At 68.0% G+C, this 55,098-nt stretch carries 52 protein-coding genes, 2 tRNA genes and 1 riboswitch (1 of these 55 cut by a window edge); of the genes, 31 read left to right on the top strand and 23 right to left on the bottom strand.

The window, feature by feature from the left end; all coding sequences use genetic code 11:
- Both MNI96_RS17985 and MNI96_RS17980 read left to right on the top strand, forming a co-directional pair.
- Nucleotides 1–625, top strand: the 3' portion of a protein-coding gene (locus tag MNI96_RS17985) for a GntR family transcriptional regulator (protein WP_249695382.1). Its footprint begins 92 nt before the window's first position; only the last 625 of its 717 coding nucleotides appear in the window; its start codon lies off the left edge, out of view; it ends in the stop codon at nt 623–625.
- An 89-nt stretch (nt 626–714) separates the two neighbouring features.
- A complete protein-coding gene (locus MNI96_RS17980; protein ID WP_249695380.1) occupies nt 715–2,169 on the top strand; it encodes an NAD-dependent succinate-semialdehyde dehydrogenase in 1,455 nt (484 codons plus the stop codon).
- Between the two features lie 55 nt (nt 2,170–2,224).
- Here the strand turns inward: MNI96_RS17980 and MNI96_RS17975 are convergent, their stop codons facing one another.
- The gene (locus MNI96_RS17975) at nt 2,225–3,163 is read right to left on the bottom strand and encodes a LysR family transcriptional regulator (protein ID WP_249695377.1); all 939 of its coding nucleotides are present in this window, start codon (nt 3,161–3,163) and stop codon (nt 2,225–2,227) included.
- Nucleotides 3,164–3,275: 112 nt separating this feature from the next.
- On the opposite strand from MNI96_RS17975, the gene uraD reads away from it, so the two are divergent.
- The 6 genes from uraD (at nt 3,276) to MNI96_RS17945 (ending at nt 11,406) form a co-directional block, all read left to right on the top strand.
- Nucleotides 3,276–4,832: a 2-oxo-4-hydroxy-4-carboxy-5-ureidoimidazoline decarboxylase gene (gene uraD, locus MNI96_RS17970; RefSeq protein WP_249695375.1), complete on the top strand. Its 1,557-nt coding sequence runs from the start codon at nt 3,276–3,278 to the stop codon at nt 4,830–4,832.
- A gap of 4 nt (nt 4,833–4,836) precedes the next feature.
- Complete coding sequence (locus MNI96_RS17965; protein ID WP_249695373.1) at nt 4,837–5,322, top strand: TRAP transporter small permease; 486 nt, start codon at nt 4,837–4,839, stop codon at nt 5,320–5,322.
- Entirely contained in the window at nt 5,319–6,599 is a 1,281-nt protein-coding gene (locus MNI96_RS17960; protein WP_249695371.1) for a TRAP transporter large permease, read from the top strand. Before MNI96_RS17965 ends, MNI96_RS17960 begins: the two co-directional genes overlap by 4 nt.
- Nucleotides 6,599–7,354, top strand: coding sequence for an aspartate/glutamate racemase family protein (locus tag MNI96_RS17955; protein WP_249695369.1), 756 nt, complete (start codon nt 6,599–6,601; stop codon nt 7,352–7,354). Before MNI96_RS17960 ends, MNI96_RS17955 begins: the two co-directional genes overlap by 1 nt.
- 109 nt (nt 7,355–7,463) lie before the next feature.
- The gene (locus MNI96_RS17950) at nt 7,464–9,401 is read left to right on the top strand and encodes a sigma-54-dependent Fis family transcriptional regulator (RefSeq protein ID WP_249695366.1); all 1,938 of its coding nucleotides are present in this window, start codon (nt 7,464–7,466) and stop codon (nt 9,399–9,401) included.
- Between the two features lie 205 nt (nt 9,402–9,606).
- On the top strand, nt 9,607–11,406 hold the full coding sequence (locus tag MNI96_RS17945) for an NAD(P)/FAD-dependent oxidoreductase (RefSeq protein ID WP_249695364.1): 1,800 nt from the start codon (nt 9,607–9,609) through the stop codon (nt 11,404–11,406).
- Between the two features lie 104 nt (nt 11,407–11,510).
- Here MNI96_RS17945 and MNI96_RS17940 read toward each other — a convergent pair whose 3' ends face one another.
- On the bottom strand, nt 11,511–12,101 hold the full coding sequence (locus tag MNI96_RS17940; RefSeq protein WP_249695362.1) for an Lrp/AsnC family transcriptional regulator: 591 nt from the start codon (nt 12,099–12,101) through the stop codon (nt 11,511–11,513).
- A gap of 153 nt (nt 12,102–12,254) precedes the next feature.
- On the opposite strand from MNI96_RS17940, the gene MNI96_RS17935 reads away from it, so the two are divergent.
- The 5 genes from MNI96_RS17935 (at nt 12,255) to MNI96_RS17915 (ending at nt 15,504) form a co-directional block, all read left to right on the top strand.
- A complete protein-coding gene (locus MNI96_RS17935) occupies nt 12,255–12,464 on the top strand; it encodes a hypothetical protein (protein ID WP_249695360.1) in 210 nt (69 codons plus the stop codon).
- Between the two features lie 142 nt (nt 12,465–12,606).
- Nucleotides 12,607–12,680 (top strand) — tRNA-Cys (locus tag MNI96_RS17930).
- 199 nt (nt 12,681–12,879) lie between these two features.
- Nucleotides 12,880–13,896 carry a threonine-phosphate decarboxylase CobD gene (cobD, locus tag MNI96_RS17925; protein ID WP_249695358.1) on the top strand — a complete coding sequence of 339 codons (1,017 nt, stop codon included), beginning with the start codon at nt 12,880–12,882 and terminating at the stop codon, nt 13,894–13,896.
- A gap of 4 nt (nt 13,897–13,900) precedes the next feature.
- The gene (gene cbiB, locus MNI96_RS17920) at nt 13,901–14,881 is read left to right on the top strand and encodes an adenosylcobinamide-phosphate synthase CbiB (RefSeq protein WP_249695356.1); all 981 of its coding nucleotides are present in this window, start codon (nt 13,901–13,903) and stop codon (nt 14,879–14,881) included.
- A gap of 8 nt (nt 14,882–14,889) precedes the next feature.
- On the top strand, nt 14,890–15,504 hold the full coding sequence (locus tag MNI96_RS17915; RefSeq protein ID WP_249695354.1) for a DUF938 domain-containing protein: 615 nt from the start codon (nt 14,890–14,892) through the stop codon (nt 15,502–15,504).
- A gap of 2 nt (nt 15,505–15,506) precedes the next feature.
- Here MNI96_RS17915 and MNI96_RS17910 read toward each other — a convergent pair whose 3' ends face one another.
- Genes MNI96_RS17910 through cobU form a run of 6 tightly spaced genes read right to left on the bottom strand, consistent with a single transcriptional unit; the run spans nt 15,507 to nt 23,589 of the window.
- Complete coding sequence (locus MNI96_RS17910; RefSeq protein WP_249695353.1) at nt 15,507–16,976, bottom strand: cobyric acid synthase; 1,470 nt, start codon at nt 16,974–16,976, stop codon at nt 15,507–15,509.
- A gap of 2 nt (nt 16,977–16,978) precedes the next feature.
- A complete protein-coding gene (locus MNI96_RS17905; RefSeq protein WP_249695352.1) occupies nt 16,979–17,458 on the bottom strand; it encodes a GNAT family N-acetyltransferase in 480 nt (159 codons plus the stop codon).
- A 21-nt stretch (nt 17,459–17,479) separates the two neighbouring features.
- Nucleotides 17,480–18,091, bottom strand: coding sequence for a cob(I)yrinic acid a,c-diamide adenosyltransferase (gene cobO, locus MNI96_RS17900; protein WP_158196361.1), 612 nt, complete (start codon nt 18,089–18,091; stop codon nt 17,480–17,482).
- Between the two features lie 17 nt (nt 18,092–18,108).
- Nucleotides 18,109–21,870, bottom strand: a complete 3,762-nt coding sequence (gene cobN / locus MNI96_RS17895; protein WP_249695351.1) for a cobaltochelatase subunit CobN — start codon at nt 21,868–21,870, stop codon at nt 18,109–18,111.
- A gap of 37 nt (nt 21,871–21,907) precedes the next feature.
- Entirely contained in the window at nt 21,908–23,017 is a 1,110-nt protein-coding gene (gene cobW / locus MNI96_RS17890) for a cobalamin biosynthesis protein CobW (RefSeq protein ID WP_249695350.1), read from the bottom strand.
- The gene (cobU, locus tag MNI96_RS17885) at nt 23,014–23,589 is read right to left on the bottom strand and encodes a bifunctional adenosylcobinamide kinase/adenosylcobinamide-phosphate guanylyltransferase (RefSeq protein ID WP_249695349.1); all 576 of its coding nucleotides are present in this window, start codon (nt 23,587–23,589) and stop codon (nt 23,014–23,016) included. Before cobU ends, cobW begins: the two co-directional genes overlap by 4 nt.
- A gap of 124 nt (nt 23,590–23,713) precedes the next feature.
- A riboswitch (cobalamin riboswitch) is annotated at nt 23,714–23,939 on the bottom strand.
- Nucleotides 23,940–24,154: 215 nt separating this feature from the next.
- On the opposite strand from cobU, the gene MNI96_RS17880 reads away from it, so the two are divergent.
- Nucleotides 24,155–24,229: transfer RNA gene (locus MNI96_RS17880), tRNA-Asn, on the top strand.
- Between the two features lie 79 nt (nt 24,230–24,308).
- On the opposite strand, the gene MNI96_RS17875 is transcribed toward MNI96_RS17880, so the two are convergent.
- From MNI96_RS17875 to MNI96_RS17865, 3 genes are all read right to left on the bottom strand, one after another.
- Nucleotides 24,309–24,782 (bottom strand): TspO/MBR family protein, encoded by a 474-nt coding sequence (locus MNI96_RS17875; RefSeq protein ID WP_249695348.1) that lies wholly within the window; start codon nt 24,780–24,782, stop codon nt 24,309–24,311.
- A gap of 90 nt (nt 24,783–24,872) precedes the next feature.
- Nucleotides 24,873–25,094 (bottom strand): DUF4287 domain-containing protein, encoded by a 222-nt coding sequence (locus MNI96_RS17870; RefSeq protein ID WP_249695347.1) that lies wholly within the window; start codon nt 25,092–25,094, stop codon nt 24,873–24,875.
- Nucleotides 25,095–25,108: 14 nt separating this feature from the next.
- Complete coding sequence (locus MNI96_RS17865) at nt 25,109–25,501, bottom strand: cupin domain-containing protein (RefSeq protein WP_249695345.1); 393 nt, start codon at nt 25,499–25,501, stop codon at nt 25,109–25,111.
- A 139-nt stretch (nt 25,502–25,640) separates the two neighbouring features.
- Between MNI96_RS17865 and MNI96_RS17860 the strand changes: the two genes are divergently transcribed.
- Nucleotides 25,641–26,144 carry a MarR family winged helix-turn-helix transcriptional regulator gene (locus MNI96_RS17860; RefSeq protein ID WP_249695343.1) on the top strand — a complete coding sequence of 168 codons (504 nt, stop codon included), beginning with the start codon at nt 25,641–25,643 and terminating at the stop codon, nt 26,142–26,144.
- Nucleotides 26,145–26,171: 27 nt separating this feature from the next.
- Here MNI96_RS17860 and MNI96_RS17855 read toward each other — a convergent pair whose 3' ends face one another.
- Nucleotides 26,172–27,068, bottom strand: a complete 897-nt coding sequence (locus MNI96_RS17855) for a VOC family protein (protein ID WP_249695341.1) — start codon at nt 27,066–27,068, stop codon at nt 26,172–26,174.
- 272 nt (nt 27,069–27,340) lie between these two features.
- On the opposite strand from MNI96_RS17855, the gene MNI96_RS17850 reads away from it, so the two are divergent.
- A complete protein-coding gene (locus tag MNI96_RS17850; RefSeq protein ID WP_249695339.1) occupies nt 27,341–28,432 on the top strand; it encodes an META domain-containing protein in 1,092 nt (363 codons plus the stop codon).
- 11 nt (nt 28,433–28,443) lie between these two features.
- On the opposite strand, the gene MNI96_RS17845 is transcribed toward MNI96_RS17850, so the two are convergent.
- Nucleotides 28,444–29,643, bottom strand: coding sequence for a molybdate transporter family protein (locus MNI96_RS17845; RefSeq protein ID WP_249695337.1), 1,200 nt, complete (start codon nt 29,641–29,643; stop codon nt 28,444–28,446).
- Between the two features lie 176 nt (nt 29,644–29,819).
- Between MNI96_RS17845 and MNI96_RS17840 the strand changes: the two genes are divergently transcribed.
- The 9 genes from MNI96_RS17840 (at nt 29,820) to MNI96_RS17800 (ending at nt 39,943) form a co-directional block, all read left to right on the top strand.
- Nucleotides 29,820–30,527, top strand: coding sequence for an ABC transporter permease (locus tag MNI96_RS17840; RefSeq protein ID WP_249695335.1), 708 nt, complete (start codon nt 29,820–29,822; stop codon nt 30,525–30,527).
- A complete protein-coding gene (locus tag MNI96_RS17835) occupies nt 30,520–31,314 on the top strand; it encodes an ATP-binding cassette domain-containing protein (RefSeq protein ID WP_249695333.1) in 795 nt (264 codons plus the stop codon). Before MNI96_RS17840 ends, MNI96_RS17835 begins: the two co-directional genes overlap by 8 nt.
- Nucleotides 31,315–31,336: 22 nt before the next feature.
- Entirely contained in the window at nt 31,337–32,170 is an 834-nt protein-coding gene (locus tag MNI96_RS17830) for an ABC transporter substrate-binding protein (RefSeq protein WP_249695331.1), read from the top strand.
- A gap of 617 nt (nt 32,171–32,787) precedes the next feature.
- Complete coding sequence (locus tag MNI96_RS17825; protein WP_249695329.1) at nt 32,788–33,426, top strand: hypothetical protein; 639 nt, start codon at nt 32,788–32,790, stop codon at nt 33,424–33,426.
- Between the two features lie 279 nt (nt 33,427–33,705).
- Entirely contained in the window at nt 33,706–35,175 is a 1,470-nt protein-coding gene (locus tag MNI96_RS17820; RefSeq protein WP_249695327.1) for a cryptochrome/photolyase family protein, read from the top strand.
- 16 nt (nt 35,176–35,191) lie between these two features.
- A complete protein-coding gene (locus MNI96_RS17815; RefSeq protein ID WP_249695325.1) occupies nt 35,192–36,496 on the top strand; it encodes an NAD(P)/FAD-dependent oxidoreductase in 1,305 nt (434 codons plus the stop codon).
- A complete protein-coding gene (locus MNI96_RS17810) occupies nt 36,493–37,329 on the top strand; it encodes a DUF1365 domain-containing protein (protein ID WP_249695323.1) in 837 nt (278 codons plus the stop codon). The genes MNI96_RS17815 and MNI96_RS17810 overlap by 4 nt, the downstream gene beginning before the upstream one ends.
- A 34-nt stretch (nt 37,330–37,363) precedes the next feature.
- Nucleotides 37,364–38,593 carry an SAM-dependent methyltransferase gene (locus MNI96_RS17805; RefSeq protein WP_249695321.1) on the top strand — a complete coding sequence of 410 codons (1,230 nt, stop codon included), beginning with the start codon at nt 37,364–37,366 and terminating at the stop codon, nt 38,591–38,593.
- Between the two features lie 3 nt (nt 38,594–38,596).
- Nucleotides 38,597–39,943: an MFS transporter gene (locus tag MNI96_RS17800; protein ID WP_249695319.1), complete on the top strand. Its 1,347-nt coding sequence runs from the start codon at nt 38,597–38,599 to the stop codon at nt 39,941–39,943.
- Between the two features lie 9 nt (nt 39,944–39,952).
- Here the strand turns inward: MNI96_RS17800 and MNI96_RS17795 are convergent, their stop codons facing one another.
- Both MNI96_RS17795 and MNI96_RS17790 read right to left on the bottom strand, forming a co-directional pair.
- A complete protein-coding gene (locus tag MNI96_RS17795) occupies nt 39,953–40,771 on the bottom strand; it encodes an SDR family NAD(P)-dependent oxidoreductase (RefSeq protein ID WP_249695317.1) in 819 nt (272 codons plus the stop codon).
- A 145-nt stretch (nt 40,772–40,916) separates the two neighbouring features.
- Entirely contained in the window at nt 40,917–41,561 is a 645-nt protein-coding gene (locus MNI96_RS17790) for a ChrR family anti-sigma-E factor (protein WP_249695315.1), read from the bottom strand.
- Between the two features lie 365 nt (nt 41,562–41,926).
- On the opposite strand from MNI96_RS17790, the gene MNI96_RS17785 reads away from it, so the two are divergent.
- Nucleotides 41,927–42,967, top strand: coding sequence for a cysteine synthase A (locus MNI96_RS17785; protein ID WP_249695313.1), 1,041 nt, complete (start codon nt 41,927–41,929; stop codon nt 42,965–42,967).
- 133 nt (nt 42,968–43,100) lie between these two features.
- On the opposite strand, the gene MNI96_RS17780 is transcribed toward MNI96_RS17785, so the two are convergent.
- Nucleotides 43,101–43,619 carry a hypothetical protein gene (locus tag MNI96_RS17780; protein WP_249695311.1) on the bottom strand — a complete coding sequence of 173 codons (519 nt, stop codon included), beginning with the start codon at nt 43,617–43,619 and terminating at the stop codon, nt 43,101–43,103.
- Between the two features lie 186 nt (nt 43,620–43,805).
- On the opposite strand from MNI96_RS17780, the gene cls reads away from it, so the two are divergent.
- From cls to MNI96_RS17755, 5 genes are all read left to right on the top strand, one after another.
- Complete coding sequence (cls, locus tag MNI96_RS17775) at nt 43,806–45,257, top strand: cardiolipin synthase (protein ID WP_249695309.1); 1,452 nt, start codon at nt 43,806–43,808, stop codon at nt 45,255–45,257.
- Between the two features lie 101 nt (nt 45,258–45,358).
- On the top strand, nt 45,359–46,072 hold the full coding sequence (locus MNI96_RS17770; RefSeq protein WP_249695306.1) for an alanyl-tRNA editing protein: 714 nt from the start codon (nt 45,359–45,361) through the stop codon (nt 46,070–46,072).
- 47 nt (nt 46,073–46,119) lie between these two features.
- On the top strand, nt 46,120–46,962 hold the full coding sequence (gene sseA, locus MNI96_RS17765; RefSeq protein WP_249695304.1) for a 3-mercaptopyruvate sulfurtransferase: 843 nt from the start codon (nt 46,120–46,122) through the stop codon (nt 46,960–46,962).
- Between the two features lie 151 nt (nt 46,963–47,113).
- A complete protein-coding gene (locus MNI96_RS17760; protein WP_249695302.1) occupies nt 47,114–48,784 on the top strand; it encodes a formate--tetrahydrofolate ligase in 1,671 nt (556 codons plus the stop codon).
- 49 nt (nt 48,785–48,833) lie between these two features.
- Nucleotides 48,834–49,127 carry a GIY-YIG nuclease family protein gene (locus MNI96_RS17755; protein ID WP_228188582.1) on the top strand — a complete coding sequence of 98 codons (294 nt, stop codon included), beginning with the start codon at nt 48,834–48,836 and terminating at the stop codon, nt 49,125–49,127.
- Nucleotides 49,128–49,378: 251 nt separating this feature from the next.
- Here the strand turns inward: MNI96_RS17755 and MNI96_RS17750 are convergent, their stop codons facing one another.
- The 7 genes from MNI96_RS17750 to wrbA all read right to left on the bottom strand — a co-directional run bounded on the left by MNI96_RS17750 (nt 49,379) and on the right by wrbA (nt 55,051).
- Entirely contained in the window at nt 49,379–49,924 is a 546-nt protein-coding gene (locus tag MNI96_RS17750; protein ID WP_249695300.1) for a GNAT family N-acetyltransferase, read from the bottom strand.
- A gap of 12 nt (nt 49,925–49,936) precedes the next feature.
- On the bottom strand, nt 49,937–51,388 hold the full coding sequence (locus tag MNI96_RS17745; RefSeq protein ID WP_249695297.1) for an MFS transporter: 1,452 nt from the start codon (nt 51,386–51,388) through the stop codon (nt 49,937–49,939).
- Nucleotides 51,385–52,254, bottom strand: a complete 870-nt coding sequence (gene sigJ, locus MNI96_RS17740) for an RNA polymerase sigma factor SigJ (protein ID WP_249695295.1) — start codon at nt 52,252–52,254, stop codon at nt 51,385–51,387. Before sigJ ends, MNI96_RS17745 begins: the two co-directional genes overlap by 4 nt.
- 22 nt (nt 52,255–52,276) lie before the next feature.
- The gene (locus MNI96_RS17735; RefSeq protein WP_249695293.1) at nt 52,277–52,705 is read right to left on the bottom strand and encodes a carboxymuconolactone decarboxylase family protein; all 429 of its coding nucleotides are present in this window, start codon (nt 52,703–52,705) and stop codon (nt 52,277–52,279) included.
- Nucleotides 52,706–52,806: 101 nt separating this feature from the next.
- Nucleotides 52,807–53,208, bottom strand: a complete 402-nt coding sequence (locus MNI96_RS17730) for a VOC family protein (RefSeq protein WP_249695290.1) — start codon at nt 53,206–53,208, stop codon at nt 52,807–52,809.
- The gene (locus MNI96_RS17725) at nt 53,205–54,428 is read right to left on the bottom strand and encodes an MFS transporter (RefSeq protein ID WP_249695288.1); all 1,224 of its coding nucleotides are present in this window, start codon (nt 54,426–54,428) and stop codon (nt 53,205–53,207) included. The genes MNI96_RS17730 and MNI96_RS17725 overlap by 4 nt, the downstream gene beginning before the upstream one ends.
- Nucleotides 54,425–55,051 carry an NAD(P)H:quinone oxidoreductase gene (gene wrbA / locus MNI96_RS17720; RefSeq protein WP_249695286.1) on the bottom strand — a complete coding sequence of 209 codons (627 nt, stop codon included), beginning with the start codon at nt 55,049–55,051 and terminating at the stop codon, nt 54,425–54,427. The genes MNI96_RS17725 and wrbA overlap by 4 nt, the downstream gene beginning before the upstream one ends.
- Nucleotides 55,052–55,098 lie beyond the last annotated feature (47 nt).

Below are 55,098 nucleotides of genomic sequence, written 5' to 3'. Positions count from 1 at the left end.
CAGGCTGCCGAGCGAACAGGTGCTGGCGGGCGAGTTCGGCGTCGCCCAGGGCACGCTGCGCAAGGCGGTCGAGACGCTGGCCGCAGAAGGCCTGATCGAGCGGCGCCAGGGCAAGGGCAGCTTCGCCCGCCAGCCGCAGGCGGCGCGGCCGTTGTTCCAGTTCTTCTTTTTCGCCCGGCCGGGCGGCGAACGGCTGACGCCGGAGCTGCGCCGGACCCATGTCGAGGACGGCACGGCGGATGCGACGGAGGCCGCGCGGCTACAACTTTCCGAGGGCGCGCCGGTGGTGCGGATCTTTCGCGAGCGCAGTCTCGACGGCCGGGTGGTCCTGATCGAACGGATCGTGCTGCCGGGCGCGCGGTTTGCCGGCATCGGGAACCTGCGGCTGCCGCAGGCACTTTACGCCATGTACCAGAGCGAATTTCGCGTGATGGTCACCGTGGTGCACGAGGAGTTGCGCTCGGTCGCCGCCGATGCGGAGCAGGCCGGCTTCCTAGGGGTTGCAAAGGGCTTTCCGTTGCTGGCCGTCGACCGCCTCGCCTATGATCTGGAGGGAACCCCGGTCGAATGGCGGGTGAGCGCCTGCAACACGCAGGACCTCGTCTATTCCGTGACGCTGCGCTGAACCTCGGGCCGCATGCGGCCCCGACAGGACGACGACCGGCCCAGAAGTCCTTTCGGCCGGCCCGCGACAACAACAACGGGAGTGCAAGAATGATCAGCGACCACAGGCTCTTCAAGCAGTCCTGCCATATCGGCGGACTGTGGACCCATGCCGACACCGGATCGGTGATCGAGGTCGACAACCCGGCGACCGGCGAGATCGTCGGCACCGTGCCGCGCTGCGGCCGGGCGGAGACCGCGCGCGCCATCGAGGCGGCCTATCTCGCCTTCCAGGACTGGAAGGCGACGACGGCGGAAGAGCGCGGCACCCTGATGCACAAGCTGTGCGACGCGATCCTGGCCAACCACGACGCGCTCGCGGAAATCCTCACCACCGAGATGGGCAAGCCGCTGGCCGAGGCGAAGGGCGAGATCGCGCTCGGCGTCAAGTACATCCGCTTCTTCGCCGAGCAGGCCAAGCGCATCGACGGGGACATCATCCCCTCGCCCTGGCGCGGCAAGCGGATCCTGGTGACCAAGGAGCCGGTCGGCGTCACCGGCGCGATCACGCCCTGGAACTTCCCCCACTCGATGATTTCGCGCAAGCTCGGCGCGGCCCTTGCCGCCGGCTGCACCATGGTGATCAAGCCGGCGAGCCAGACGCCCTTCTCCGCGCTCGCCTTTGCAGCGCTCGCCGAGGAAGTCGGCTTCCCGCGCGGGGTGGTCAACGTCATCACCGGCTCGGCCGCCGAGATCGCGGCGGAGATGTGCGAGAACCCGCATCTGCGCAAGATCACCTTCACCGGCTCCACGGAAGTGGGCAAGAAGCTCGCCTCCAACGCCTCCGCCCACATGAAGAAGATCTCGATGGAACTCGGCGGCAACGCGCCCTTCATCGTCTTCGACGACGCCGACCTCGACGCGGCGGTGGAAGGGGCGATGGTCTCGAAGTTCCGCAATTCCGGCCAGACCTGCGTCTGCGCCAACCGGATCTACGTGCAGTCCGGCGTCTATGACGCCTTCGCGGAAAAGCTCGGCGCCGCCATCGACGCGCTCAAGGTCGGCAACGGCCTCGAAGACGGCGTGACGCAAGGCCCCCTGATCGACGGCAAGGCGGTGGAGAAGGTCGAAGAGCACATCCAGGACGCGCTTGCCAAGGGCGGCAAGGTGCTCGCGGGCGGCAAGCGCCACGCCAATGGCGGCAGCTTCTTCGAGCCGACGCTGGTCGTGGGTGCAACGCCGGAGATGAAGGTCGCGCGCGAAGAGACGTTCGGACCGCTCGCCCCCCTCTTCCGCTTCGACACGGAAGACGAGGCGGTGGCGATGGCCAACGATACCGAATACGGCCTTGCCTGCTACTTCTACACCCAGGACTTGGGGCGCGCCTTCCGCGTCATGGAGGCGCTGGAATACGGACTGGTCGGCGTCAACGAGGGGCTGATCACCACCGAGGTCGCGCCCTTCGGCGGCGTCAAGGAGTCCGGCCTTGGAAACGAGGGCTCGAAATACGGCGTCGAGGACTATCTCAACATCAAATACGCCTGCGTCGGCGGGCTGGGACTCTGATCCCTCTTCACCAGGAATGAGCGAAGAGCCGCCCGATGGGCGGCCTTTTTGCGTTTCAGGGCAACCGGTTGCGCGCCCGCACCTCGGCGAGCATGACGGCGACATCGGCGGCCAGGAGGTCGGCAACGCGGGTGGCGATGCGCGGCAGCGCGCGGCGGGAGCTGATGGCCAGCGCGATGCTTTGGGGTACCACATTCTGCCCCGTCACGGGAATGGCGACGAGGCGCCCGTCCAGCAGCTCCTGCGCCGTGTCCAGCTCCGAGGTCAGCGCGGCGTGGCTGCCGGAGACGACGAGCTGCTTCAGAAGTTGCAGCGAGTTGGTGACCACCGGCGGGCGGTTTTCCGAGAACATCCAGCCGTGCCGCGCCTCCAGCATGCGGCGGATCGCCAGCGACGGGCTCTGCACGACGGTTGCTTGGTCGCGCACCTTGGCAAGGCTCACCTGGCTCAGCTCCGCCAGCGGATGGCCCGGCGCGACGACGCAGTGCAGCGGCAGCTCCGCGCTCCACACCACATGCAGGTCGCGATGCGGGCGCAGGTTGAAGACGAGCGCGACATCGGCATCGCCCCGGTCGAGCACGGTCGTCGCATCGTCTGGCGTTGCGATCTCCACATCGATCCGCACCCGCGGATACACCTCCGCCACATGGTGCAGGAAGCGCGGCAGCACGCCGTTGACCAGACTGTCCATCGTCACGAGGCGGATATGGCCGAGGCTTATGCCCTGCATCTGCTTCACGTCGGACCACAGGCGGTTCTCGTCCGCCCGCCAGCGCCGCGCCAGCACCACGAACATCTCCCCCACCGGGGACAAGGTCATGCCGGTGGTCATGCGGTCGAACAGTTGCACCCCGAGCCGGTCCTCCAGCAGCTTGATCTGCCGGTCGATCGCCGAGGCGGCAATGCCGATGGCGCGCGAGGCCGCCTGGATCGAGCCGTGCTCGGCAACGGCCTCGACATAGTGCAGACCGCGGGGGACAAGGTGGAGCGACATTTCGAGGCATCCTAATTTCTAGAACGCAGGATTGTCGATAATGTCATGGATTGCAATGATGAGGGCCGGCTAGCGTTCAGGGCACAAGGACACCGGACGGCAAAGGCCCGCCATGACTTCCGCCCTCGACACGCTCAACTCGGCTTCCCGCGAAACGGCGCTTGCGCTGCTCGAGCCCCTGGTCGAGCGTTCGCCCTGGGTGGTGGAGCTGACCGTCGACAGCCGCCCCTTCGCCGACGATGCGGCGCTTGCCGCCGCGCTGGCGGAGACCATCCTTGCTGCCGGCCCGGAGCGCCAGCGGGTGCTGTTTGCCGCTCACCCCGAGCTCGCCGGCGAGGAAGCGGCCGAAGGGCGCATGACCGACGCCTCGACCGGCGAACAGGCCCGGCTCGGCCTGCTGTCGCTTTCGGCAGGCGATGCCGCCCGGCTGCGCGCACTCAACGCCGCCTATCGGGCACGGTTCTCCCATCCTTTCATTATCGCTCTGCACCGCGTTCCCGACCTTGAGACCCTTCTTGCCACCTTCGAGCGCCGCCTTGCCGCGGCGGCGCCCGAGGAGCATGCCGCCACGCTGGAGGAGATCGCCTCGGTGATCCGCTCCCGTGCCGCCCGCGCCTTCGGGCCGGGCGCGAAACCGCCCCGGACCTCCCTCGCCGCAACCCTGGAGCACCCAGCCATGAAAGCCATTCTCCCGCTTGTCGCCTCCGCCGCCCTCGTCCTGTCGGCCACCATGGCCGACGCCAAGGACACGATCCGCATCGCCGGCAACTTCGCCACCGAGCACTCCTCCTCGCTTGCCATCGCGAGGTTCGAGGAAGAGATCGAGCGCTTGTCGGGTGGCGAGATCGACGTCAACGTCTTCCCGGCACAGCAGCTCGGCGGCGCGGCCGAAAACGTACAGGCCGTGAAGATCGGCGCCATCGAGATGATGTGGGTGGGCACCGCTTACCTGACCCGCACCGTGCCGGAGCTGGAAGTCATCGGCCTGCCGTTCCAGTTCCCGAGCCGCGAGGCGGCTTTCACGATCGCCGATGGGCCGGTCGGCACCGCGCTCGACGACATGCTGGCCAAGGAGGGCATGACCTCCCTCGGCTACATGGAGCTCGGCTTCCGCCACCTGACCAACAATGTCCGCCCGGTGGTCGCCCTCAGTGACATCGAGGGGCTGAAGATCCGCCTGCAGCCGAACGAGACGCACCTTGCCACCTTCCGCGCGCTCGGCGCCAACCCGGTGGCAATGGACGTCAAGGAGCTCTATTCCGCCCTGGAACAGGGCGTGATCGACGGCCAGGAGAACCCGTTCGCGATCATCAACGTCGCCGGCTACGCCGAGGTGCAGAAGCACGTCTCCAACACCGGGCATTTCTTCGACTTCATCTCCGTGGTCGGCAACAAGAAGTGGTTCGACGGGCTTGCCCCGGAAAAACAGGCGATGGTCCGCGAGGCCATGGCGACGGCCGTCGCCTATCAGCGGGAGCTGGCTGCCGAGCAGGATGCAGCGGGTCTGGCGCAGCTCACCGCCAAGGGCATGACCTTCACCGAGGTTTCGCCGGAGCTGGCGGCCGCCTTGCGCGAGAAGACCGCCGGCGTCGCCGCCGAGACCAAGGCTCGCCTCGCTCCGGAGCTGGTGACGCTGCTGGATGCCGAGACCGCCAAGCTCGGCATGTGATCCGATGGCGCTCGACCGCCTCCTGACCTTCGTCCTCGCGCGCGCCGATACCGGCGCGCGCGTCCTCGTCATCCTGGGTGCGGCCACCATGGTCGCCGTGGTCTCGGCTCAGGTGGTGATGCGCTATGTCTTCAACGGCTCGCTCGACTGGGCCGACGAGGTCAGCCGCATCGCCTTCGTGTGGACGATCTTCCTCGCAATCCCGCTCGGCATCCGCGATGGAACCCATGTGGGGATCACGCTGCTGGTCGAGCGCCTGCCCGTAGGCGTTCGCCGCCTCGTCGCACGAGCGACCAGCGCCCTCGGCGCGGCGCTGATGGGCGTCGTGTTCTGGACCACCATCGGCGTCGCATTGGCCACATGGTCCGAGCGGCTCGGCGCGCTCGACATCACCTCGAGCGTGTTCTTCTTCCCCGTCATCCTCGGCGCGCTGCACTCGGCCCTGCATCTCGTCCATCTCGCGCTGGTCCCGATGGAGCCCCGGGCATGAGCCTCTTCGTCATCGCAGCCTTTCTCGTGCTCGCCCTTTTCGGCATGCCGCTCGCCTTCTCGCTCGGCGTTGCGGCGCTGGCCGGCCTGTGGCTGTCGGGCATCGACGTCGCGGTGCTGGCCCCGCGCCTGATGAACGCGGTCAACTCATTCCCGCTGATGTCGATCCCGCTGTTCATGATCGCCGGCGAACTGATGCTAAAGGGCGGGATCATGGACAGGCTGGTCGACTTCGCCAACGCCTTCATCGGCCGGGTGCGCGGCGGCCTCGCCCAAGTGACCATCGTCGCCGGGGCCGGTCTCGCCTCCGTTTCGGGTGCCGCCGTCGCCGACGCCTCGGCCCTCTCCTCCACGCTCGTGCCTTCGCTCAGGAAGCAATACGGTCTCGGCTTCTCCACCGGCATCGTGGCGGCGGCCGCCAATCTCGGCCCGATCATCCCGCCCTCCGGCGCGATGATCGTCTACGCATTCATGGCCGGGTCCAGCGTTTCGGTCGGCGGCATGTTCATGTCCGGCGTCATTCCCGGGCTGATCCTGTTCGCCCTTTTCATGGTCCTGTGCTGGCTGATCGCCTGGAAGCGGAACTACCCGCTGGCCGGCACGCCGGTGACGCTCTCCAACATCCTGCGCGAGCTCAGGCGCAGCCTCGTCGTCTTTCTGATGCCGGTTCTGGTCATCGGCGGCATCGTCGGCGGCGCCTTCACCCCGACGGAAGGGGCCGCGGTCGGCGTCTGCTATGCGCTGGTCCTCGGCTTCTTCGTGACGCGCAAGCTGAAGCTGTCCGACCTGCCGGACGTGTTGCTGACCGCCGCGAAGACCTCGGCCCTGGTGGGCGCGATGATCGCCTTCGCCTCGACGGTGACCTTCCTCTTCACCATCGACCTGCTGCCGATGAAGCTCGCCGGTCTGATGCAAGGCGTCACCGACAGCCCGTTCCTGTTCCTCTGCCTCATCGCGGCGATGCTGCTCGTCGTCGGCATGTTCCTGGAATCCAACGCCGCCTACATCATGCTGGTGCCGTTGTTCCATCCCATCGCCCTGCAATACGGGATCGACCCGCTGCATTTCGGCTTTCTCTTCGTCTTCAACCTGGTGATCGGCATGCTGACGCCGCCGGTCGGTGTCGTCCTGTTCGTCGTCTGCGGCATCACGGGCGTCAGGATGGGCGAGTTGGTGCGCGAGAGCTGGCCCTTCATCGCGGCGATGTATGCCGTGCTGCTGGCCTGCATGATCTTTCCCGGCATCGTCACCTGGCTGCCCGAAAGGCTGGGCTACTGATGCGCCTGCTGCTGCTCAACCCCAACACCACCGAGGCGCTGACCCAGCGGCTTGCGCGCAGCGCGACAACGGTCCTGCCGGCAGATGTCGAGCTGCTGCCCCTGACGGCGCGCCAAGGGTTTCCCTACATCTCCTCGCGCGCAGAGGCGCAGATCGCCGGCGCCGCCGTGCTCGACCTGCTGGCGGAGCACGAGGGACGCTTCGATGCCGCGGTCATCGCCGCGTTCGGCGATCCGGGACTTTCTGCCGCGCGCGAGCTCTTCGACCTGCCGGTGTCAGGCCTTTCCGAAGCGGCGATGCTGGCCGCCCTGGCGCTGGGGGAGCGCTTCGCCTTCGTCACCTTTTCGCCCCGCCTCACGCCCTGGTACGAGGAGCAGGTGACGCGCGCAGGGCTCGGCACGCGCTTTGCCGGCACCTTCACGCCGGATGCCGCCTTCGGCTCCATCGCGGCGGTGGCGGAGGAGATGCGCGCACCGCTGGTTAAGACCTGCCGCCGCGCCGCCGCGCATGCGGATATCCTGATACTCGGCGGTGCGCCGATCGCCGGGCTCGCCGAGGACATCGCCGACGAGGTGCCGGCGGTGCTTCTGGACCCGGTAAAAGCCGCCGTTTTGCAGGCGGTTTCGCTCCACCGCCTGCACCCGTCCGGCGCCGACAAGGGCAGTTATGCCCGCCCGCCGGCGAAGGACAGCACGGGCCTCTCCCCGGCTCTCACCCGCCGGATCGCCGGCAAGGACACGCCCGACGCGCCCTGAGCGGAGCGGATATCCGCGCGCCTCCCTCCTCCTCCTTTGGCACTACTCCCCGATCCCGCCTTGTGGGGCGCGCCCGGCCATGCGAGCATCGCGGCGGGAGGAAATAGCCATGGTGTCGGCCCTGTCGCACATCAGGGAGATCGAGCGCGTCGCCATGGGCGGGGCGAGCGGACGAGATATGCCCGTCGTCCAGTCGTGGCTGCGCTGCGTCAACGACTATCGGCTCGACCCGGCGCAGGCGCAGGAAGCCTATATCGTTCCGGAGACGACGCTGCGCGAGCACCGCGAGCAGGCGGAGGAACTTATCCGCATCGGCCGCAGCGGTCTGGAGACGCTGTTCGATCAGGTCGCCGAACAGAAATACGTGCTGCTGCTTTCGGATGCGCGCGGCGTCACGGTCGAGTTTATGGGCGACCCGACCTTCGACAACCAGCTGCGCAAGGCCGGGCTCTATCTCGGCTCCGAATGGTCGGAAAACCGCGCCGGCACCTGCGCGGTGGGCGCCTGCATCGTCTCCGGCAAGCCGGTGGTCATTCATCAGGACGACCATTTCGACAGCAGCCATATCGGCCTGACCTGCACCGCCGCGCCGATCTACGACACGCTCGGCGACCTCACCGCCGTGCTGGATATCTCGCAGCTGCGCTCGCCCACCGCCAAGGCCAGCCAGCAGCTGGCGCTGCATCTGGTCGCCGCCACCGCGCGGCGGATCGAGCTTGCCAACCTGATCTCGCGCACCCGCAACGACTGGGTGCTGCGGCTGTCGCGCCTGCCGGACTTTCTCGACGTCGACCCGGACGCGGCGCTCTCGCTCGACGGAACGGGCCGCGTCACCGGCATCACCCATGGCGGCTTCAACGCGCTGGCGCGGGCGATGAACCTGACCGCCTTCACCGCGCGCGATCTGATCGGCGAGCGGATCGACCGGTTCTTCGAGATCGATATCGACGACCTGCCCCGCTACATGCGCGGCGGCGCAGACCGGGAACGGGTGCTGCGGGCGCGAGACGGCTCGGCCTTCTTCGCCAGTTCCATCGCGCCGGTGGTGCAGCCGCGCGGGCCGGCGACCGCGCGCCCGCGCCTGCCGGGCGCGCTCTCCACCTTGAGTTTCGGCGACCCACGCATGGAGGCACTGCTGGCGCGGGTGTCCCGGCTGGCCGGGCTCGACATCCCGATCCTGATCCACGGCGAGACCGGGACGGGCAAGGAATATCTTGCCCGCGCCATCCACGAGAGCCGCGAGCGCCCCGGTCCCTTCGTGGCCGTGAACTGCGCGGCGATCCCGGAGCATCTGATCGAGTCCGAGCTGTTCGGCTATGCGCCGGGCGCCTTCACGGGCGCGGCCCCGCGCGGCAAGACCGGCCTGATCGAGGCGGCGGCCGGCGGCACGCTGTTTCTCGACGAGATCGGCGACATGCCGCTCTCGCTGCAAAGCCGCCTCCTGCGCGTCCTGTCGGAGGGCGAGGTGCAGCCCGTCGGCGCGTTGAAGACGCGGCCCGTTCGGCTGAAGCTCATTTCCGCCTCGCACCGGGATCTCGGCCGACTGGTGGCGGAGGGCCGGTTCCGCGAAGACCTCTACTACCGGCTCAACGCCGCCACCTTCACCCTGCCGCCCCTGCGCGAGCGGCTGGACTTCGATACCCTCGCCGAACGCATGCTGGGCCGCATCGCCGCCGAGACCGGCCGAAGCCCTCGCCTGTCGCCCGGCGCGCGCATGGCGCTGCGCGCCCATTCCTGGCCCGGCAACCTGCGGGAACTGCACAACGCCCTGAAAGTCGCCGCCGCGCTGTCGGACGGGGATAGGATCGATGCCGAGTCCCTGCCCGAGCAGATCGTCCGGCCGGGCGCCGGACAGGCCTTCCGCCCGGCTCCCTCGCCGCTGCCGCCGGCAGAGACCCGCAGCGATGACGGGCCTGCGCGCCCGGACGACCTCTTGCGCGAGCTCGCTGCCTGCGGCGGCAATGTCTCGGCATTGGCGCGCCGGCTCGGCGTCAACCGCTCCACCGTGCATCGCTGGCTGAAGCGCGGCGGAACCCGCGCAGGGTGATCTGCGCCGGCCTGTTGCACCGGCTGCGACAGGTGTTGCAGGCCTGTTGCGCGACGCTGCAACAGGGGTGCGCAACAGGCGCGCCCAAGTCCTTGAACGAAAAGCGTTCTTTTGCCCGCACCGCTTGGCACGCGGTTTGCCATCTCAACGCTACCGGGCGAGCGCAGATCCGTCCCCGGGCATCTGAGCAACGGGAGGAGACCATATGCTCGACAAGACACCGACGGCCCGCGTGCAGGCCTTTCTCGACCGGTTCGGCGGGGCCCTGGAGGCGGGCCGGATCGACGAGGCCGTCAACATGTTCGCCGAGGAGTGCTACTGGCGCGACCTCGTCACCTTCACTTGGAACATCAAGACCGTGGAGGGACGCGGCGAGGTCCGCGACATGCTGGAGGCGCAGCTTGCCCTGACAAAGCCGACTTCCTGGCAGGTGGCCGAGGGCGAGGAGGCCAGCGAGGCCGACGGCGTGACCCAGGCCTGGATCACCTTCGAGACGGCGGTGGCGCGCGGCTACGGCCTGATCCGCCTCAAGGACGGGCTGATCTGGACGCTGCTGACCACCATGGTCGAGCTGAAGGGCCACGAGGAAAAGGCCGGCTTCAGCCGGCCGCTCGGCGCCAGGCACGGAGTCAATCCCGGCGGCAAGACCTGGAAGGAGGAGCGCGAGGAAGAGGCCGCGACGCTCGGCTACACGAAGCAGCCCTATGTGGTGATCATCGGCGGCGGCCAGGGCGGCATCGCGCTCGGCGCAAGGCTGCGGCAGCTCGGCGTGCCGACGATCATCGTCGAGCGCAACGACCGGCCGGGCGATTCCTGGCGCAAGCGCTACAAGTCGCTCTGCCTGCACGATCCGGTCTGGTACGACCACCTGCCCTATATCGATTTCCCGAAGAACTGGCCGGTCTTCGCGCCAAAGGACAAGATCGGCGACTGGCTGGAAATGTACACCAAGGTGATGGAGCTGAACTACTGGACCCGCTCCACCGCCCGCTCGGCGAAATGGGACGAGGCCAACAAGGAATGGGTCGTCACGGTCGACCGGGACGGCGAGGAGGTGGTGCTGCGGCCGAAGCAGCTCGTCTTCGCGACCGGCATGTCGGGCAAGGCCAACATCCCGCAGTTCAAGGGCGCGGACCGCTTTGCCGGCGAGCAGCACCACTCATCGAAACATCCCGGCCCCGACGGGTACAAGGGCAAGAAGGTCGTCGTCATCGGCTCGAACAACTCGGCCCATGACATCTGCGCCGCGCTCTACGAGGCCGGCGTCGACGTGACCATGGTCCAGCGCTCGACCACCCATATCGTCCGCTCCGATCCACTTATGGAACACGGCCTCGGCGCGCTTTATTCCGAGCAGGCGGTGGCGAACGGCATGACCACGGCGAAGGCGGACCTGATCTTCGCCTCGCTCCCCTACCGGATCCTGCACACGTTCCAGAAGCCGATCTACGACAAGATCCGCGAGATCGACGCCGACTTCTATGCGGCGCTGGAAAAGGCCGGCTTCCGGCTCGACTTCGGCGCCGACGGCTCGGGGCTTTTCATGAAGTACCTGCGGCGCGGCTCGGGTTACTACATCGATATCGGCGCCTCGCAGCTGATCATCGACGGCAAGATCAAGCTGGCGGCCGGCCAGGTGGAGGAGATTACCGAGAATTCCGTCAAGCTCGACACCGGCGTGGAGATCCCGGCCGACGTGATCGTCTACGCCACCGGCTACGGCTCGATGAACGGCTGGGTCGCCGACCTGATCGACCAGCAGACCGCCGACAAGGTCGGCAAGGTCTGGGGGCTCGGCTCCGACACGCCGAAGGATCCCGGCCCCTGGGAGGGCGAGCAGCGCAACATGTGGAAGCCGACGCAGCAGGAAGCGCTGTGGTTCCACGGCGGCAACCTGCACCAGTCGCGCCACTACTCGCAGTTCCTGTCGCTGCAGTTGAAGGCGCGGATGGAAGGCATCCCGACGCCGGTCTACGGGCTGCAACAGGTGCATCACAAGGGCTGAGCCAGGGCCAGCCGACACAGCACCGGGCGGAGCGATCCGCCCGGTTTGTCTGCCGAAATCAGCTCAGCGGATCGGCTGGCCGACGTCGATGCGGTTTCACGAGACTACCGGACCTTCCCCTCGTCGCTCTCGACCTGTCCTGCCCCGCTCATGCCGGCCATTTCCAACAAGCGGAAGTCGAGGCGGTCGGGTCCCTCGCCGGGCTCGTAGTCCCGGTTCCTAGACGACTTCAATGTCCATTGCCGCAGGACCATGGCGGTCCAGACAAGCTCCACCTCCGGATGGCGAGCCAGTTGTTCCCGCAACTCCTCGATACGCTCCAGCCCCTCGCACTGGACGAGCAGCGTCATGTCGGTGCTACCGGCGATGGACCAGGCACCTATCAGTTCGGGCCAGCCGCGAACTGCATCATGCACACTCTTACAGAATGGGCGACGCAGCTTCATGTGGAAGAACGAAGCGTCGCCGCGCAGCTTCCTCTCTTCGCTTCCGGCCAGCTTTATCGTGAAACGCTCGATGACGCCGAGGTCCATCAACCGGTCGATGCGGTTCTTGACCGTCGTCCGCGAGACGCCGAGGCGCGCCGCAAGCTCGGTATGGGATCGGCGGGCGTCTTCCGTCAGGAGGCCGACCAACTTGCGATCCAACACCGAAAGCTCCGCTTCGGGCCTGTCCTTGCAGGATGTTCCCGCCACACTTTCCTCCCGGCACCGCCGTCAGCGACCACTGCGAGTTTGCAATTCGCACAAAGATTGTCAAATCGACTTCTGCAATCTTTCGTTTTGGACGGCTAAACATGCTGGCCAGTTCCGGACGGCCGCGCGCCGCCAAAAAAACCGGGAGAAACCATGATAAGCAGAACCAATCGGCAGATCACGCTGTCGACCGAAATCAATCGCTGCCTGTTTGACCAAAACCTGGAGCAAGCGCTGATACTGATCGGCCAGGAGATGCGGCGAAAGGGGCAGGCCGTCTCACCGGCAACGCTGGACATCATTCCCATCCGAGGTGAGGACGCCGCCGAATGTGCGTCCCGCAATCGCAGTCTGGCGGAGTGAGCACCCCTCACCCTCCCCTGTGGACAAAACAGCGCCGGCGCGGCGCTGTCGCGGGCTGCCCGACGATTTTCGACAGGCAGTCCGGGGAAACGTCGAACACCGCTTGACCTGCGTTCGCATGTGATTGATAAGTCTGCCCGCTGGCCTCGTGGCGGAGTGGTGACGCAGCGGATTGCAAATCCGTGCACCCCGGTTCGATTCCGGGCGAGGCCTCCAGCACCCTCCCTTCCTTCCCCGATATAGCTGCCGCCCGCCTCTGCGAATGGCGATGGCGCGTGCTTGTCCCGCGCATCAAGACCGCTCCGCCAGCGCAATCTCTTCTCGCGGCTGCATTTTCGTTTTTCCTGTCGCGTTCCCCGTGGTCTATCTGTCATGCAGACGGCAACAACAGGACCATTCACCGGAGGATCAGGGCATGAAGCATGGCGGCGATCTGGGCGGCGCGATGGCCCGGTATGGCGGGCTTGCCGAGGACTGGCTGGACCTGTCGACCGGCATCAATCCGTATGCCTATCCCGTGCCTGCCTTGCCCGCCCGCTGCTGGCAGGACCTGCCCTCGCAGGGTGCGCTCGACCGGCTGCTTGCCGCCGCGCGCAGGGCCTATGAGGTGCCCGCTCACCTGAAACTCGCCGCCGCGCCCGGCACGCAGGCGCTGATCGCCTTGCTGCCGCATGTGCTGCCCCAGGGCGACGTCGCCATTGCCGGGCCGACCTATGGCAGCCACGGGGATAGCTGGCGCCGCGCCGGACGGCGGGTCTGCGAGATAACCTCGCCGCATGCCGAGCTGGCGCCCGAGGTCAAGGTGCTGGTGATCGTCAACCCGAACAACCCCGACGGCCGGCTGGTCGACCCCTCGAGCCTGCGCCACATGGCCGGGCAGTTGGCGGAACGCGGCGGCATGCTGGTCGTCGACGAGGCGTTCGCCGACTGCGTGCCGGGCGCCAGCGCGCTGCCGCATCTGGCCGGGCTCCCGGCACTGGTGCTGCGCTCCTTCGGCAAGTTCTACGGCCTTGCCGGGCTGCGCCTCGGTTTTGCCGCGGGACCCGAGACCATTGTCGCCGCGCTTTGCGAGCGGCTGGAGAGCTGGGCCGTCTCCGGCCCCGCAATCGAGACCGGCACGCAGGCGCTCGGCAATTATGCCTGGCGCCGGGCAATGATGGCACGGCTCGCGGACGAAGCCGCCGACCTGACGATGTCGTTGCAGATGCACGGACTTTCCGTCTTCGGCGGAACGCCGCTCTTCGTGCTGGCGGGCACGCGCAACGCGGCCGGCCTGCACGAGGCACTCGCCCGCCAGCGGATCTGGACCCGCATCTTCGACTACGCCCCGACCTGGCTGCGGATCGGCCTGCCCGGCGGGCGCGAAGGGCTGGCCCGGCTGGAGGCCGCACTGCAGGGCGCCATGGCCGACAGCGGCGCAACCGGGCGCTGAAGCCATGCTGCTCTTTGCCGACACCGCCTTCCTGCTGCTGCTGGCATTGGTGCTCGATGCGCTCATCGGCGATCCGCGCTGGCTTTGGGGCGCGGTGCCGCATCCGGTGGTGCTGTTCGGCAAGGTGATCGAGATCGCCGACCAGGATTTCAACGACCCCGCCGCCTCGCCGCGCACGCGCAAGATCTACGGCGCGGTGTTCCTCGCCAGCCTTGTCGCCTGCTCGCTGCTGATCGGCGCGCTGCTCGAGGCGATCCTGCGCGCGCTGCCCTTCGGCGAGATCGGCGTTGCGGTGATCGCGGCGATCTTCATTGCCCAGAAGAGCCTCTACGAACATGTGGCGGCGGTGCGCGACGGCCTGCTGGAGGACGGGCTTGCCGGCGGGCGGCGGGCGGTGGCGATGATCGTCGGCCGCGATCCGCAGCAGCTCGACGAGGCCGGCGTTTCCCGCGCGGCAATCGAATCCTGCGCTGAGAACGCCGCCGACGGAGTGACCGCGCCGGCCTTCTGGTTCCTGCTCCTCGGCCTGCCGGGGCTGATCGCCTACAAGGCGGTGAACACGGCGGATTCGATGATCGGCCACCGGACCGAGCGTCACGAGGCCTTCGGCTGGGCCTCCGCGCGCTTCGACGATCTGGTGAACTGGCCGGCCGCGCGCCTGTGCGGGCTCGCCATGGCGCTCACCGCTCCGCTGAACGGTGGCAGCCTCAAGGAAAGCCTAGCCGTGATGCGGCGGGACGCGCCGAAGCACCGCTCGCCCAATGCCGGCTGGCCGGAAGCGGCGATGGCTGCCGTGCTGGGCCTGGCGCTGGCCGGCCCGCGCGCTTATCCCGGCTATACGGTCGACGATCCGTTCATGAACGAAGGCGGCCGGCGCGAGGCCAGTGCCGGCGACATTTCGAGGGCGCTGAAGGTGTTCCGCCAGGCGATGGTGCTGCAGGCCGTCGCGGTGGCGGCCGTCGCGCTCGTCCCGCTGTTCCTGTGAGGTCCGCAATGCTTCCCTTCGCCCCCTCCGCCGAACGCAACAAGGACGCGATCCTCGCAGCGCTCCGCCCCCATCTCGCGCACTGCCGGCGCGTTCTGGAGATCGGCAGCGGCACCGGCCAGCATGCGGTGCACATGACCGCGGCCCTGCCGCAGCTCGTCTGGCAATGCAGCGAGTTGCCCGGCGCCGTCGAGGGGGTTGCGGCGAGGCTCGAGGCAGAAGGGACGACACGGACACCGCCGCCGCTCGCCCTCGACGTTGCCGCCCCGCCCTGGCCGCTGCCGGCGGCGGACGCGCCCGATGCCTTCGACGCGGTCTTCACAGCCAACACGCTGCACATCATGTCCTTCGCGCATGTCGGGCAGTTCTTTGCCCGCGTCGGCGAGGTGCTGGCGCCGGGTGGCCTGTGCTGCGTCTACGGGCCGATGAAATATGGCGGCGCCTTCACCACCAGGAGCAATGCCGAATTCGACGCGCAATTGCGGGCGCGCGACCCGCTGAGCGGCATTCGGGATTTCGAGGCGCTTGACGAACTGGCGCAAGCGCAGGGGCTGACCCTGCTGGAAGACCTTGCGATGCCGGCGAACAACCAGCTGCTGATATGGCGGCGCATCGGCGGGTAGGTTCACCGCGCGCGGGCGATCTCCAGCAGCGCCTCGATATCGAGCGAGGCTTCCAGATGCGCGGCCAGCGCGTCGAGCGTGCGGTCGATCTCGCCCTCGTAAGCGCGGGTGGAGCCGCTGCCCAGTTCCGCCAGCAGGCCAGCACGGAACGTGTCGGAGGCAAACAGCCCGTGCACATAGGTGCCGGCGATGCGCCCGTTCGCCGAGACCGCGCCGTCCGGCTCGCCGACCTCGCCCAGCAGCGCGAAGGGCCGCGCGGTGTCGGCTCCTTGCGTGCGGCCGATATGGATCTCGTAGCCGGAGAGCGCCGAGCCGCTCGCCGCATGGCGACCGGTCACCTCGACGAGGCGCTTGTCCGCCGTCAGCACGGTGTCGACGTCGAGGAGGCCAAGCCCGTCGACGGTGCCGGGCGTTCCCTCGATGCCGTCGGGGTCGGAGATGGTGCGCCCGAGCATCTGGTAGCCGCCGCACACGCCCATGACGCGGCCGCCGCGCCGCACATGGGCGGCAAGATCGATGTCCCAGCCCTGCGCGCGGAAGAAGGAGAGATCCCCGACCGTCGACTTGGACCCCGGCAGCAGCACCAGATCCGCATCCCCCGGCAGCGCCCGGCCCGGGCCGACCAGTTCCAGCGTCACGCCCGGCTCCAGCCGCAGCGGATCGAGATCGTCGAAATTGGCGATGCGGCTGATCACCGGCACGGCGATCTTCACCGAGCCGTCGCCGTCGCTTTCCTCCAGCGCCAGCGCATCTTCCGCCGGCAAGCGGTGCGCATCGGCAAACCACGGCACCACGCCGAGCGGCCGCCATCCGGTGCGCGCGGCGATCTCCCGCACGCCCTCGTCGAACAGGGACACATCCCCGCGGAAGCGGTTGACCAGGAAGGCCTTGATGCGGGTCCGCTCCGCCTCGGGCAGGATCGCATGGGTGCCGACGAGGCTCGCGATCACCCCGCCGCGGTCGATATCGCCGCACAAGGCGACGGGAATATCCACCGCCTCGGCAAAGCCCATATTGGCGATGTCGCCGGCGCGCAGGTTGATCTCCGCCGGGCTGCCCGCCCCTTCCACCAGAACAAGGTCCGCGCCCTCACTGAGCCGGTCGAAACTCTCCAGCACCTTCGGCAGGAGCTCGGCCTTGCGGCTGCCGTATTCGCGCGCGCGCATCGTGCCGGCGCGCTTGCCCTGCACGATGACCTGCGCCCCCACATCCGTCTCGGGCTTCAGGAGCACCGGGTTCATGTGCACCGACAGCGGCACGCGCGCGGCCATCGCCTGCAGCGCCTGCGCCCGGCCGATCTCGCCGCCGTCGGCGGTGACGGCCGCGTTGTTCGACATGTTCTGCGGCTTGAACGGCCGCACCTTCAGCCCCCGGTCGGCGAACAGCCGGCAGAGCCCCGCCACGACAAGGCTCTTGCCGACATTCGAGCCGGTGCCCTGGATCATCAGGGCGGGGATGCGGCGCGATGCCATCCTTACGTCGACATTCGCAAGCTGAGAGACTTGCGCATGGGCTGGGCGGACGCCTTGAGCCACGGCACGGCAGGACCGTCGTCGCTGTATCCGCGGGCGCGATAGAAGGTATGCGCCGTGCGCGTGCTGTTGAGCCTGGCCTCCGTGACGCCACGTTCGACCAGCCAGGCCTCCAGCCCGGCAAGCACCGCCTTGCTGACCCCGGTGAACCGCGCCTCTGGCGCGACATAGTTGAGCAGGATCGTGCCATCCGGCGCTGCGGCGCCGACGCCCAGTATGACATCCTCCGGCGAGACAGCGACCCGAACCGCACCGGATGCGGCCATCCAGTCGCGCACGCTCTCTGCGGTTTTGTTGGCAGTCCACGTGGCGACGGTTGCGGCATCACCCCCGTGGTCGGCTCCGCACAGCTCGACGATGCTGCGACGAAGCACGTCGGCGATTTCTTCTGCCTCGGCTGCCGTTGCCTCACGCAGTTGCATGGTCGCCTCCCCTCGCCATCATCAGAACTCGATCCCCTCCTGCGGCTTCACGCCGGAGCGGAACGGGTGCTTGACCTGCTCCATCTCGGTGACGAGGTCGGCGATCTCGATCAGCTCGTCCTTGGCGTTGCGGCCGGTGACGACGACATGCACGTCCTCCGGCTTCTCGTCGCGCAGGAAGGCGACGACTTCCTCGATCGGCAGGTAGTCGTAGCGCAGCACGATGTTCAGCTCGTCGCACAGGACGAGGCGATGCTCGCGCGAGCGGATCAGGTCCTTGGCCGCCTCCCAGGCGGCGCGGGCGGCGTCGATGTCGCGCTGGCGGTCCTGGGTCTCCCAGGTAAAGCCCTCGCCCATGCGCTTGATGGTGACGAGGTCGGAAAAGCGCTCCAGCGCCATGCGCTCGCCGGTCTCGATGCGGCCCTTGACGAACTGCACCACGGCGACCTTGTGGCCATGGCCGAGCGAGCGGAACACCATGCCGAAGCCGGCCGTCGACTTGCCCTTGCCCTTGCCGGTATGGACGATCAGGAGACCCTTCTCGATGGTCTTGGTCGCCATGATCTTGTCGCGCGCAGCCTTCTTCTTGCGCATCTTCTCGGCGTGGCGGGCGTTGAGCTCCTCTTCGCTCATTTCGGCCTTCTTGTCGCTCACGAAGTCGTCTCCCTTTCCTGCCCCTGCGGGCTCTCAATATTCAAGGCAGCGCGCACCGAATTGCGCCGCGGCCGCCACAGATCGCGCTCGACCGCCTCGCGGAAGCGCGCCTCGATTTCCTCCAGCGCCTTCGGATTGGCCGTCTCCAGAAAGGCGCGGACGTCGCCGTCGTCCAGATAGGCCTCATAGAGCTGGTCGAAGTGATGGTCGCCCACCGCATTGGTGGTGGCGGAAAAGGCGAAGAGATAGTCCACCGTCGCAGCGATCTCGAACGCGCCCTTGTAGCCGTGGCGCATGACGCCGGCGATCCACTTCGGATTGGCGGCGCGCCCCCGCACCACCCGGCCGATCTCCTCCGACAGGGTGCGGATCACCGGGCGCTCGGGGCGCGAATGGTCGTTGTGATAGATCTTCGGCGCCGTGCCCTTCAGCGTTTCCACCGTCGCGGCGAGCCCGCCTTCGAACTGGTAGTAGTCGTCGCTGTCGAGCAGGTCATGCTCGCGGTTGTCCTGGTTGTGCAGCACCGCGTCGACCTGCGACAGGCGCGCGGTCAGGCTGGCGCGCGCGCCCTCGCCCTTCGCCCCACCGCCATAGGCATAGGAGCCCCAGGCGAGGAACGCGTCGGCAAAGTCCGCGCGGGCCTCCCAGAGCCGCTCGTCGATCAAGGCCTGCAGGCCGGCGCCATAGGCACCGGGCTTCGACCCGAAGACGCGGTAGAGCGCCTGCCGGCGGGCCTGCGCCGGGGCAAGGCCGTCCGCCTCCAGCCGGGCGGCTTCCTTGCGGGCGCGCGCGGCGAGCGGGTTGGCGTCCTCCGGCTCCTCCAGCGCGGCGATGGCGGCGACCGCCGATTGGAACAGGTCGACCTGATGCGGGAAGGCATCGCGGAAGAAGCCGGAAATCCGCAGCGTGACGTCGACGCGCGGTCGGCCGAGCTCGGCCAACGACAGGATGTCGAAGCCGGTGACGCGGCCCGAGCCCGCCTCCCATTTCGGCCGGGCGCCGATCAGCGCCAGCGCCTGGGCGATGTCGTCGCCGCCGGTGCGCATGTTGGCCGTGCCCCAGCAGGTCAGCACGACGGCGGCCGGATACTCGCCCTCGTCCTGGAAATGCCGCTCGACCAGCCGCTCGGCGCTGGCCGCGCCGATGCGCCAGGAGGTCTCGGTCGGCACGGCGCGCACATCGACGGAGTAGAAGTTGCGGCCCGTCGGCAGCACGTCGGGGCGCCCGCGCGTCGGCGCGCCGGACGGGCCCGGCGGTACGAAGCGCCCGGCAAGACCGGCGAGAACGCCGGCGGTTTCCGCCTCGCCCGAGGCGGTGATGGCCGGGCGGATGCGGGTCTCGATCTCTTCCAGCACCGCGGCGGTAGCGGCAAAGCCGGCCGGCGCGCGGCCCGCCTCCACCAGCCGGGCTGCCAACAGCTCCAGCCGCTCCACCGTGTCGCCGCAGCTGCGCCAGGGGCTGCTTGCCACTTCTTCGAGCAGCACCGGGCGCGGCCCGTCGAAGGGCAGTTCGTAGGCGCAGGCGAGCGGATCGAAGCCCTCCAGCCCCAGGTCGCGGGCAAGCGCCCGGGTGATGCCCTCATTCGCCGGCCCCTCGCCGCGCGGCACCCGCACCAGCGCAACCAGAAGCGCGGTCAGCAGATCGCCCTGCGGCGCGGCACCCAGCACATGCAGCCCGTCGCGGATCTGCAGCTCCTTCAGGTCGCACAGATGCGCGTCGAGCCGCGCAAGCCGCGTCTCCTCGTCCATCTCGCTGGTCAGGCCGATGTCGCGGTCGAGGCCGTGCCGCTCCGCCGCCTCGAGAATGTCGCGGGTCAGCGCCTTCAGCCGGCGCGGGTCGACGCCCTGCGCCAGGTAATATTCGTCGAGCAGCACCTCCAGCTCGGCGGCAACGCCGTGGCTTTCGGCGCGTGCCAGCGGCGGCGTCAGGTGATCGACGATGACCGCGGAGGTGCGCCGCTTGGCCTGCGCCCCCTCGCCCGGATCGTTGACGATGAAGGGATAGACGTTGGGCAGCGGCCCGAGCACCGCTTCCGGGAAGCAGTCTTCCGACAGCGCCAGCGCCTTGCCCGGCAGCCATTCGAGATTGCCGTGCTTGCCCAGATGCACCACGGCGTGGACGCCGAATGCCTCCCTCAGCCAGATGTAGAAGGCGAAATAGTGGTGCGGCGGCACCAGGTCCGGGTCGTGATAGGTCGCCTTGGGATCGATGTTGTAGCCGCGCGCCGGCTGGATGCCGACGACCGCGTTGCCGAAGCCCGTCACGGCGAGGCGAAACGCCCCCTCCTCCACATGCGGATCGTCTTGCGGCTCCCCCCAGCGCGCCGTGACCGCCTCGCGCACCGCCTGCGGCAACCGGGCGAAGAAGGCGGCATAGTCGGCGAGCGGCAGCTGCGCGCCGCCATAGCGTACGCGGCGGGCGGCGATGTCGTTGGTCGGGCCGTCGCTGATCCGCGCCATCAGCTCGGCAGAGCCATCCGGCGCGCCGTCGATGCGGTAGCCCTCGGCGGCAAGCGCCTGCAACAGGCGGGCGCAGGAGGCCGGCGTGTCGAGGCCGACGCCATTGGCAAGGCGCCCGTCCTTGTTGGGATAGTTGGCCAGAATCAGCGCCACCTTGCGCTCCGCTGCCGGGGTCGCGGCGAGGCGGGCGATCCGCGCGGCCTGGGCCGCGACGAAGGCCACACGATCGGGCTTCGGCACGAAGCGCATGGTCGCGGACTGGGTCAGCGGATCGTGCGGCGCCTGCTCCTTGAAGGACACAGCGCGGGTGAGAATGCGCCCGTCCACCTCCGGCATCACCACATGCATGGCAAGATCGCGGATCGACAGGCCCTGGTCTGCGTCGCGCCAGCCCTCTTCCGAGGACGAGGAGAACACCACCTGCAGCACCGGCACGCTAGGTGCGTCGAGCGGCGTTTCGCTATGGGCCTCGCCGGCCTTCGAGACGGCGAAGGCGGTGGCGTTGAGCACCACGGCGGGCGGCGCCTCGGCAAAGAGCGCTGCCAGCACGGAGGCGGATTCGGCCTCCTTCAGCGAGGAGACGAAGATCGGCAGCGGGTTGATGCCCTCGCCCGCCAGAGCCGCGCACAGGGCCTCGACCGGCGCGGTCGCCGCACTCTGCATCAAGGCCTTGTAGAAGACGATGGCGGCAACGGGCGCGGCAGGATCGGCCCAGGTCGCCTTGAGCTCGGCCAGCGTCGGGCGAGCCCGGCCGGGCAGCAGCAGGCCGGCGCGCGGCAGCGGACGCGGCGGATCGGGCTCCTCCGCCCCGTCCAGCAGATGCGCGGCGTAGCGCAGGAAGTTGCCGAGATTCTCCGCCCCGCCTTCGGCCAGATAGCGCCACAGGCGCATCACCTCGTCGACCGGCAGCGTGGAGCGGGCGGCAAGGTCCGCGTCCCAGCGGTCGTCGCCCGGCATCACCGCCAGATGCAGGCCATGCCCGCGCGCCGTCTCGGTCAGCCGCTCGACGCCATAGGGCCAGTATTCCGCCCCGCCGAGCAGGCGCAGCACGACGAGGCGGGAGCCCGCCACCGTCTGATCGGCATACATGTCGACCGAATAGGGGTGCGACAGGGCCATCAGGTTGGCGAGACGCAGGCTCGGCTGCCCCGCACCGCCGCCCCCCGCTGCCACGGCGGCGAGCGAGGCGAGTTCCGTATCGGCGGCCGACAGCACCACGACATCGGCCGGCGACTGGCCGAGATCGACCGCCTCGTCGCCCTGGTCGATGCGTCCGCTCCGTCCTGCGAGAATATGCATGCCGTCTCCTGCCCTGTCGCCTTGCCTGCCGTCCGGATCAGGCCGCGAGCGCGCTGGCGAGCAGGCCCTCGACGCGGGCAAGGTCGAAGCCGGCAAGGCCGATCACCACGACCCGGCCGGGGCCGCGGGCATCGCGCGCGAACCACGCCTCGACGCGCGGGCCGACCGCCTGCACCATGGCCGGCGCCGCCTTGCCCTCGATGCCGACCGCACCCTTGATGCGCAGGACGCCGGGCACCGCCATGGCGGCGGCAACGCGCGCCTCCAGATCCTTCAGCGAGGCGAGCGGGGCGAGCTCGACCACATGGCTGACGAAGTCGTCGTGGTCGTGATGATGATGGTGATCGTGGTCATGATCGTGATCGTGATCGTCGTGATCATGGTCATGGTCGTGGTGGTGATGCTCGTGATGGCTCTCGCGCCCGTGCATGTCCTCTTCCGAGGCGCTCATCCGGCCGAGCAGCACGTCGGCGGCGAGCATGCCCTTTTCCGCCGCGACGATCTCCACCGCCGCGCGGACACGTCCGGCGACTTCGGCGCGCACGCGCTCCAGCGTCGCCGCGTCGACGAGGTCGGCCTTGTTCAGCACGACGAGGTCAGCGCAGATCAGTTGGTCCTCGAACAGTTCCTCCACCGGGCTGTCATGGTCCAGCGCCTCGTCGGCGGCGCGCTGCGCGGCCAGCGCCACCTCGTCGCCCGTGACGCGGCCTTCCGCGACGGCCGCCGCATCGACCACCGTCACCACCGCATCGACCGTCACGCGGGTCTTGACGCTCGGCCAGGAGAAGGCGCGCACCAGCGGCTGCGGCAGGGCAAGGCCCGAGGTCTCGATGACGATGTGGTCAGGCGCCTCGTCGCGGGCGATCAGCATTTCCATCGTCGGCAGGAAGTCGTCGGCGACGGTGCAGCAGATGCAGCCGTTGGTCAGTTCCACCACCTCTTCCGCCGCGCAGTCCGGATCGGCGCAGCCGTCGACCAGCGAACCGTCGAAGCCCATGTCGCCGAACTCGTTGACGATGAGGGCGATGCGCTTGCCCTTCGCCTCGCGCAGCAGGTTGGAGAGCAGCGTCGTCTTGCCGGCCCCCAGGAAGCCGGTGACGATGGTGGCCGGGATCTTGCCGGCGGTGCGGGGCGTGGAGGCGGTCATAGGCGAATCTCCGGCTGGAGGTGGGACGGCTTGAGAACGAGCGGCAGGCCGGCGGCGACGAGCACCGCGACATCGGCGAGTTCCGCAATGCGGCGATTGAGGCGACCCTGCTCGTCGCGAAAGCGGCGGGCGAGCGCATTGTCGGGAACGATGCCCGAGCCGACCTCGTTGGTGACGAGAACGACCGGACCGGGCGCTGCGCACAGCGCCCCGGCAAGCCGGGCCGTTTCCGCTTCCGGATTGGCTTCAGCGAAAATCAGGTTGCTGAGCCACAGGGTCAGGCAATCGACGAGGATGGCGCGATGCGCCGTGCTCTCGGCGGCGATGACGCCGGCCAGATCGCGCGGCTCCTCGATGGTGCGCCAGCCCCCGCCACGCTGGTCGCGGTGGCGGTCGATGCGCTGGCGCATCTCCTCGTCATAGGGCGTGCAGGTGGCGACATAGATGCGCTCGCGCGTCGAGGCACGCACCAGCCCCTCGGCATAAAGGCTCTTGCCCGAGCGTGCGCCGCCCGTCACCAGCACGGTGCGGGCCGTGATCGACGATACGCGGGCAGCGGGAGCATCACTCACGCACAAGCCCTCCGGCCACGGAATATGCCGGGAAAGCTGAAGCGGCGGGCGCCGTTCAACGGGAACATTCTAGCCTCCTGCCGTCCACCCGACGGCGCGTGACGTTTCGGGCCGGACCCTTGAAAAAGGCCCGGATGATCCGGCTCGTCTCCTGGCTCGCGGGTCAATGCCTCGCCCTGCCCTTCCCGGACCCAATGGCCCAGTGGTTCATGCAGGAAGGCTCGCCGCTCACAGTTGCGGGGGCAGCTGCGGATTCGGGAGCCCGATTTGGGTCCTCCCCCACCGCATTCCGACTTTCCCCTTTCATCGGACTTCGTCCGTCAGAAAGGACCGGAGGATGACGACTCATAGCCTGCCGAAGGGGCCCGCGTCCAGCAGCGTGGCACGGCAGCTCCGGCGGATGCCTTCCGTAACGGCGACCTTGCCTGCCCGCGCGCCAACGCCCTGAGGATCGCGAGGCATCCCGACTGTGGAAAAGTTTTGCGACAAAGGACTTGGCAAGCGGCGGCGCAGTTTGCTATACGCCTGCCACCGACGCGGTGCATCTGCCCCGCGTGACTTGTGATCCCCGGTAGCTCAGTGGTAGAGCAAGCGGCTGTTAACCGCTTGGTCGCTGGTTCGAATCCGGCCCGGGGAGCCACTCTCTCGCTCTCTCCCAGAACATCCGATCATGCCGCCACCGCACGACGCATCGCGCCGCGCGGCAATTTGCGTTTGCCTCACCCCTCCCGGTTCAGCTGCCAGATCGAGAAGTTCAGCGCGCCGGCGAAGGTGACCCAGGCGAGATAGGGCACGAGCAGCAGCGCCGCGAGGATGTGCACCGGCCAAAACAGGAGAATCGTCGCCACAATCGACAGCCACACCAGCACGATGTCGATCATGCCGAGGTCCGGGCGGTGCAGGCCGAAGAACAGCGGCGTCCAAACGCCGTTGAGCACCAGCTGGATGCCGTAGACGGCGAGCGGCAGAGCCGCGCCGTCGAAGCCCGCCTCGCGCCAGACCAGCCAGCCCGACACCCCGATCATCACATAGAGCACCGTCCAGACCGGGGCGAACAGCTTGTTGGGCGGGCGCCAGGACGGCTTCTTCAGGCGCTCGTACCACTCGCCCGGGCGGAACAGCGCCCCGGTCAGGGCCGCGAGAAAACAGGCTGCCAGAAACCCGAAAAGAGCCGGCAGGGTCGACGCATCCATCAGTTTTGCCTCGAAAGTTCGCGAACCATTGTTCTCAGGGGGAAGCCCCCTCTTGTCGAGCCAACGCATCGCGGGCTGGCCAAGTTCCCCTCATTTATCCTCGGCGAGCGTATGGGCAACCAGCGCGTTGGCGTGGCCGTGGCCGAGGCCGTGCGTCGCCTTCAACCAGGCCACCAGTTCCATGTGCTTGAGACCCGGCTGGGCGCGGATCAGGGCTTTCCATTCAGCGATGGGGCGGCCGTATTTTTTCTCGATGGAGGGGAAATAGGAGGCCGGCCCCTTTACCGGCTGCTTGTCTTCGGACGAGGACATCAGTGATTTCCTTCCTAAAGATCCTGCTGGCGGATCGTGTCGGACGGATGGATGCAGACCAGCTCCAGCTGCTCCGTGCCGACATTGAGGTAGCGGTGCGGCACATCGGCCGGCGCGACGACGATGTCGCCGGCAGAGGCGCGCAGCCGCTCGCCGCCGACCAGGAATTCCGCCTCGCCTTTCCGCACCACCCAGGTTTCGCGATAGGGATGGATATGCAGCTGCGATCCGGTCCCCGGCGCGCTGTCGGTGACGAACATCGAAACCGGCGAGCCGTAATCCTTCCCCTCGAACCGCACCGTCGGGCTTTCGCCCGGCGCCGGTGGGCGATGGCGGCGCACCGAGATCTCGGGCCGTCCGACCTCCTCGACAGAAGCCCGGACAGAAGTGCAGGCACTGGCAGTCATGGCAATTCTCCTTCACTATCTCGACGTGAAGATACTTCTGCAGATTTGCCTTTGCGTCAAGATAAATATCTTGATATCGAGAGACTGAGCCGGCGGTCGTGGCTTCGAGCGGCAGCAGTGAGCGAGAAAGAGGAATGCCATGGCGGATCACGTCGACAGGCTGAGGGCGCAGTGGGCGCGGGAACTGCCGGATCTCGACACCGAGCCGATGGCGATCCTCGGCCGGGCGCGGCGGCTGACGCTGCTGGCAGGCAGCAGCATCGAGAAGACCTTCGCAGGCTTCGGCCTCGACCGCGGCGAGTTCGACGTCATCTCCACCCTGCGCCGCTCCGGCCCACCCTATCGGCTGACGCCGACCGAGCTCTACTCGACGCTGATGATCTCCTCCGGCGGACTGACGCACCGGCTCGGGAGGCTGGAGAAGGCAGGCCTTATCGCGCGCGAGAAATCGGTGAGCGACGGACGCAGCCTCGAGGTCGTGCTGACCCCGGCCGGCATCTCGCTGGCGGAAGAGGCCTTCCGCGCGGACATGGCGAACGAGGCGCGGTATCTCGCGCACCTTGCCCCGGCAGAGCGCGAGGCGCTGGCCGGGTTGCTGCGAAGGCTGCTGGAAGAGCTGGAGGCTGGAGACGCCAAGGCCTGACCGGCCCCGACCGCCGACACTCCTGGGTCAGGCCGCGGTCAGACGCAGGCGCGTGCCCCAAGGGTCGGCGATGACGAGCCCGTCGCTCCCCTCCTCCGCCGGTTCCAGCCCGGCCTTGCGGGCGGCGTCGGCGATGGCGCCGATCCTGCCAGCATCTCGCAGGACGATCTCCAACTCGGCCAATCCGGTGCGGCCTGCCTTTCGCGGCCCCGCGCCCCGGCTGTTCCAGATGTTGCCGGCCAGTTGGTGGTGATAGCCGCCCGAGCCGTAGAAGCTCGCGCCCGGATAGCGCGCGGCGATGTCGAAGCCGAGCAACCCGGCATAGAAGGCGTCGGCCTTGTCCGTGGCCCCGACCTGCAGGTGCACATGGCCGACGATGGTGCCGGCCGGCGCCCCTTGCCACTGCGTGCCCTCAGCCGAGCCCAGCAGCGAAGGCGCATCCAGCGGGTCCGTCGACATGACGATGGCACCCGACGCATCCGTCCAGGCCGACGGGGCGCGGTCGGCATAGATCTCGATGCCGTTGCCTTCCGGGTCGGCGAGGTAGACCGCCTCGCTCACCTTGTGGTCGGAGGCGCCCTGCAGGCGCAGGCCGCGCGCGGCGGCGAAGGCGAGCCAGCGGCCGAGATCCGCCCGCGTCGGCAGCAGGAAGGCCGTGTGGAACAGCCCCGCTTCCGAGCGCGGCGCGATCTCGAGGGCCGCATCGCCGCGCAGGCGCAGCAGCGGCACCCCGCCGGCGCCGAGCAGCGCATCAAGGCCATCCGTGCCGAGGTCTTCAAGGCCCAGAACATCGCGATAGAAACCGGCGACGCGCGCGCCGTCGCGCACGGCCAGCGTGACGATGCCGACGCGCATGGGCGCTGCGGCCATGTCGAAACGGTCGGCTTGCGCGCCGGTCCGGCTATCGAGGGTGGTGGCGGACATGACTGTCTCCAGGTCTCAATGCGGGACGGAACGCCCGCAATCTGTGACCTCGAATGTGCGCCTCACGCGGCGCAATTACAATCCGCCCTTTCCTCATAGTATCGTTCACGAAACGCGAACAATAAGCGCAGGTTCGCGTAGGTGGGGATCCCGGCCCGCCGGCCGGCAAAGCTTGCATCGGCCCCGCTTTCGCCGCTAAGCCGAGAAAGGATCGCTGCGACCGGGCACCGTTCGAGGATGTGCGGCCGCTTTGCAAGCATGGCAGGACAGGCATGGAACAGACACGCAAACCCACCACGGCAGCCTTCGTTACTCTGGCCCTTGCCAGGGTCTTGGCCGGGGTCTTGGCCGGCACCGCGCTGGCCTATTCGCTGCAGCCCGCCACGGCGCAGGACGAGGCCTGGTCGGTGAAGGTGACGGGCAGTGCCGCCTATCGCGAGCGCATCGCCATCGGCAGCACTGCGGAGCTGGTGGTGGAACTGCGCGAAATGGCAGCGCTCCAGCCGGAGGTCGACCCGGCGACCGTGCGCCTCGTTGCGGAAAATCGCCAGAAGCTGGAGGGCCGGCAGGTGCCGGTCCCCTTCTACCTGAAGGCCGAGGGCGCCAAACTCGTGCCCGGCACGAACTATGCCCTGCGCCTGCAGCTCACCGACGGCGACGGACCGGGCTGGGTCTCTGTGCCGATCTCGGTCGAGATCGCAGCGGATGCAGCCGGCACGATCGAGATCGACGCCGGCGATGTGCTGCTGGCGCGCGGCCTGCCGGCCCAGGTCACCGCGAGCCTCGCCTGCGGCGACGTCGCGGGCCGGCTGCGGCAGACCGGCGAGAGCGCGGTGCTGGAGCTCGGCGATGAAACGCTGGCCCTCACGCAGACGCCGGCCGCCAGCGGCGTGCGCTACGAGGCGGACGGCGATGCCACCACCGTGCTGTGGACCAAGGGGCTGGAAGCGAGCTTCACCTTGCGCGGACAGGAGCAGCCGCCCTGTACGCTGGAAGTCGAGACGCCGGATATCGCCTCGGGCATGGATACTCTGCCCGGCGGCGAATGGGTGGTCGAGGACATCTCGAGAAGCGGCATCATCGACAATTCGCGCGTGACGCTGATCTTTGCCGCCGACGGCCAGCTCGGCGGGCGGGCCACCTGCAACAGCTACGGCACCCGCTTTGCCACCAACGGCGACCGCATCGCCATCGACCCGCGCGCGATCTCGACGATGATGGCCTGCGCCCCGGCCTTGATGAACCAGGAGCGCAAGTTCCTCGACACCCTGCCGAAGCTCACCGGCTGGCGCATCGACGAGACAGGCGCCCTGCTGTTGGAAGGCGGCGACGGTGCCTTGGTGAAGGCCCGCCGCGACGGCTGAATAGGGGCGGTTTACCTGCTGGCGCGCCGCCGCGCGGACAGGCGCGCCCGCACCGCCTCGGCGGCAAGGCCCGCGGCAAATCCCGGCAACACGCCGAGGCCGAACGTGCCGAGGGCCGTGGCGGCGATCACCGGCCGGCAGTCGGGCCGGGCATCGAACAGGCGGCGACTGAAGGCAAGGTCCCAGGCAGCGTAAAGCAGCAATGCGCCGGCGACCGGCGCGGGAATGCGGGCAAGCAGTTCGACCACCGCATCGCCCGACAGGGCGGCGGCGGCGCACAGGCCCGCCAGCAGCAGCGGAGCGAGCATCCCCCGCGCGCCGAAGCGGTGATGGCCGGAAATGCCGCCCGCGCCATGGCACATGGGCAGGGCGCCGAGCGGCGCCATCACCAGATTGACGAGGCCCGAGGTCGCGGCGAGCCGGCGCTCGCCGACATGCCGCGCCGCCTCGCCGTGCAGCGACCGCGCCACGGCCGCCGCCACCACGACGGCATTGAGCAGCGTCAGGGGCAGTTGCGGCAGCACGCCGAAGGTCACCGCATCGAGCAGGGACGGCGCTTGCACTGTCGCCCCGGCCGCTCCGCCGGCGGCAAGCAGCGCCAATCCGGGAGCGGCGAGCCCGTCGCCCAGCAGCGGGCCGAATGCGACGGCGGCGACCACCAGCAGAAGGGCCCAGGGCCCGCGCGGCAGCACGAAGCTGAGCGCCAGCACGGCGACGGCGGCCGCGCCCAGCAGCCATTGCCCGCCGATCATCCGGAAAGCCAAGGCGCCGAGCAGCAAGCCGAGGCCCGCCTGCAGGCCCGTCACCACCGACTGCGGAATGGCCCGCGCCGCCCGTACCAGATGCGGCGTGCAGGCGAAACCGACCAGCAGCACGCCGAGCAGCGCCCCGCCCCAGGCGATCTCGACTCCGGCGACCGCTCCGGTCAGGATCGCCACGCCGAACGCCTTCATCGGCTGCACGGCGATGGGCAGGCGGTAGACCAGTGCCACCATCAGGTAGGCGACCGCGAAGCCGGCAAACACCGGCGCGGGCGCGGCCAGCCCCGCGACCAGCACCAGAACCACGTAGGGCAGGAACGTGCCGAGATCGCCGCAGGCGCCGGACGCCTCGGCCAGCACATGCGCCAGCGCATCGCGCACAGGCCTTTGCTGCGGCGCACCGAGCGTCACAGTCTTCTCGATCGTGCCCTTTTGCGCGTTTTCGTGCATTATTTTCGTTTTTCTTGTGAGAGTTTCCTCACCTTGCCAACAGCATCCCGAAGATTGCGCAGGAAAGCAACGCTCTCCGCATTTTCCGTCAGGGGATTTGCCGGTCACGGTGCCGAACGGGTGGATTTTTAGACTTTTTTGTGCATTTCTTCCCCTGAGAGGGAGAAATCACAGGCATGCAGACCTTTGCGTCCGTTCTCGGCGATGCGGTTGCCCTGATCCTGTCGGGCGATGCGGACCTGATGGAAATCATCGCACTGTCCCTGCGCGTCACGATCACGGCGGTCATCGCCGCCTGCCTGATCGGCCTGCCGCTCGGCGCCGTCGTCGGCGCGTTCCGCTTTCCCGGCCGCACGCTGGCGACCGTCCTGCTCAACTCGCTGATGGGCCTGCCGCCGGTCGTGGTCGGCCTCGTCGTCTATCTGGCGCTGTCGGCCTCCGGTCCGCTCGGCCCGCTCGGCCTGCTCTACACCCCGACTGCGATGGTGATCGCACAGACCATCCTGGTCACGCCGATCGTCGCCGCCCTCACGCGCCAGGTGATCGAGGATCTCGACCGCGAATATTCCGAGCAGTTCCGCTCGCTCGGCGTCGGTCCCCTCACCCGCATCGGTGCGCTTTTGTGGGATGCGCGCTACAGCTTGCTGACCGTGGCGCTCGCCGGCTTCGGCCGCGCCGTCGCGGAGGTCGGCGCGGTGATCATCGTCGGCGGCAACATCAACCACGTCACCCGGGTGATGACGACGACCATCGCGCTGGAGACCTCCAAGGGCAACCTGGAGCTGGCGCTGGCGCTCGGCGTCGTGCTGCTGGTGATCGCCGTCCTGGTGAACGCCGCCGTCATGGGCCTGCGCGCCTCCGCCGCGAGGGCCGCCTATGCGTGAGGCGGCGGCCAGAACCGAAGTGGAAGACGCCGCGAGCATTGCCGCGGCAGCCGTCCCCGCCCTGCTGGAGGCGCAAGGCCTGCGGCTGGAGATCGGCGGCAAGCGCCTGATCGACGGCATCGACATCCGCATCGGCCAGGGGCGCAAGACCATGATCATGGGCGCCAATGGCGCCGGCAAGAGCCTGCTGCTGCGCCTTCTGCACGGGCTGATCGTGCCGACCGCCGGCCGGATGACCTGGCGCGGCGGCCCGCTCGACAAGAGCGCCCGACGGGCACAGGCGATGGTGTTCCAGCGTCCCGTGATGCTGCGCCGCTCGGTGCTCGCCAATCTCGCCTTCGCGCTGAAGGTGCGGGGCTTGCGGGGGCCTGCGCGCGAGGCACGCATCGCCGAGGCGCTGGACAAGGCGCAGCTCGGCGACCTTGCCCGCAGCCCGGCTCGGGTGCTGTCGGGCGGCGAGCAGCAGCGCCTTGCCCTTGCCCGCGCGCTCGCCTGTGATCCCGAGCTCCTGTTCCTCGACGAGCCGACGGCGAGCCTCGACCCGGCGTCGACCCAGGCCATCGAAAGCCTGATCGCCGATGCCAGCCGGCGCGGCGTCACGGTCGTGATGGTGAGCCACGATCTCGGCCAGGCCCGGCGGCTGGCGGACGACATCGTCTTCCTGCAGGCCGGCCGGGTCGCGGAGAGCGGCCCCGCCTCGCGGGTGCTCTGCTCCCCCCGATCCGAAGCCGCCGGGGCCTGGCTGGAAGGGCGCCTTTTCCTCGACGGACAGGGCGCGCAAGGCTGATCAACAACGTAGGAGTTTCAACATGCTTCGTCGTCGGTTCCTGACACTCGCCGCAGCCGGCCTTCTGGCGACGGGCCTTACCGCCCCGCTGCATGCGGAAGAAAATTTCATCGTGGTGCAGTCCACCACCTCGACGCAGAACTCGGGCCTGTTCGAGTTCATGTTGCCGAAGTTCAAGGAAAAGACCGGCATCGAGGTGCGCGTCGTGGCCGTGGGCACCGGCCAGGCGATCAAGAACGCCGCCAATGGCGACGGCGATGTGCTGTTCGTCCATGCCAAGCCGGCGGAAGAGAAGTTCGTTGCCGACGGCGACGGCGTGGAGCGCTTCGACGTCATGTACAACGACTTCGTCATCGTCGGCCCGCCGTCGGATCCGGCCGGTGTCGCCGGCTCCGCCAATGTTGTCGACGCGCTCAAGAAGATCGCCGAGGCCGAGGCCCCGTTCGCCTCGCGCGGCGACGACAGCGGCACCCACAAGGCCGAGCTCGCCCTGTGGAAGGCGGCCGATATCGACGTCGAGGCAGCGTCGGGCGGCTGGTATCGCGAGACAGGCTCGGGCATGGGCGCGACGCTCAACACCGGCACCGGCATGGGCGCCTATGTCATGACCGACCGCGCCACCTGGATCTCCTTCGGCAACAAGGGCGAATACAAGATCGCCGTCGAGGGCGACGAGAAGATGTTCAACCAGTACGGCATCATCCTCGTGAACAAGGAGAAGCACCCGAACGTGAAGGCCGACCTCGGCCAGCAGTTCGTCGACTGGGTGATCTCCGACGAGGGGCAGCAGGTCATCGCCGACTACAAGATCGACGGCCAGCAATTGTTCTTCGCCAACGCCAAGCCCGGCAGCTGAGGCGCACACCACCCGGCAACGAGCCGGCGTGGGACCCATCCCGCGCCGGCGCTGTTGCACGGCGGCAACGTGCTGACCCTGGAAACTCGAAGGCGACGCTGACGCCGCAGACCCTGTTCACGGTCTGCGGCGCCGAGGTGACGGGGGAGCGCACCGCCTCGGGCCGTGCCGTCTGCTGCCGCGCCTTGCAGGCCCGCGAGCTTGCCCCCGCGCACGAACGCCCTGTTCGGCAGCTACGCAACGCCTCCGGCCACGCGCGCCGTCCGAAACTCACGGAAACGTGAGATTAACCTCGCCACCTTTTCGCCTCGCACGCGCCCCATTCCTGCCCCGTTTGAAACTCTTGCGATTCCAGCGCGTTATCACGGCGCCCTGCCGATGTATGAAAAAATCGTTTCCAGCGGAACCGCATAGGTGTGATGCGCGTTACTGTTTTGTCAGGATGTTTGAGAGACGTTGGTGCAGGCTTGGCCTAGAATATTTGGATGGCATACACCAAATCTCAAGCTTAGCAACATTCAGGCGGTTACCGACCAAAGAACTCGGGACCGCCCAGCCTTGGGAGGCGACGAATGTTTGAAGATGCAAAGAATATCGTTGCAGGAAAGTCACGGAGTGTGACTTCCCGGCACGGCGCTACCCGCACAGGACTGGCCATTGCAGCCGCAATCGGCATTGCCGCGGTTGTTACCGGGTCCGAGCTCCGCGCGGATTCCGCCGACACGGTTCTCCAGAAGAGCGACCGCGAAACGTTTCTCATTCCCGAAGACCGTCTGGCGGTCACGCTCGGCACGCCTCAGGGCACCGACGGCGAGAGCTCCTATGCCATCTGGGTCGGCGAGGTGGAACGCAACGGTCGCAAGATCACGTGGGTCGAGCTGATCGACGAGCACGGCGAGGTGATCTACGACAGCGAAGTGGCGCAGAACGAGACGCATCTGCTGCCCGACGGTCGCGCCGTCGTCGTGCGTGCCATGGCGGACCCGCAGGATAGCGAGACGCGCGTCGCCAAGACCGACCAGTCGCGCGTTGCCCCCGATGCCCGCCTCGTGGTGACCCGCCGCGTGGTCGACGATCCGGACCTGCAGACCACGATCGAGTTCATCGAGGAGACCCCCCGCTCGGAACCATCGGCGATGATGCGGATCGCCGCGTTCGGTAACGCTGTGTGGACCGCCATCGTCGTCAGCCTTGGCGCCGCGGCCGACAGCGTCGTCGTCGCCTGGAACTGGATCACGGAACCGTTTCGCGCCTGATCTGCCGCGCGTGTTCGGTAGCGTTTGATGTGCACCTGACCCTTGGCTTGTAGTTCCGGCAACACGCTTCCCCGCGCCGGCCGGATACAGACCCGTTCGACCGACCTCCCTTGACAAAAACGGCCGCGCCAATCGCGCGGCCGTTTTTTCGTTTCCGCCCGTGGCCCGCCTTGCGCACCTGCTCGCCTTTCGCGGCGACTGCGTAAAAAGTGCTGATCCATCAGACATCAAACGGCGTATCGAAAGGCACAGACCCGCTGAAGACGGAATTTCCTCCATATGCCATCCAAGGACAGCCCTGCCCCGATTGTCGTCTGGTTCCGCGATGACCTGCGCCTCGACGACAATCCTGCGCTTGCCGCAGCGGTGGAAGAGGGACGCCCCGTCGTCGCCCTTTATGTGCTGGACGAGGGCAAGGACGCGCCCCGCGCACCGGGCGGTGCCTCTTGCTGGTGGCTGAACCTGTCGCTGAAGGCGCTTGCCCGTGACCTTGCGAGGATCGGCGTGCCGCTGGTCCTGCGCAAAGGCCCGGCGCTGACGGCCGTGCGCGAGGTGCTCGCCGAGGCTGGGGCCGCGCGGATCGTGTGGAACCGGCGCTATGAGGCGGCCGGCATCGCCATCGACACCGAGCTGAAATCCGCCTTGCGCGCCGACGGCCTCGTCGCCGAGAGCTTCAACGGCGCGCTGCTGGCCGAACCGTGGGACGTTCTCACCCGCGAAGGCCAGCCCTACCGCGTGTTCTCCCCCTTCTTCCGCGCGATGAATGCGCGCGGCGCCCCGGCGCAGCCGAAGGATTTCGAGACCCCCGCCCGCCCCTTGCCGGCACCGCCCGCGCTCGAGAGCGAGGAGATCGACGACCTGCTTCCCCTGCCCGCGCGCCCCGACTGGGCCGGCGGCCTGCGCGACACCTGGACGCCGGGCGAGACCGGTGCGCGCAAGCGGCTGGAGGCATTTCTCGACGACCGGCTTTGCCGGTATGCCGCCCAGCGCGACATGCCGGGCGAGGACGCAACGTCCCTGCTGTCGCCGCATCTGCGCTTCGGCGAGATCTCGCCCCGCCGCGTCTGGTATGCGGCCGGCGAGCGCACCGCAGCGCGCGACGAGATCGGCGACAAGCAGCTCGACAAGTTCCGCGCCGAACTCGGCTGGCGGGAGTTCTCCTACCACCTGCTCTTCCACTTTCCCGATATCGGCCATGCCAATTTCCAGCCGCGCTTCGACGACTTCCCCTGGCGCACGGACGAGACGCAGTTCCGCGTGTGGACGAAGGGACAGACCGGCTATCCGCTGGTCGATGCCGGCATGCGCGAGCTCTGGCAGACCGGCTACATGCACAACCGGGTGCGGATGGTCGTCGCGTCCTTCCTGATCAAGCATCTGATGATCGACTGGCGAAAGGGCGAGGCCTGGTTCTGGGACACGCTCGTCGATGCGGACCCGGCCAACAACACCGCCAGCTGGCAGTGGGTGGCGGGCTCGGGGGCCGATGCCGCTCCTTACTTTCGCATCTTCAATCCCACCAGCCAGGGCGAGAAGTTCGACCCCGACGGCACATATGTGCGGCGCTGGGTACCGGAACTCGCCCGCCTGCCAGCCTCCCACATCTACAAGCCCCATGAGGCCCCGCGCGAGATTCTGGAGCGTGCCGGCATCCGCCTCGGCGACACCTATCCGCGGCCGATGGTCGAGCACGGCGCGGCGCGCCAGCGTGCCCTCGATGCCTTCCAAACCATAAAAAACGCTTCCTGAAGAAGAAGGATACGCAATGCGCATTGCCGTCATCGGTTCCGGCATCGCCGGCAACAGCGCCGCCTGGGCCCTGAGCGGGAGGCACGACGTCACACTCTACGAGAAGCGTGCGCGCCCCGGCGGCCATAGCGCCACCGTGGACATCGACTATGACGGCACCCCGATGGCCGTGGACACCGGCTTCATCGTCTACAACGAGCTGAATTACCCCAACCTGACCGCCCTGTTCGATCATCTCGGCGTCTCGACCGAGGCGAGCGACATGAGCTTTTCCTTTTCGCTCGACGGCGGCGTACGGGAGTGGTCGGGCTGCAATCTCGACACCATCTTCGGTCAGCGGCGCAACATCGTCTCGCTGCGCTTCATGTGGATGCTGCGCGAGATCCTGCGCTTCAACCGCATGAGCGTTTCCGACCGCGCCTCCGGCTATCTGAGCGGCCTGTCGCTCGCGGACTACCTGGCGCGGCGCAAGTTCTCGCCCTGCTTTGCCAGCGACTACCTGCTGCCGATGGGCGCGGCGATCTGGTCGACGCCACCGGCGCACATGCTGGCCTTCCCGGCGGAAAACTTCATCGCCTTCTTCGAGAACCACCGGCTGGTCAACCGCGATCGCCCGGTCTGGCGCACGGTCTCGGGCGGCAGCCGAACCTATGTGGAGCGCCTCCTGTCGCCCTTGCGCGGCCGCGTCAGGCTGGCGACGCCCGTCGCCGAGGTCACCCGCCACAAGGGCCGGGTTCATGTGCGCGACACGTCGGGCCACGAGGACGTCTTCGACCACGTGGTGCTCGCCTCCCATACCGACCAGACGCTGGCGATGCTCGCCGACGCCTCGCCGGAAGAGCGCAACATCCTCGGCGCGGTGCGCTACCGTCCCAACCAGGTGTACCTGCACCGCGACCGAACGCTGATGCCGCGCCGGCGTCGGGTCTGGGCGTCGTGGAACTACATCGCCTCCAGCGATCCAGGCGCGCCCTACCGCGATGCCTCGGTCACCTACTGGATGAACCGGCTGCAGAACCTTCCCCAGGACAAGCCGGTCTTCGTCAGCCTCAATCCGGTCGAGCCTCCGCGCGAGGACCTTACTTTCGGCGCCTTCGAGTACGATCATCCGCAGTTCGACGCGGCCGCCATCGCCGCACAGAAGGCGCTCGGCCAGATCCAGGGCAATCGCAACACCTGGTTCTGCGGCGCCTGGTGCGGATACGGCTTTCACGAGGACGGCCTTGCCGCCGGCCTCTCCGTCGCCGAGGCGATCGGCTGCGAGATCCCCTGGCGCGTCGGCGCGGACGGCGTCGCGCGCACCGCGGAGGCCGCCGAATGACCCCGCGCCCCATGGCGACGACACAGGACGCCAACGGCCCGCCGCCCGAGGCGGCCGCCGTGCTCTATCCGGGCAAGGTCATGCATGCCCGGCTGAAGCCCTTCGGCCACCGCTTCGACTATTCGGTGTTCTCGCTGCTGGTCGATCTCGACCGGCTGGGCGAGGCGGACCGGCAGTCGCGGCTGTTCTCCGTCGGCCGCTTCAATCTCGCTTCCTTCCACGAGGCCGATCACGGCCCGCGCGACGGCACCCCCTTGCGCGCCCATGTGGAGGCGCTGCTCGCCGCGCGCGGGATAGACGAGCCACCGGCGCGGATCCTGCTGCTGTGCTATCCGCGCATCCTCGGCTACGTGTTCAATCCGCTGTCGGTCTATTTCGCCTATGACGCGGACGACCGGCTCACGGCGCTCGTCTACGAGGTGCGCAACACGTTCGGCGACATCCACACCTATGTGGAGCCGGTGCGCGAGAGCCAGCGCGGGCCGGAGGGGATCCGCCAGTCCCGCGCCAAGGCCTTCTACGTCTCGCCCTTCATCGACATGGCGCAGACCTACGCCTTCCGCGTGCTGCCGCCGGGCAAGGCAGTGCGCATTCGCATCCTGGAAAGTGACGCCGAGGGACCTCTGCTGTCCGCAGCTTTCGCGGGAACGGCGCTTCCGGCGACCAGCCGGGCACTTTTCTCGCTCTGCTTGAAAATCCCGTTCATGACACTCAAAGTGGTCGGCGGAATCCACTGGGAGGCGCTCCGCTTGTGGCTGAAGGGCGCGCCTTTTCATTCGCCGTCTCAACGTCCGGGAACCATTCGACGCCACAAAGCATATACGGGTAGCTGAAGTGTCCCGGCTGTCCGACGAGGAGCGACCGATCATGTCGACTGCGATCGTTCTCACACCTGAAAATGCCCGCCAGGCCCTGGCCGGACTTCCCCGGCTCGCGCGCCTCGGCCTTCGCATCGCGCTCAACCTCAAGGCCGGGTCCTTGAGCGTGGAGACCCCCGAAGGCAAGCACTTCCTGATCCGCGGCGAGTTGCCCGGCCCGGACGCGCAGGTGCGCATCCACTCCTGGCGCTTCATCCGCCGCCTGCTCAGCGGCTCGGATATCGGCGTCGGCGAAAGCTACATGGTCGGCGAGTGGACGAGTTCCGACGTCACCACCTTCCTGGAGCTGTTCTGCCGCAACCGCGACGCCACCGCCGACATGCTGCGCGGCAGCCCGATCTTCCGCATGATGGTGCGTGTCCGTCACTGGCTGAACCGCAACACCCGGTCCGGCTCGCGGCGCAACATCTCCGCCCATTACGACCTCGGCAATGCGTTCTACAAGGAATGGCTCGACCCGACGATGACCTATTCCTCGGCGCTCTACGACGGCGGCGTCAACGACCTGGAACAGGCGCAGAAGCGCAAGTACCGGGCGCTGGCGGAGGAGAGCGGCATCACGCCCGATCACCACGTGCTGGAGATCGGCTGCGGCTGGGGCGGCTTTGCCGAGTTCGTCGCCAGCGAGATCGGCGCCAGGGTCACCGGCCTTACCATCTCGCGCGAGCAGTTCGACTTCGCCTCCAAGCGCATCCAGGACGCGGGTCTCGCCGACCGGGTGACGCTGAAGCTGCAGGACTATCGCGACGAGCGCCGGCAATACGACCGCGTCGCCTCCATCGAGATGTTCGAGGCGGTCGGCGAGGAATACTGGAGCACCTATTTCCAGACCGTGTCGAACTGCCTGAAGCCCGGCGGTCGGGCCGGCCTGCAGATCATCACGATCCAGGACAAGCTGTTCGACGACTACCGCCGCACGCCGGACTTCATCCAGCGCCACGTTTTCCCGGGCGGCATGCTGCCGCCTCCGGGCGAGCTGGAAGCGCTCGGCGACCGCTCGGGCCTGAAACTCGCCGCCCAGCGCATCTTCGGCCACGACTATGCCCGCACGCTGGAGGAATGGCGCCAGCGCTTCTGGGCCGCCTGGCCGCGCATCCGCCCGCTCGGCTTCGACGACCGGTTCAAGCGGCTGTGGGAGTTCTATTTCCACTACTGCGAGGCCGGCTTCCGCTCGGGCAATATCGACGTGCGCCAGATGATCTACGAAAAGGCGCGATGACATATGGCGCCAGCGCCGGGCCCGTCATGGGCGCAACTTGCGGCCTATGCGGGACCGGCGCTGCCTCTGGCGGCGCTCACCCTGCCGCTCTACGTCATCCTGCCGAGCTATTATGCCGGCGCCATCGGCCTGCCGCTCGCGCAGGTCGGATTCATCCTGCTGATCGTGCGGCTGGCGGACGCGATCTCCGATCCGCTGGTGGGCCTCGCCGCCGACCGCTTCCGTCCGCCGCTCGGCCGGCGGCGCGGCTGGCTGGCGCTCGCCGCCCTGCCCGCCGCACTCGCGGCCTTCATGATCCTGACGCCGCCCGATGGTGCGAGCTGGGCCTATCTGCTCGGCTGGGGACTGGCGCTCTCGGTCGGCTATACGGCGGCGATCATACCCTACACCGCCTGGGGGGCGGAGCTTGCCGACGACTATCACGGCCGCAGCCGCGTTGCCGGAGCGCGCGAGGGGATGGTGCTCGTCGGCACGCTGGTCGCGATTTCCGTGCCGGCGCTGGTGGAGGCGAGCGGGGCAGGCGGCCAGGGCGATGCGCTTGCCGTGCTCGCCTGGCTCGTCGCCCTGTCGCTTCCCCTGGCGGTCGCCGTTGCCGTCCGCGTCCTCCCTGAACCGGTGGAGGCGAGCCGTGCCCTGCCGGGCCTGCGCGAGGGATTTGCCCATCTGGCCGCCAACCGCCCGTTCCTGCGCCTGCTTGCAGCCTTCATCGTCAACGGCTTCGCCAACGGCTTGCCGGCGACCCTGTTCCTGTTCTTCGTTGCGCGGGTGCTGGAGGCGCCGCAGATGCAGGGGCCGTTCCTGTTCCTCTATTTCTTCTGCGGCATTGCCGGCGTGCCGCTGTGGATCGCCGTCTCCAGGCGGCTCGGCAAGCATCGCAGCTGGTCGCTCGCCATGCTGGGCGCCTGCGCGATCTTCGCCCTGGTGCCGCTGCTCGGCCCGGGCGACCTTTTCGGCTTCGCCGCGATCTGCGTCCTCACCGGCCTGGCACTCGGCGCAGACCTTGCCCTCCCGTCCGCCATCCAGGCGGACGTGATCGATGTCGACCGCCTTGCGACCGGCAGCCGCCGGTCCGGGCTCTATTTCGCGCTGTGGGGGCTTGCGACGAAACTGTCGCTGGCGCTCGCCGTCGGGCTTGCCTTCCCGCTGCTCGACCTTGCCGGCTTTGCCGCGGAGGGCACCGGCACGGACGGCCTCGGCATGCTGGTGACGCTCTATGCGCTCGTGCCCGTCGCCCTCAAGCTCGCCGCCATCGCCTTGATGTGGAACTTTCCGCTCGATGCGAACGCGCATGCGGACCTTGCCCGCTCGCTCGCCGCGCGCGAGGCGGCGCCAAGCCGCCGGACGGTGTGACCGCCGGCCTCAGCTGTCCTTCGTCTTCGGCTCCCCCTTGCCCGACCAGCCGGTGGCGCGGGCGACCAGCGGAAAATACAGCCGGTAGGGCAGCAGGCGCAGCAGCTTCAGCTGCCGGGTGAAGCGCTTGGGGAAGGTGATCTCGAAGCCGTTCGGCGCCTCCAGCCCCTCGACCACCTCGGCAACGGCCGCCTCGACGCTCATCAGGTGCGGCATGGGGAAAGGATTGTCCTTCGTCGCCGGCGTGTCGACGAAGCCAGGCGAGATCACCTGCAGGCAGATGCCGAGCCGGTCGAGGTCGAACTTCATCGCCTCCGCCAGATTGATGAGGCCTGCCTTGGTCGCCCCGTAGGCCGCCGAGGTCGGCAACCCGCTATAGCCGGCGACGGAAGCGACGATGGCGATCTGGCCGCGCCGGCGCGGCTTCATCGCCGCCACCAGCGGCACCAGGGCGTTCACTGTTCCCTTGAGGTTGACGTCGAAGGAAGTGTGGAAGGCGGAAAGGTCGGGATCGGTGCCGTCGACCGGCAGGTAGACCCCGGCGTTCAGCACGGCCATCGCAATACCGCCATGCTTCTCTTCCAGCTCGGCGACGATCTCGGCCATGCGCGCGGCATCGGTCACGTCGCCCGGCATCGGCAGGATCGCACCCGGGATCGCCATCTTGGCCAGATCCTGGAGCGCATCGGCCGAGCGCGCCGTCACCGCCACCGTCCAGCCGTACCGCTGCAGTTCCAGCGCCAGCGCTGCGCCGATGCCCGAACTTGCGCCGGTGACCCAGGCCACGCCGTCTTGAGGAGCAACGGCACCGCGCGCCTTCAATCTCATCGTCTGCCTCCATCCTGTCTTGCAGGGTTTACGGCAGGCAGGTGCCGGCGGATCGCCTCGAAGCTGCGAAGGGAATAAAACACACCGCACGGCCGGATCCCGTCAGGGTCCGGCCGCGACGGGCTCGAAATGTATCAGCGGCGGATCAGCCTCGCATGAAAGGCGCGAAAAGCCGGCCGATCGGGCCGGTCAGCCGCAGGCTGCCTTCGGTGACGGCGAAGCAGATGCAGTCCTCGTCGTCGTCCGCCACCGGCCGGTGGTCGACATCGTCGTCGGCATAGGCGACGTCGCCGCGCACATAGTGTCCGTGCAGGTCGGTGAAGCCGCCCTCCAGCACCAGAGTCAGCTCGGTGCCGTGGTGGGTATGGGAGGGCATCGCCATGCCGGCGCGGATCCACAGCAGGCTGGCGCTGCAGCCGTCCATCTCGGCGACCTTGTACTCCTTGAGGCCCGGAAGCTTGGTTCTCCAGGGGATGTCGGCCACATCCTTGCCGATGAAGTCGAAGAGCGGCAACGGCAGCCGCGTCCTGACGGCCATCCGCGGCACCGAGATTGGCTCCTCGGCGGGGGATGCGAAGATCGCGGCCAGCATGGCATCCCGATTGTCGATCCTCGCCGGGGCGATCTCTTCGAGCATCGTCCCGCCTGCAGCCTCGAGATCGCGGACGAACCCGCGATTGACCGGCGACAGGTCGAGATGGCTCCGCACAAGCAGTCTTGCAGGTTCGGCCAGCGTTCCGGCCACATATCCGGCCAGCAACGCGTCGAACTGTTCGCGTGATGCGTCCATTCCAATCCAATCCCTGTCGCGGCACCCCCAAGGCCGCGTCTCATCGCTCATACTCCACGAACCGCTCCGCGCCAATACATCCCGAGTGACGGCACGGTCGTGTCCGGAGATCCTTTGCCAGTGTTACGACGCCAGCCCCTCAGCGGATCATCGCCAGCATACGATTCCAAGCTTACGTGCACTGTGATGATTTATCGATCAACTTTGTAGAACAGGGCCGAAAGGATTATCAACGACGGCCTGACAAATGGGATGGGTTCGCTTGAAGGCCCTTCCCCTCCGGCCTACCCTGCCGGCCCATTTCACAACGCGCCCGGACGCCACGCGGCCGGCACCGCACGACCCTGGAACGGACGGAACGAGCGATGGACATCAAGACCTCCGTGATCGACGCAATCGGCAACACGCCGCTGATCCGCCTGAACCGGGCCTCCGAGCTGACCGGCTGCGAGATCTACGGCAAGGCCGAGTTCATGAATCCCGGCCAGTCGGTCAAGGATCGCGCCGCCCTCTACATCGTCCGCGATGCGGAGGCGCGCGGCGCCCTGCGCCCCGGCGGCGTCATCGTCGAGGGCACGGCCGGCAACACCGGCATCGGCCTTGCGCTCGTCGGCAATGCGCTCGGCTACCGCTCGGTGATCGTCATTCCCGAGACGCAGAGCCAGGAAAAGAAGGACATGCTGCGGCTCGCCGGCGCGGAGCTGGTCGAGGTGCCGGCCGTGCCCTATCGCAATCCCAACAACTACGTGAAGCTGTCCGGCCGCCTTGCCGAACAGATGGCGAAGACGGAAGCCAACGGCGCGATCTGGGCCAACCAGTTCGACAATGTCGCCAACCGGCAGGCGCATGTCGAGACGACCGGCCCGGAGATCTGGCGCCAGACCGACGGCAAGGTCGACGGCTTCGTCTGCGCCGTCGGCTCGGGCGGCACGCTGGCCGGCGTCGGCATGGCGTTGAAAGGGTTCAACCCGAAGATCCGCATCGGCCTTGCCGATCCGATGGGCGCCGCGCTCTTCAACTACTACGCCCATGGCGAGCTGAAGGCGGAAGGCTCCTCGATCACCGAGGGCATCGGCCAGGGCCGCATCACCGCCAACCTGGAGGATGCACCGGTCGACATGCCGTTCCAGATCCCGGATGCGGAGGCGGTGCAGGTCGTCTTCGACCTGCTGGAGCACGAGGGCCTGTGCCTTGGCGGGTCCTCCGGCATCAATGTCGCCGGCGCCATCCGCATGGCGCGCGAGATGGGTCCCGGGCATACCATCGTCACCATCCTGTGCGACTACGGCAACCGCTACCAGTCGAAGCTGTTCAACCCGGACTTCCTGCGCTCCAAGGACCTGCCGGTGCCGGGCTGGCTGGAAAAGCCGAGCACCATCGCCGCCCCGTTCGAGGAGGTCGCCTGAGGAGGTAGCCTGAGCGGGACGCTGCGGATGAGCCCTGCCGTGGCTGCCGGCGTCACCGACAAGCTCTGGTCGCAATGATGGACGAAGTTGCACCCAAGCTTGGGCCGCGCGGGTCTTCGCAAGTAGCGTGCAACTACCGCTGAATAAGGGACCGATACCAGTCTACATAAGGGTTGTCGCCTTGGGTCAGAGTCGGCACAACTTCTTGCTGCTGTTCAAGCCATTGTATGGGAATTTCGAAGTTGGTTTGCTTGGCATCAATCGGCCCGAGCCGAACCGCCACATAGCGTTCGAAAGATTCTTGCCTAGAAACGGACGCAGCCAATCGGGCATCTACGGACTTGATGCTTTCATTCAAGCCGCCAACAGAGTCCGTCAGGGTAGTCAGCCCCGCATTTGTGACCCTAAGTTCTGCAGTCAGTCCAGCAAACTGCGAGCGAAGATCGCTGTCTGCTGTCGTGGCGGCCTGATGGGTGTCTGCGTTTCGATTCTGTGCTTGTGTGACGGCAACCCTTATATCGGATATATCGGACTTGATCCCGCCAAAGGTGAAATGAGCTATAGCCCAAAGGGCCCCACTTATACCCACAACCCCGATAACAAGCTGTCTAATGGTCATTTGAACCACCGTTTCGCTGTTGAACTCTGCCATTCGCTTTCCCCCAGCATTCGCTCCACTGCGGAGCAATCGTAACACGAAAAACTAAACCCACTGCAACTCGCCAAAACCGGAACGTTCCGACTTAAATTTTCAAACTGTGACACTTCCGACCTGCCTTGTATTTGGGCGGGTTCCTCCCTACCGTCTTCCCCCGACCCTCGTTTCTACCGAGTTGAGATGATCCGCGATTTCGATCTCGCCGAGGCGCTCGTCGCCAACCTGCCGATCATCGCTGCGCTTACCTTTGCGCTCTACACGCTCGCTGCCGTCTGCGCGGTCCGCGAGGTGCTGCATTCCCGTACCTCGCAGGGCTCGGTCGCCTGGCTGCTGTCGCTGCTGTTCCTCCCCTTCCCCACCGCCTTCCTCTACCTCGTCTTCGGCTGGAAGAGGTTCGAGGACTACGGCGAGGTCCGCACCTATGCCGGCCGCGCGACCCGTGCGGCGCGCGCCGGCGAGTTGCGGCTGGCCGATGCCACCACCAGCACCAGTTGGCCGGTGCTTACCCGCATCGCCCAGATCCCGTTTCTCGCCGGCAATTCGGTCGAATTGCTGGTCGACGGACCGGACACGTTCGACTCGATCTTCGCCGGCATCGCCAGGGCGCGGCACGAGGTCCTGGTGCAGTTCTTCATCATCCGCGACGACGGGCTCGGTCAGCGGCTGGCCGAGGTTCTGACCGAGCGCGCCGAGGCGGGCGTGCGCGTCCATGTCCTTTACGACGACGTCGGCTCCAAGGGCTTGCCGCGCAGCTACCGCCGCCGGTTGCGCAAGGCGGGCGTCAGGATCGCCGGCTTCAACCAGCGCCACAAGTGGCTGCGCTTTACCGGCCCGATGCGCCTCAACTACCGCAACCATCGCAAAATCGTCGTGGTGGACGGCGAGACAGCCTGGGTGGGCGGGCACAATGTGGGCGACGAGTATGTCGGCCTGTCGAAGGAATTCGGCCACTGGCGCGACACCCATGTGAAGGTTGCGGGGCCTGCGGCCATCGCCTGCGCCCTCTCCTTCTGCGAGGACTGGCACTGGGCGACCGGCACGCCGATCCGGCCCTATCTGCCGGTGCCGATCCCCCAGCCGGGCGACGAGCCCGTGCTGGTCATGCCGACGGGCCCGGCCGACCGGTTCGACGACTGCGCCATCGCCTTTTCCGAAGTCATCGCCCGGGCGCGCGAGCGGCTGTGGATCGTCAGTCCGTATTTCGTGCCGGAAGAGGCGATCCAGACCGCGCTGATGGCCGCGGCCATGCGCGGCGTCGACGTGCGCATCCTCTTGCCCGAGAAGGCCGACCACCGGCTGGTCTGGCTGGCGAGCTACGCCCATGCCGACGACATGGTCGACTACGGCATCAAGGTCTATCGCTACACATCCGGCTTCCTGCACCAGAAGGTGATCCTGGTCGACGACGCGCTCGCAGGCATCGGCACGGTGAATTTCGACTCCCGCTCCTTCCGCATCAATTTCGAGGTGACGCTGTGGTTCACCCACGACCGCTCAATCGGCAAGGTGGAGCGGATGCTGGAGCGCGATTTCGCCAATGCACGACCGACGACGCCGGAGGATCTGGAGGTGCGCTCCTTCGCCTTCCGCCTCATCGCCCAGGCCGCGCGGCTGTTCTCGCCGATCCTTTGAGGCGGTAGATTCTCGCCGCCGCGGACGGTTGATTGCCGGAGCCGATCGGATAGGCTGGCGCTCCTGCCTGAATCGCACGGCTGACCGACCGGGGAATTTTCATGACGGACCTGCTTTTTCGAGACGATGCCTACCTGCGCAGCTGCGATGCGCGGGTGACCGCCATCACCGACCGCGGCGGCATCGTCCTCGACCGGACCGTCTTCTACGCGACCAGTGGCGGGCAGCCGGGCGACAGCGGCCGGATCGAGCTTGCCGACGGCCGCCAGATCCCGATTGCCACCACCGTCTATGGCGAGGACCGCAGCCAGATCGTCCATGTTCCGGCGGAGGGCGAGGCGCTCCCGGCCGTCGGCGACGGGATCGTGCTGCATCTCGACTGGGATCGCCGCTACCGGTTGATGCGCGTGCACACCGCGCTGCACCTGCTCTCCGTCGTCCTGCCCTTCCCCGTCACCGGCGGACAGATCGGCGAGGGCGAGGGCCGTCTCGACTTCGACCTGCCCGAGGGCAGCCCGGACAAGGACGAGGTCGCGGCGAAGGTCAACGAGATCGCCGCCGCCGACCATGCGGTCACCACCGACTGGATCACCGACGAGGAGCTGCTGGCCAAGCCCGAGATGGTCAAGACCATGAGCGTCAAGCCGCCGATGGGCAGCGGGCGCGTGCGGCTGGTGCGCATCGGCGATGTCGACCTGCAGCCCTGCGGCGGCACCCATGTCAGCCGCACCTCGGAGATCGGCCCGCTCATCGTCACCAAGATCGAGAAGAAGGGCCGCCAGAACCGGCGCGTGCGCATCCAGCTCGCCGACTGACGCTCCTCCCCCTCTCCCCTTCCATCGCTCCAGCGAGGCTTTCAGCAATGGCGCTTTCCCCGCTCGTCTCGACCCAGTGGCTGGCCTACAAGATCGCCTCGCCGGACCTTGTCGTCGTCAATGCCTGGCTGCCGCCGCTCGGCAAGCCGGACACCCCGCCCGAGTATCCGCAAGGCCACATTCCCGGCGCGGTGTTCTTCGACGTCAACGCGGTCGCCGACACGACCAGCGACCTGCCGCACATGCTCCCACCCGCGCATGTCTTTTCCTCGATGATGCGGCGCATGGGCATCGGCGACGGCCAGACCATCGTCGTCTACGACGGCGTCGGGCTCTATTCCGCCGCCCGCGTGTGGTGGATGTTCCGCGCCATGGGCGTCAGCCAGGTCTTCGTGCTCGACGGCGGCCTGCCCAAGTGGAAGGCGGAAGGTCGCCCGCTCGAGGACGGCGCGCCCGCCCCGCGCGGCGAGCGCCACTTCACCGCGCGGCTCAACAACGGCCTCGTCGCCGATCTCGACAAGGTGGCGCAGGCGCTCCGCAGCGGCCAGCAGGTGCTGGACGCGCGCTCGCGCGGCCGTTTCGCCGGCCGCGATCCGGAGCCGCGCGCAGGGCTTCGCAGCGGCCACATGCCCGGCGCGTTGAACCTGCCCTTCACCGAACTGATGGAGGACGGCCGCCTGAAGCCCGCCGAGGACCTTGCCGCCGCGTTCGACGCGGCCGGCATCGACCGCTCGCGCCCCGTCATCACCAGCTGCGGCTCCGGCGTCACCGCGGCGATCCTGTCGCTGGCACTCGCCATCACCGGCCACGAACGCTCCGCCGTCTATGACGGGTCGTGGACCGAGTGGGGCGGACGCGAGGACATGCCGCTCGCCACCGGCGAGGACTGACCGCATTTTGACCCGCAGGACGACGATTGCGCGATGCCGGCATGTCGGATCGCAAACAGTCGGCCCTGCCCTCAGCCTCTAGGATCGGCTTTCCAAATCGAACGATAGACGGCGGCAGATCAACGACCGCCCGGGGAGAGGACAGTTTGCCATGGCCAGTGACATCGAGATTGCCCGCGCCGCCAGGATGAAGCCGATCGCCGAGGTCGGCGCGCGGCTCGACATTCCGGCGGACGCGCTGGAAAGCTACGGATCGACCAAGGCCAAGGTCCGCTCCGACTTCATCAAGGGCCTGTCGGACCGCCCCGACGGCAAGCTGGTGCTGGTCACCGCCATCAACCCGACGCCCGCCGGCGAAGGGAAGACCACAACCACGGTCGGCCTTGGCGACGGGCTCAACCGCATCGGCAAGCGCGCGGCGATCTGCCTGCGCGAGCCCTCGCTCGGCCCCTGCTTCGGCATGAAGGGCGGCGCTGCCGGCGGCGGCTATGCCCAGGTCGTGCCGATGGAGGACATCAACCTCCATTTCACCGGCGACTTCCACGCCATCACCTCCGCCCACAACCTGCTGTCGGCGCTGATCGACAATCACATCTACTGGGGCAATGCGCTCGGCCTCGACACGCGGCGCATCACCTGGCGCCGGGTGATGGACATGAACGACCGGGCGCTGCGCCAGATCGTCGCCTCGCTCGGCGGCGTCGCCAACGGCTTCCCGCGCGAGGCCGGCTTCGACATCACCGTCGCCTCGGAGATCATGGCGATCCTCTGCCTTGCCAGCGACCTTGCCGACCTGCAGAAGCGGCTCGGCGACATCATCGTCGGCTATCGCCGCGACCGCAGCGCGGTCACCGCGCGCGACCTGGAGGCGGACGGCGCCATGACCGTGCTGCTCAAGGAGGCGATGCAGCCGAACCTCGTGCAGACGCTGGAGAACAACCCGGCCTTCGTGCATGGCGGCCCCTTCGCCAACATCGCCCATGGCTGCAACTCGGTGATCGCGACGAAGACCGCGCTCAAGCTTGCCGACTACGTGGTCACCGAGGCCGGCTTCGGCGCCGATCTCGGCGCGGAGAAGTTCTTCGACATCAAGTGCCGCAAGGCGGGTCTGAAGCCCGACGCGGCGGTCATCGTCGCGACCGTCCGGGCGCTGAAGATGAACGGCGGCGTTGGCCGCGAGGCGCTGGGGGAGGAGAATGTCGCGGCGCTGGTACGCGGCTGCGTCAATCTCGGCCGCCACATCGAGAACGTGAAGAGCTTCGGCCTGCCGGTCGTCGTTGCCATCAACCACTTCGTCAGCGACACGGACGCCGAGGTCGCAGCGCTCCAGGCCTATGCCGCCGAGCAGGGCGTCGAGGCGGTACTTTGCCGCCACTGGGCGGAAGGCTCCAAGGGCACCGAGGACCTTGCCCGCAAAGTGGTCGAGATGGTCGAGGGCGGGTCGTCCAACTTCGCGCCGATCTATCCCGACGACATGCCGCTGATGGCGAAGATCGAGACCATCGCCCGCAAGATCTACCGCGCCGACGGGGTCGCCGCCGACAAGTCGGTGGTCGACCAGCTGGAACGCTGGCAGGCGGACGGCTTCGGCCACCTGCCGGTCTGCATGGCCAAGACGCAGTATTCCTTCTCCGCCGACCCGACCTTGCGCGGTGCGCCGACCGGCCACATCGTGCCGGTGCGCGAGGTGCGGCTTTCGGCCGGCGCCGGCTTCGTCGTGGCGATCTGCGGCGAGATCATGACCATGCCCGGCCTGCCCAAGGTCCCCTCCGCCAACCACATCCGCCTCGATGCGGACGGCCGGATCGAGGGCCTGTTCTAGGCGCCAGCCCCGCCCTGGCGGGGCGGCCGAAATCGGGCATGTGGGGCGAATGCGCGATCACAACTACTATGTCTACATCCTGGCCAGCGGCGTCGGCGGGACCCTCTACACGGGGGTCACCAACGATGTTGCACGCCGGGTTTCGGAGCATCGCGACAAGATCGCGCGCTCCTTCACCGCCCGCCACGACGTCACCCACCTTGTCTATTTCGAACATCATACCGATGTCGAAGCCGCCATCCGGCGGGAAAAGCAGATCAAGCGCTGGAAACGGGCCTGGAAGATCAGGCTCATCGAAGAGCATAACCGCGACTGGCGCGACCTCTTTCACGGCCTTCCATAGTCCGCCATCACGATACGCAGGCAGCACCCCACCCTCCGCCTGTCGTCCCGGTTTCGGCGCAGCCGAAGACCGGGACCCAGTAACCCCGAACGGTTCCGCTCACGCCCTGAAGGCGCCAAGAGGAAGCCCCTCTTCGCGTCACCACGACCGCGAGCGGATACTGGATGCCTGCCTTCGCAGGCATGACAGCGAGAAGATGGCCGACGCAGGTCCGCCTCGTGAGCTCCGAAGACACCGCGAAAGCTGCCGCCTCAACGGCGGGCCGGCAGGCGCACGCGCCAGATCCGGTCGTCGTCGATCCGCTCGCCGAGCCGGAACGTGCAGCGCCCGACCTCGCTGAACCCGTAGCGGGTATAGAAGCGCTTCGCCCGTTCGTTGTGGTCGAAGACGGTCAGGTAGACTTCCCCCGCCCCATCTGCGGCCGCGGTCTGCAGCGCCCATTGCATCAGCCGGTCGGCGACACCCCGGCCCTGCCAGTCGCTGAGGACGTAGAGCTGCTGCAGCTCCAGCGCGCCGGCCTCCGGATCGGGCGCGGGCGCGCGCAGCGGCGTCAGCTTGGCATAGCCGATCGGCTGTCCGCCGCTCACCGCGACCTGCCAGCGGATCCCGGCCGCTCCGAAATCCTGCGACATCGCCCCGCCGGGGCGGTACACCTCCTCGCAGAACACCTCGAAGGCCGCCGTGTCGTAGCGCTCCGCGAACGTGTCGGTGAAAATCCGCCGGGCGACAGGCAGCAGGCGTTCGAGCAGATCGGCATCCGGCTCGACGAACGCGACGGACATTGCACTTCCCTTCATGGTCTGCGGTCCTCAAGCGGACCGGATGAGCGCCTGCCGGAACGATAGACTGCGCATCGCGAGGATGCAGGCCAGCGGGGCGAGCGCCACGGTCGCGAACAGCCAGCGTGCCGCATTGGCGACGTCCATGCCACCGGACGACGTGCCGCCGCCGGCCAGATTGACCGCAAGCCCGGCGATGGCCGCGCCGAAGGCGGTGGCGCAGAGCTGCACCGTCATGATCGACGAGGCGGCATTGTCGGCCTCCTCGGGCGGAGCCACATGCATCACCATCGCCGACAGATGCGGGTAGGCGAGACCGACACCGGCCCCGCCGGCGATCAGCGCGGCGCAGATCAGGGCGAGCCGCAACACGTCGCCCGCCGCACCGGCCACAGGACCGGCGACAGGCAGAGCCAGCGCCAGGGCGATCATCGAGGCGAGCGACAGCACCGGCCCGGCACGAACCGCCAGGGTGCGGCGCGCGCCCTGAAACCCGGAGGCGAGGACCGCAGCGGCGGTCCAACCGGCCGACATCACCGCCGCGATATAGCCGGCCTGAAGCGGCGAGCGGCCGTGCAGTTCCTGCAGGAACAGCGGCAGGAAGATCTCCGTGCAGGTGACGGTCATGGCGAGCAGCGCCGAGGTCGCATAAAGGCTCCCAAGCGCACCGGGCAGCCTGAATGTCTCTGCCGGCAGCAGCTTTCTCGCCGATTTGCGCTCCACGACGACGAACAGCGCCACCAGCACCAGGGCGGCCAGCATTCCCGCAACGGTCGACACGATAGTCTCGCCGATCCCGCCCCAGGAGGCGGCGAAGACGGCAATCGTCAGCAGCACGAGCTGGACGAAGGGCAGCGGCTCGGCCCGCTTCCGCTCCAACGGGCGCCGCGGCAGGACGAGGACTGCGGCCGCAGCGATCAGCGCCGCAAAGGGCACCAGGGCGAGGAACGCCCCGCGCCACAGGCCGAGCTCGGCGAAGATCCCGCCCACCGCCGGCCCCAGCAGCGTGGCGATGCCCCACATGCTGGACAGCAGTGCCAGCGCGCGCGGCCACAGCGGCTCGGCATAGACCCGCCGGACCATCGCATAGGCCAGCGCCAGCAGGATGCCGCCGCCCAGCCCCTGCACGAAGCGGCCGGCCAGCATCACCGGCATCGATCCGGCGGCCGCGCAGGCCAGGGTCCCGGCGATGAAGATCGCCGCCGCCACGCCATAGCCGCCGCGTGGGCCGGCCTGCGCCAGAACCGGCGCCGACAGCGCAGCGCCGAGGATCGAGGCGATCACGAACAGGGTCGTGTTCCAGGCATAGAGATCCAGCCCGCCGATCTCGCGCACGACGGTCGGCAGGATCGTCGTCGAGATGTAGAGATTGACGGCGTGCAGGGCGACGCCGCCGCTCAGGGCGAGCGAGCGGACGAGATTGCCGCCGGACAAGAGATCCGCCCAGCCGGGAGCCCTCTCGACAGTGCGGACGCCGGTCATTGGATCGTCCCTTCGACATCCCCGAGGCGTGCCAGCTTGTCCGGATTGCGCATGATGTAGATGCCGGACAGGCGGCCCTCGGCATCGCAGGCGAGGCTCACCGAGGCGACGATCTCCGGCCCGTCGAGGACCAGCGCCCCGCGCGCACCGTTGATGTCGGCGGGCTGCCATTCGTAGTTGGACCAGTACTCGCCGAGGCGTCCGCCGACGAACGCCAGCACGTCGGCCTTGCCGGAGAGCGGCTGCAAGAGCGCCAGCACCTTGCCGCCGCCGTCGGCCCGCAACTCGATGTCTTCCCGCATCAGGTTCGCAAGCTGCGCCGTGCTTCCGGTCGCGATGGCCGACCGGAAGGCGGCAAGCAACTCGTCCTGACGGGCTTTCGGCACGGCGGCGCCCGGCTCTTCCCGTCCGATGCGGCTGCGCGCGCGGGACACCAGCTTGCGACAGGCCGCCTCGGTCACGTTCAACGCCGCCGCCACGTCCTCGTAGGGCTGGTCGAAGATCTCCCGCAGGAGGTAGGCGGCGCGTTCCTTCGGCGCGAGCCGCTCCAGCACCAGCATGAAGGCGAGCGAGAGCGTCGACGACAGCTCTGCCGCCTCTTCCGGGCCATCTTCGGTCATCGTCTGGATCGGCTCCGGCAGCCACGCGCCGACATAGTCCACCCGCGCGCGGCGGGCCGACCTCAGCATGTCGATGCACCGGCGCGTGCAACTGGCGGTGAGCCAGCCGGCGGGGTTGGTGAGGGTCGCGCGATCGCTCGCCTGCCATTTCAGGTATGTGTCCTGGACCGCATCCTCGGCTTCGGCACGCGAGCCGAGGATGCGGTAGGCCAGACCTGTCAGGAACGGACGCCGTTCTTCGAACAAGGCTGTGTCGGAGGGCTGCATGTCAGTGCGTCGAAACCTGGATGCGGTTCCACAGGTTGATCATCGCGACCGTCGCGGTCAGGGCGCTGATCTCCGTGTCGCTGAAGTGCTCGCGCAGCTGGGCGCGCAGCACGCCGTAGTCGGTCTTGCGGTCGAGCTGGGTCAGCGCCTCGGTCCAGGCCAGCGCGGCGCGCTCCCTGGCGGTGAAGTCGCCGACATGCTCCCACACGATCAGACGGTCCAGCCGCTCGTTGGTCTCGCCGTCGTCGCGTGCTTCCCTCGTGTGCATCTTGACGCAATAGGCGCAGGCATTGATCTGCGAGGCCCGCAGCTGCACGAGATGATGCAGCATCCGGTCGAGGCCGTGCCCGTCGATCGCGCCATGCACCTTTTCCAGCGCGCCGAAGACGTCGGGGACGTTCGTGTAGTGATTTACCGGCTTGGTCGTCATCGTAAGCTCCATTGGCTTGGGTATACCCGCTTGACGATTGAGCCCGTCCGTTTGTGACGTCCCCGGAGAAACTCTTCCGGCCGCAGTCGGCGCAGGGTGTCTCACGGCTGCCAGCCGCCGCTGCCATAGGGGCGCGTGATCACCTCGAGCAGATGCCCGTTGAGATCGTCGAAATAGAGCCCGCGCCCGCCGTCGTGGCGGTTCAGCCCCAGCGTCGTCCTGCCCGGATCCGCCCAATACGCCAGGCCGGCCTGTTGGACGCGCGCCAGGATCGCGTCGAAGCTCGCCTCGTCCACCAGGAAGGCGTAGTGCCGCGAGGCGACGTCTCCCGCCTGTTCCCCGCCGACTTCCATGTAGTCGAGGTTGACGCCATTGTCGGTGGTGACCACCCAGAACGGGCCCCATTCCCTCGGCTCCGGCAGCGACAGGATTCTTGCCAGGAACTGGGCCGAGGCCCGTGCGTCCCGCGCCGGCAGGATCGTGTGATTGAAGTCGATGCTCATCGGGAGCCTCCCTTTCTTTCGGAATTCGGCGTTGCGAGGCGGTGCGCGAAGGCGACCGCCACGGCCACCCCCATCAGGGCCGCAGCGGCGACGATGACGGCGGCCGAACTCCAGCCGAACCGGTCGATGGCGCTGCCGACGGCAACGGGGCCGAGGATCTGCCCCAGGTTGTTGCCCTGGACGATCAGGCCGATCACCACGGGCACCAGGGCGGCCGAGGAGGCGACGATCGGAGCGGACGACAGGATTGTTGCCGGGATCAGGCCGCCGACGGCCGAGAACAGCACGCACAAGAGAAACGTCGCGGTTGCCGGCAGCAGGGGCAGGAAGATGCCGAGGCTCGCCGCGCCCATGACCAGGCAGGCCCCGATCAGCAGCGCCGGCCGGCCGACGCCCCGCGACAGCATCACGCCGGCCGCAAGGTTGCCGATCACGTTGACGGCCGAGGCCAGCGCGCTGAGCAGCCCGGCGGTGCGGTGGGAGACGCCCATCTGCTCCATCAGCAGCACGGGCAGGAAGCTGAACAGCGCGAAGAACATCAGGCTGTAGAGCGCGAAGGAGACGGCAAGCCCGGCGGCGCCGGCATCGCTGAAGACCGCCGCCGTCTCGCCCCGCAGGCGCTGCCACGACCAGGCGTGGCGCTCATGCGACGCCGGCACCACGAACGGCACCAGCAGGCAGAGCGCCAGGGCAAGCCCGGCGCTCGCCCACCACATCGCCCGCCAATCGTCGAACATCGGCCCGGCCAGCATGGCCGCTGCCATGCCGAGCGGCATGAAGCAGCTCCACAGTGCGAAGGCAAGGTCCCGGTCGCCCGGCCGGGAGACGCGCCCGAGAAGCGACGGCGCGGCGACGATGATCAGCAGGAACCCCGCGCCTTCGACAATCCGCGAGACCATCAGCATCGCAAGTCCCGAGGACAGTGCCCCGCCTGCCGCGCCCGCCGCCACGACCAGCAGCCCTGCGACCAGCACGCGGCGCGCGCCCAGACTCCCGACCAGTGCCCCGGTCGGGATGCCCCCGACCAGCCCGATCAGGGCGAAGACGCCGGTCAGCCAGCCCAGCGCCGCAAGGCTTATGCCGAGATCGCCTTCCAGCAAGGGTGCTGCGATGGGCGCCTTGCCCACCTGCAGCGCCGCGACGATCCCGGCCCCGACGATCAGGCCGACGGCCGCCCATCTGGTGGAGGACGGCTCCGACCTTGCAGCGGCGGTCGTCATGCCGCCCTGCCCTGCCGGCCGGCGGCAAGCGCCAGTGCGATCTCGGCGACATGCCGCCCCTGGAAGCGCGCGCCGTCGAGCTCGTTTTCGCTCGGGTCGCGATTCCCGCCGTTGCCGTCGTCCGCCAGCGTCGAGGCGCCATAGGGCGAGCAGCCGGTGATCTCGTCCATCCGCATCTGCCCTTTGAAGCTGTAGGGCAGGCCGACGATGATCATGCCCAGGTGGAACAGGACGGTCTGGGTCGACTGGATGGTCGTCTCCTGCCCGCCGTGCTGGCTTCCGGTCGAGGTGAAGACGCTGCCGACCTTGCCGACCAGCTTGTCCTCGAACCAGAGACCGCCGGTCTGGTCGAGGAAGTTCTTCATCTGCGAGGCCATGTTTCCGAACCGCGTCGGCGTCCCGACGATGATCGCGTCATAGTCGGCGAGCTCGGCGACGGTGGCGACCGGCGCCCCCTGGTCGACCTTGTAGCCGGACTTTTCGGCGACCGCCTCGGGCACCAGCTCGGGCACCCGGCGGATGTCGACGGACGCGCCGGCCTGGCGGACGCCGTCCGCCACCGCTTCGGCCATCGTCTCGATATGACCGTAGGAGGAGTAATAGAGCACGAGAACCCTGGCCATCGTTTCAACCTCACGTCTGATTGCGAATGAGGCCGAGGTTGCCTGCA

This window comes from Stappia sp. WLB 29 (assembly GCF_023507705.1).
GTDB lineage: Bacteria > Pseudomonadota > Alphaproteobacteria > Rhizobiales > Stappiaceae > Stappia.
Note: the sequence above shows the minus strand (reverse complement) of the source record. Positions and strands in the feature narration are given on the sequence as shown.

What these genes read in the sequence shown, in the direction of transcription:
- MNI96_RS17980 (WP_249695380.1), top strand. Translation starts at nt 715, where the DNA reads ATGATCAGCGACCACAGGCTCTTCAAGCAGTCCTGCCATATCGGCGGA.
- MNI96_RS17975 (WP_249695377.1), bottom strand. Translation starts at nt 3,163, where the DNA reads ATGTCGCTCCACCTTGTCCCCCGCGGTCTGCACTATGTCGAGGCCGTT.
- uraD (WP_249695375.1), top strand. Translation starts at nt 3,276, where the DNA reads ATGACTTCCGCCCTCGACACGCTCAACTCGGCTTCCCGCGAAACGGCG.
- MNI96_RS17965 (WP_249695373.1), top strand. Translation starts at nt 4,837, where the DNA reads ATGGCGCTCGACCGCCTCCTGACCTTCGTCCTCGCGCGCGCCGATACC.
- MNI96_RS17960 (WP_249695371.1), top strand. Translation starts at nt 5,319, where the DNA reads ATGAGCCTCTTCGTCATCGCAGCCTTTCTCGTGCTCGCCCTTTTCGGC.
- MNI96_RS17955 (WP_249695369.1), top strand. Translation starts at nt 6,599, where the DNA reads ATGCGCCTGCTGCTGCTCAACCCCAACACCACCGAGGCGCTGACCCAG.
- MNI96_RS17950 (WP_249695366.1), top strand. Translation starts at nt 7,464, where the DNA reads ATGGTGTCGGCCCTGTCGCACATCAGGGAGATCGAGCGCGTCGCCATG.
- MNI96_RS17945 (WP_249695364.1), top strand. Translation starts at nt 9,607, where the DNA reads ATGCTCGACAAGACACCGACGGCCCGCGTGCAGGCCTTTCTCGACCGG.
- MNI96_RS17935 (WP_249695360.1), top strand. Translation starts at nt 12,255, where the DNA reads ATGATAAGCAGAACCAATCGGCAGATCACGCTGTCGACCGAAATCAAT.
- cobD (WP_249695358.1), top strand. Translation starts at nt 12,880, where the DNA reads ATGAAGCATGGCGGCGATCTGGGCGGCGCGATGGCCCGGTATGGCGGG.
- cbiB (WP_249695356.1), top strand. Translation starts at nt 13,901, where the DNA reads ATGCTGCTCTTTGCCGACACCGCCTTCCTGCTGCTGCTGGCATTGGTG.
- MNI96_RS17915 (WP_249695354.1), top strand. Translation starts at nt 14,890, where the DNA reads ATGCTTCCCTTCGCCCCCTCCGCCGAACGCAACAAGGACGCGATCCTC.
- MNI96_RS17910 (WP_249695353.1), bottom strand. Translation starts at nt 16,976, where the DNA reads ATGGCATCGCGCCGCATCCCCGCCCTGATGATCCAGGGCACCGGCTCG.
- MNI96_RS17905 (WP_249695352.1), bottom strand. Translation starts at nt 17,458, where the DNA reads ATGCAACTGCGTGAGGCAACGGCAGCCGAGGCAGAAGAAATCGCCGAC.
- cobO (WP_158196361.1), bottom strand. Translation starts at nt 18,091, where the DNA reads ATGAGCGAAGAGGAGCTCAACGCCCGCCACGCCGAGAAGATGCGCAAG.
- cobN (WP_249695351.1), bottom strand. Translation starts at nt 21,870, where the DNA reads ATGCATATTCTCGCAGGACGGAGCGGACGCATCGACCAGGGCGACGAG.
- cobW (WP_249695350.1), bottom strand. Translation starts at nt 23,017, where the DNA reads ATGACCGCCTCCACGCCCCGCACCGCCGGCAAGATCCCGGCCACCATC.
- MNI96_RS17875 (WP_249695348.1), bottom strand. Translation starts at nt 24,782, where the DNA reads ATGGATGCGTCGACCCTGCCGGCTCTTTTCGGGTTTCTGGCAGCCTGT.
- MNI96_RS17870 (WP_249695347.1), bottom strand. Translation starts at nt 25,094, where the DNA reads ATGTCCTCGTCCGAAGACAAGCAGCCGGTAAAGGGGCCGGCCTCCTAT.
- MNI96_RS17865 (WP_249695345.1), bottom strand. Translation starts at nt 25,501, where the DNA reads ATGACTGCCAGTGCCTGCACTTCTGTCCGGGCTTCTGTCGAGGAGGTC.
- MNI96_RS17860 (WP_249695343.1), top strand. Translation starts at nt 25,641, where the DNA reads ATGGCGGATCACGTCGACAGGCTGAGGGCGCAGTGGGCGCGGGAACTG.
- MNI96_RS17855 (WP_249695341.1), bottom strand. Translation starts at nt 27,068, where the DNA reads ATGTCCGCCACCACCCTCGATAGCCGGACCGGCGCGCAAGCCGACCGT.
- MNI96_RS17850 (WP_249695339.1), top strand. Translation starts at nt 27,341, where the DNA reads ATGGAACAGACACGCAAACCCACCACGGCAGCCTTCGTTACTCTGGCC.
- MNI96_RS17845 (WP_249695337.1), bottom strand. Translation starts at nt 29,643, where the DNA reads ATGCACGAAAACGCGCAAAAGGGCACGATCGAGAAGACTGTGACGCTC.
- MNI96_RS17840 (WP_249695335.1), top strand. Translation starts at nt 29,820, where the DNA reads ATGCAGACCTTTGCGTCCGTTCTCGGCGATGCGGTTGCCCTGATCCTG.
- MNI96_RS17835 (WP_249695333.1), top strand. Translation starts at nt 30,520, where the DNA reads ATGCGTGAGGCGGCGGCCAGAACCGAAGTGGAAGACGCCGCGAGCATT.
- MNI96_RS17830 (WP_249695331.1), top strand. Translation starts at nt 31,337, where the DNA reads ATGCTTCGTCGTCGGTTCCTGACACTCGCCGCAGCCGGCCTTCTGGCG.
- MNI96_RS17820 (WP_249695327.1), top strand. Translation starts at nt 33,706, where the DNA reads ATGCCATCCAAGGACAGCCCTGCCCCGATTGTCGTCTGGTTCCGCGAT.
- MNI96_RS17815 (WP_249695325.1), top strand. Translation starts at nt 35,192, where the DNA reads ATGCGCATTGCCGTCATCGGTTCCGGCATCGCCGGCAACAGCGCCGCC.
- MNI96_RS17810 (WP_249695323.1), top strand. Translation starts at nt 36,493, where the DNA reads ATGACCCCGCGCCCCATGGCGACGACACAGGACGCCAACGGCCCGCCG.
- MNI96_RS17805 (WP_249695321.1), top strand. Translation starts at nt 37,364, where the DNA reads ATGTCGACTGCGATCGTTCTCACACCTGAAAATGCCCGCCAGGCCCTG.
- MNI96_RS17800 (WP_249695319.1), top strand. Translation starts at nt 38,597, where the DNA reads ATGGCGCCAGCGCCGGGCCCGTCATGGGCGCAACTTGCGGCCTATGCG.
- MNI96_RS17795 (WP_249695317.1), bottom strand. Translation starts at nt 40,771, where the DNA reads ATGAGATTGAAGGCGCGCGGTGCCGTTGCTCCTCAAGACGGCGTGGCC.
- MNI96_RS17790 (WP_249695315.1), bottom strand. Translation starts at nt 41,561, where the DNA reads ATGGACGCATCACGCGAACAGTTCGACGCGTTGCTGGCCGGATATGTG.
- MNI96_RS17785 (WP_249695313.1), top strand. Translation starts at nt 41,927, where the DNA reads ATGGACATCAAGACCTCCGTGATCGACGCAATCGGCAACACGCCGCTG.
- MNI96_RS17780 (WP_249695311.1), bottom strand. Translation starts at nt 43,619, where the DNA reads ATGGCAGAGTTCAACAGCGAAACGGTGGTTCAAATGACCATTAGACAG.
- cls (WP_249695309.1), top strand. Translation starts at nt 43,806, where the DNA reads ATGATCCGCGATTTCGATCTCGCCGAGGCGCTCGTCGCCAACCTGCCG.
- MNI96_RS17770 (WP_249695306.1), top strand. Translation starts at nt 45,359, where the DNA reads ATGACGGACCTGCTTTTTCGAGACGATGCCTACCTGCGCAGCTGCGAT.
- sseA (WP_249695304.1), top strand. Translation starts at nt 46,120, where the DNA reads ATGGCGCTTTCCCCGCTCGTCTCGACCCAGTGGCTGGCCTACAAGATC.
- MNI96_RS17760 (WP_249695302.1), top strand. Translation starts at nt 47,114, where the DNA reads ATGGCCAGTGACATCGAGATTGCCCGCGCCGCCAGGATGAAGCCGATC.
- MNI96_RS17755 (WP_228188582.1), top strand. Translation starts at nt 48,834, where the DNA reads ATGCGCGATCACAACTACTATGTCTACATCCTGGCCAGCGGCGTCGGC.
- MNI96_RS17750 (WP_249695300.1), bottom strand. Translation starts at nt 49,924, where the DNA reads ATGAAGGGAAGTGCAATGTCCGTCGCGTTCGTCGAGCCGGATGCCGAT.
- MNI96_RS17745 (WP_249695297.1), bottom strand. Translation starts at nt 51,388, where the DNA reads ATGACCGGCGTCCGCACTGTCGAGAGGGCTCCCGGCTGGGCGGATCTC.
- MNI96_RS17735 (WP_249695293.1), bottom strand. Translation starts at nt 52,705, where the DNA reads ATGACGACCAAGCCGGTAAATCACTACACGAACGTCCCCGACGTCTTC.
- MNI96_RS17730 (WP_249695290.1), bottom strand. Translation starts at nt 53,208, where the DNA reads ATGAGCATCGACTTCAATCACACGATCCTGCCGGCGCGGGACGCACGG.
- MNI96_RS17725 (WP_249695288.1), bottom strand. Translation starts at nt 54,428, where the DNA reads ATGACGACCGCCGCTGCAAGGTCGGAGCCGTCCTCCACCAGATGGGCG.
- wrbA (WP_249695286.1), bottom strand. Translation starts at nt 55,051, where the DNA reads ATGGCCAGGGTTCTCGTGCTCTATTACTCCTCCTACGGTCATATCGAG.